The sequence below is a fragment of the Allobosea sp. genome, assembly GCF_036675845.1.
In the GTDB taxonomy this organism is placed as follows: domain Bacteria; phylum Pseudomonadota; class Alphaproteobacteria; order Rhizobiales; family Beijerinckiaceae; genus Allobosea.
The window spans coordinates 1-40,456 of the sequence record NZ_JAKFED010000173.1 but is presented as its reverse complement, the minus strand read 5'-3'; the positions used below and the strand labels follow the sequence as shown (position 1 = coordinate 40,456).

Here is a 40,456-nt window from a genome sequence, read left to right as displayed (position 1 = left end):
CGCGTCAAGGACTGGGGCTCGCTGCATGAGCGCTTCTCGCGCCAGTACCGCCCGGAGAACCCCGACCTGCCGACGCTCGACCCGTGGATGAACACCACCGCGATCCCGGCCCAGCAGTTCAGCTTCGTCCGCAATCCCTATTTCCACCGCGTCGACGCCAAGGGTAGGCAATTGCCCTATGTCGACGAGGTGACGCTGACCATCGGCACCTCCTCGCTGATCCCGGCCAAGACCGCGGCCGGCGAGAGCGACCTGCAGGCGCGCTATCTGCGCTTCGACAACTACACCTTCCTGAAGGAAGCCTCGAAGCGGATGAATTTCGACGTCAGGCTCTGGAAGCGCGCCGAAGGCGCCTATTTCGCGCTGATGCCGAACCTGAATGCGATCGACCCTGTCTGGCGCGATCTCAACCGCGACCTGCGCTGGCGCAAGGCGCTCTCGCTCGCGATCAACCGCAAGGACATCAACCGCGTCATCTTCTTCGGCCTCGCCAAGGAGAGCGGCAACACCGCTTTGCCCGAGAGCCCGCTCTACGACAAGGAACTGGCGCATCTCTGGATGAAGCAGGACCGCGCCGAGGCCAACCGCCTGCTCGACGAGATCGGGCTGGCCAAGCGCGACTCCGAGGGCATCAGGCTGTTCCCGGACGGCAGGCGCCTGGAGTTCAACATCGAGACCGCCGGCGCCTCGACCGAGGAGACCGACATCCTCGACCTGCTGAAGGAGGATTTCCGCGCCATCGGGCTGAAGATGCATCCGCGCTCGTCGCAGCTCGACGTCTTCCGGCGCCGCATCCTCGCCGGCCAGACGGTGATGTCGGTCTGGTCCGGGATGGACAATGCGCTGGTGGCGGCGGACATGGAGCCCGACGCGCTGGCCCCGACCTCGCCCAGCCAGTTCAACTGGCCGCGCTGGGGCCAGTTCCACGAATCCGGCGGGCGCGAAGGCGAGGCCCCGTCCCTGCCCGCGGCCAAGGAACTGGTCGAGCTCTACACGGCCTGGCGCCGGTCGACGACGCATGACGAGCGGCGGGAGATCTGGCAGAAGATGCTCAGGATCAATGCCGAGCAGCTCTTCACGATCGGCGTGATCAACGCCACGCTGCAGCCCGTCGTCGTTTCGAGGAACCTGCGCAACGTGCCGGAGAAGGGTCTCTACAGCTTCGAGCCCGGGGCCTTCTTCGGCCGCTATCTGCCGGATACCTTCTGGTTCGCCGACGCACCGGCTGGCAAGTGAGGGGCGCAGGGCCGTGCTGCTGAACTACATCCTCAAGCGCCTCCTGGTGATGATCCCGACGCTGCTGGTCACCAGCGCGCTGATCTTCACGGTGATCAACCTGCCGGAGGGCGACTATTTCGAGACGCTCGTCGCCGAGATGCAGGCCCAGGGCGAGAAGGCGGACATGAGCCGCGTCGAGTTCCTGAAGAAGGAGTACGGCTTCGACAAGCCGCCGATCGAGCGCTACTTCTGGTGGGTCACCGGCCTGCTGCGCGGCGATATGGGCTACTCCTTCGAGTATCAGATGCCCGTTCGCGACATCGTCGGCGATCGCCTGTTCCTGACGATAGTCGTCTCGTTCTTCACCATCATCTTCACCTGGATCGTCGCCTTCCCGATCGGCATCTATTCGGCGACGCACCAGTATAGCTGGGGCGATTACGGGCTCTCCTTCATCGGCCTGATCGGGCTCGCCGTGCCGCATTTCCTGCTGGCGCTGGTCTTCCTCTATTTCGCCAATGTCTGGTTCGGCACCTCGATCGGCGGCCTCGTCGACCCGCAATATCTCAACCAGCCGATGAGCTGGGCCAAGTTCAGATCGGTGCTCGAGCATCTCTGGATCCCGGTGATCATCATCGGCGCCGGCGGCACGGCCGGGATGATCCGCTCGGTGCGCGCCAACCTGCTCGACGAGCTCCAGAAGCAGTATTACGTCACCGCCCGCGCCAAGGGCCTGCCGCCGGGCAAGGCGCTGCGCAAATATCCCTTGCGCATGTCGCTGAACTTCTTCGTCTCCGACATCGGCGACATCCTGCCCTCGATCGTCTCCGGCGCCGAGATCGTCGCCATCGTCCTCTCGCTGCAGACCACCGGCCCGCTGCTGATCCGCGCGCTACAGAGCCAGGACATGTATCTTGCCGGCTCGTTCCTGATGTTCCTCTCCTTCCTCACCGTGATCGGCGTGCTGATCTCCGACATCGCGCTCGCGATCCTCGACCCGCGCATCCGCCTGCAGGGAACGGCGACCAAGTGAAAACCTCGCAACCTCCCGCCGCCGAGACCGCGCCGCTGCCGCATAGCTGGTCGACCGCGCCGTTCGAGCCCTATGCCGTCGAGAAGATGTCGCCGGAGCAGGAGCGCGTCTATCTCGCCCCGCAGCTGCAGCTGATGTGGTGGAAGTTCCGCAAGCACAGGCTCGCGGTGATCTCGGGCGTCGTCATCCTGCTGATGTACGGCTCGATCCTGATCTGCGAGCTGCTGGCGCCCTATCACTACATGACCCGCGACACCGACTTCATCCGGGCGCCGCCGCAGCGGGTGCACCTGTTCCACGAAGGCACCTTCCTCGGCCCCTTCGTCTACCCCTACACCCAGCGTCTCAACATGGAGAACCTGAAGCGCGAATACGACGTCGACACCGCAAAGCCCCAGCAGATCCGCTTCTTCTGCCGTGGCGACGACTATTATTTCTGGGGCCTTTTCCCGGGCAACCTGCGCCTCTTCTGCCCGCCCGAAGGCGGCACGCTCTTCCTGCTCGGTACCGACCGGCTCGGCCGCGACATGTTCTCGCGCATCCTCTATGGCGGGCGCATCTCGCTGACCATCGGCCTGCTCGGCGTCATGGTCTCCTTCGTGCTCGGCGTCGTCATCGGCGGCATCGCCGGCTATTACGGCGGCAAGGTCGACCTCGTCGTCCAGCGCCTGATCGAGATCGTGCAGTCGCTGCCGCATATTCCGCTCTGGCTGGCGCTGAGCGCGATCATGCCGGCCTCCTGGAGCCCGCTCCTGGTCTATTTCGGCATCACGGTGATCCTCGGCCTGATGGACTGGACCGGGCTGGCGCGCGCCGTGCGTTCCAAGCTGCTCTCGCTGCGCGAGGAGGATTATGTCGTCGCCGCCCAGCTGATGGGGGCAAAGCCCGCCCGCATCATCGGCCTGCACCTCGTTCCGGGCTTCATGAGCCATCTCATCGCCGCCGCCACCATCACCGTGCCCAAGACCATCCTCGGCGAGACGGCGCTCTCCTTCCTCGGCCTCGGCCTGCGCCCGCCGATCACCAGCTGGGGCGTGCTGCTCAACGAGGCCCAGAACATCAACGTGGTGGCGCTCTATCCCTGGCTGCTCTATCCATGCGTCCCCGTCATCGTCATCATCCTCGCCTTCAACTTCCTCGGCGACGGCTTGCGCGACGCGGCCGACCCCTATCGCTGAGCGCGGCCGCGCCAGCCGGATTGCCGTCCATGCCTGCGCTGAAGATCGCCTTCCACACGCCGCTGAACCGGTTTGGCGACGGCGCCATCTCCGGCGACCGGCGCATGGCCCGCCAGCTCGTCGCGCTGCTCGGCCGGCTCGGCCATGCGGTCGAGATCGTGCCGGCCGAGCGCAGCTTCATGCGCGAGCCCGACGAAGGCCTGCTCGCCGCCAACCAGGCGGCGGCGCAGGAAGTGGTCGAACGGCTCGCCGATATCTGGCAGGACCCGGCCGCGCGGCCGCATCTGTTCTTCACCTATCATTGCCATTACCGCGCTCCGGACCTGATCGGCCCCGCCCTCGCCGAGCGCTTCGACCTGCCTTACGTCCTCGCCGAGGACAGCGATGCGCCCAAGCGCTTCGACGGGCCATGGGCGCCCGCGGCGGCGCTGGCGCGCGCCGCGATCCTGCGCGCCGATCTGCATTTCTGCATGACGCCCCGCGACCGCGAGGGGCTGGCGAAGCTAGTCTCCGACGCAGACCGGCTGGTCGACCTGCTGCCCTTCCTGCTCGCCGAAGGCGAGATTCCGGCCCGGACGGGCGCGGCGCCCGCAGCCGGCGAGCCCGTCCGCCTCATCGTCGTCGCCATGATGCGCAAGGGCACCAAGGAGAACAGCTACTTCGCCCTGGCGCGCGTCCTCGCCCGGATCGCGGACCGGCCCTGGACCCTGACGCTGATCGGCGACGGCACCCAGCGCGCCGAGATCGAGGCCGTTTTCGCCGGCTTCGCTCCGGAACGCCTGCGCTGGCTCGGCCGGCGCAGCCATGCCGAGATCCAGGCCGAGCTCGCCGCGCACGACCTCTTCGTCTGGCCCGGCCTCAACGAGGCCTATGGCCTGGTCTATCTGGAAGCCCAGGCCGCCGGCCTTCCCGTCGCGGCGCTCGACAGCGGCGGCGTTCCCGCCATGGTCGAGCCCGGCCGCACCGCGCTGCTCGTACCCGGCCATGACGAGGCGGCCCTCGCCGGGGCGATCGCGACCCTGATCGACGAGCCCGGGCGGCGCCTGCGCATGGGCGCCGCCGCCCGGATTTTCGCCCGCGAGGAGCGCAATGGCGAGGCCGCCTGCGCCATCCTCGGCCAGGCTCTGGAAGCCGCGATGCGATGCCACCGCGCGCAGGGCTGCGAGGCGGGCCGGTGAGCGCGCAGGCGGACTGGCCGGCGCTCATCGCCGAACTCGACCGCTGGGCCCTTGCCGGCAGGCGCATCGCGCTCTGGCTGCGCGACGACGATGCCGTCACCCCCAGCGCCCAGCTCGACCGGCTCGCCGCGCTGGCCGAGCGCTTCGCGGCGCCGGTGCTGCTGGCGACGATCCCGATGCTGGCCGAGGAGGCTCTCGCGCGCAGGCTCGAAAGCGCCCCGCTGCTCTTCCCCTGCCAGCACGGCGCCTGGCATCGCAACCACGCGCCCGCCGCACAGAAGAAGGCGGAGGTCGGCAATCACCGGCCGGCTGACGGGGTTCTCCTGGAAATCGCCCAGGGCTGGCAGCGCCTGCGCGAACTTTTCGGCGCACGCGCCCTGCCGGTCTTCGTGCCGCCCTGGAACCGGATCGACCCGGGCATCGCCGCCGGCCTGCCGGAGCTCGGCCTCGCCGGCCTGTCCTGCTTCCGCAATTTCGCGCTCGGCCCGCAAGGCGGCCCGGTGCTGGTCAACAGCGACCTCGACCTGATCGACTGGCATCATGGCCGCACCGGCCGGAGCGCCGGCGACCTGCTGGCCGAGATGCTCGCCCGGCTCGCCGACCGGCGCCAGAGGCCGGAGCCGAAGGCCAGCTTCGGGCTGCTGCTCCACCATCGCGACCACGACGCGACCACCTGGGCCTTCCTCGACACCCTGCTGGCGCGGATCGCCGATCACCCCGCCGTCACCCTGGCAGCGCCGTCCATGCTGTTTGCGCCGTCGGCGGGCTTGGACTGAGCCTCCGGCGGCGCTATGGTCGCCGCCAGTATCGGTGCGTTCTCCGTCCCCAGGAGGCCGTCTGACCTTCCAGCAGAGGACGCGACGCGGCATGTCCCTCAGCCTCATCGAAGACAGCGGGACGCGTCGCCCGCCCGGCAGCCCGCATGCGCCGCGGGTTCTGATCTACAGCCATGACACCTTCGGCCTCGGCCATATCCGCCGCTGCCGCGCGATCGCCAATTCGCTGGTCGCAAGCTACCCTCATATATCAGTGATCATTGTCTCCGGCTCCTCGGTGATCTCGAGCTTCCAGTTCGGTGCCGGCGTCGACTATGTCCGCATCCCCGGCATCGAGAAGCAGAGCGACGGCCGCTATTGGCCGCATCACCTCAATCTCGACCTCGGCGACACGATCCGCCTGCGCACCGAGATCATCAAGCAGGTCGTGCTCTCCTTCGACCCGGACGTGGTCATCGTCGACAAGGAGCCGATCGGCCTGCGCGGCGAGTTGCTGCCCTCGCTGGAGATCCTGCGCCGGCGCGGGGCGCGCATCGTCCTCGGCCTGCGCGACGTGCTCGACGAGCCCGGCAAGCTGCAGGAGGAATGGCGCCAGAGCGGCGCGCTCGATGCCCTCGCCCAAATCTATGACGACATCTTCGTCTACGGGCTGGAGAGCGTCTACAACCCGCTCATCGGCCTGCCCAACCAGCATCTCTTCGCCGACAAGGTGCTCTATACCGGCTATCTCAAGCGCGCCGTGCCTTCCCCGATGCCGCCGAACCGGCATCCGCGCATCACCAAGGGCCCGTTCATCCTGGTGACGCCCGGCGGCGGCGGCGACGGCGCCGGCGTGATCGACTGGGTGATCTCGGCTTACGAGGCCGATCCGACGATCGAATTGCCGGCGCTGATCGTCTTCGGCCCGTTCATGTCGCGCGAGAAGCGCAAGGAATTCACCGACCGCATCGCCCGGCTGCCCAAGCTGGAGAGCATCGGCTTCGAGCCCAGGCTCGAACTCCTGATGAACCGGGCCCACTGCGTCGTCGCCATGGGCGGCTACAACACCTTTTGCGAGATCCTCTCCTTCGACAAGCCGGCGTTGATCGTGCCGCGGGTCAAGCCGCGGCTGGAGCAGGCGATCCGCGCCGAGCGCGCCGACAGCCTGCGCCTGATCGATGTGCTGCACGACCCCACCGAGAGCGGCGACGGCCAGCGCGACCCGCTGCAGATGGCCAGGGCGCTGCACGCTTTGCCCAAGCGCCTGCCGCCCTCGCAGGCCTTCCAGCCGAGCCTGCTCGACGGGCTTCCGGCGATCAGCCGGGCGCTGGCCGACAACCTTTCGACGCCGATCCGCAGCCGGGCCCTGGCGCAGAACGCGATGGCGGCCGGCTGATCGCAACAGGCGAGAGCCACCCGGCAACTCCCGCATGGCGTGATGGACAAGCAGGCCGGACCTCATAATATATCAGAATCTGACCGCTCGGAGGCCTTCACGCCATGACGCAGATCCTGTTCCGCAACTTCGCCATGCTGGAGCCTGACCACGGCGAGTTGCGCGGCGGCCATGAGATCCTGGTCGAGGGCGATCTGATCCGCGAGGTCTCGGACAAGCCGCTCAAGGCCGCCAGGGCCGATGTCGTCGATTGCGGCGGGCGCACCTTGATGCCCGGCCTGATCGACAGCCATGTCCATGTCTTCCTCTCCGAGGTCTATATCCGCACCCTGGAAAGCATGCCGCTGACGCTGATGACGGCGCGGGCGGTCAGGCTGATGAAGGGCATGCTCGACCGCGGCTTCACCAGCGTGCGCGACACCGGCGGCGCCGACTGGGGCATCAAGGAAGCGGTCGAGAAGGGCGATGTCGCCGGGCCGCGCCTGTTCATCGCCGGCGCCGCGATCGGCCCGACCGGCGGCCATAGCGATCCGCGCCGGCGCACCGATTTCGGCGCGCGCTGCCATTGCTGCAACGCCATGGCCTACACCATGAACATCTCGGACGGCGTCTCCTCGGTGCGCAAATCGGCGCGCGAGCAGATGCGGCTCGGCGCCGACCACATCAAGATCATGATGTCGGGCGGCGTCGCCAGCCCCTATGACCCGCTCGATTCGATGCAGTTCAGCGTCGACGAGGTCCACGCCGCGGTCGAGGAAGCGAAAGCCTTCGGCCGCTATGTCTGCGCCCATGCCTATACGCCCGAGGCGATCACGCGGGCCGCGCAATGCGGCGTGCGCGCCATCGAGCACGGCAACCTGATCGACGAGGCCTCGGCCAAGCTGATGGCGCAGAACGACATGTTCCTGACCGCCAATCTCGTCGCCTATTACGCGATGAAGGAGCGCGCCGCCGAATTCGGCATGACCGGCGACATGCTGGCCAAGAACGACCTCGTCATCGATGGCGGCCTGAAGTCGCTCGAGATCTGCAAGCGCGCCGGCGTCCCGGTCGCCTATGGCTCGGACCTGCTCGGCCAGCTCCAGGTCGACCAGTCGCGCGAATTCCTGCTGCGCCGCGAGGTGCTCTCGCCCATCGAGATCATCCGCTCGGCGACCACGATCGGCGCGCAATTGCTGCGCATGGAAGGCAAGCTCGGCACCCTGCGTGCAGGGGCCTTTGCCGATATCATCCTGATCGACGGCGACCCGCTGAAAGATCTCGGCCTGTTCCAGGACCAGGGCGCGAAGCTGCCGGCGATCATGAAAGGCGGCGTGTTCCACAAGAACACGCTGCAGTGAGGAGCTGGCATTTGGCGGAAGAAACACGCCGTCATTCCGGACAAGCGGCGAAGCCGCGCCGCTCCGGAATCCATCATAGGACGCTTCGGTGCCCTAAGATGGATTCCGGCGCTCCGCTTCGCTCCGGCCGGAATGACGGAGCAGCCGCCTCTTCGTCGCGCGCAAGCGGGGAGCGCGCTTGACTGCCGTTCGCCTGAGCCCCGGCCGCATCGCGCTCAACGGCGCGGCCCTGCTCTCGCTCGGCTTCATCCTGCTGCCGCTGATCTTCGTCACCTGGCTCGCCTTCTTCCGCCAGGAGATCCCCTCCTTTCCGCCGGAGGGGTACTCGCTGAAATGGTTCGCGGCGGCGGCCGGCAACAAGTCCTTCGTCGACGGCTTCCTGCTCAGCCTCCAGACCGGCGTGCTGGCGACGCTGATCGGGCTCGCCCTCGGCGTTCCTGCCAGCCTCGCTCTGGTCCGGCACCGCATCGTGCTCGGGCCGGCGCTCAACACCTTCCTGCTGCTGCCGCTGGTCATGCCCGGCATCGTGCTCGGCACCGCGATCTATGTCTTCCAGATCGAGACCGAGATCGCCACCGGCCTGCCGGTGATGGGCTCGCCCGCCGGCCTCGTCGCGGCGCACACGCTGATCGTCATCCCCTGGGTGGTGAAGCTTGTCACGGCGAGCCTCGCCGGCTTCGACCGGACCATCGAGGAGGCGGCGCAGAACCTCGGCGCGGGCCCGTGGAAGACCTTCTGGCGCGTCACCCTGCCGAGCATCCGGCCGGGTCTCGTCGCCGCGGCGCTGTTCGGCTTCGTCACCTCCTTCGGCAATCTGGAGATGAGCCTGTTCCTGGTCGGGCCGGGGCGGACCACTTTGCCGATCGCGATCCTGCAATATCTCGAATGGAAGATCGATCCGGCAGTCGCCGCCGCCTCGGTCATCCAGATCGTCCTGATCGGAGCGGCGATGATCGTCACAGACCGTTACGTCAAGCTGAGCCGGGTCGTCTGATGGCGCGCCTCTCGATCGAACATCTCCGCAAGACCTATGGCGAGTTCCACGCCGTCGATGATTTCAGCATCGACATCGCCGATGGCGAGTTCCTCGTGCTGCTCGGCCCCTCCGGCTGCGGCAAGACCACGACGCTGCGCATGGTCGCCGGCTTCATCCAGCCGACGGCCGGCGCCATCACCATCGGCGAGCGCGACGTCACCACCCTGCCGCCCTGGAAGCGCAATTGCGGGCTGGTCTTCCAGAGCTATGCGCTGTTCCCGCATATGAGCGTGGCCGACAACGTCGCCTTCGGCCTGGAGATGCGCAAGATGGCCCCGGCGGAGCGCGCCCCGCGCGTCGCCGAGACCCTGCGCCTCGTCCAGCTCACCGGCTTCGACGCGCGCTATCCGCGCCAGCTCTCCGGCGGCCAGCAGCAGCGCGTCGCGCTGGCCCGGGCGCTCGCCATGCAGCCCGACGTGCTGCTGCTCGACGAGCCGCTTTCCAATCTCGACGCCAAATTGCGCCAGGAGGTCCGTGTCGAGATCCGCGACCTGCAGCGCAAGCTCGGCCTGACCACGATCATGGTCACGCACGACCAGGAGGAGGCGCTCACCATGGCCGACCGGCTGGTGGTGATGGAGAAGGGCAAGGTCCGCCAGATCGGCACCCAGCGCGAGCTCTACGAGAAGCCGGCCGACCGCTTCGTCGCCGGCTTCATCGGCCGCAGCGCCTTTCTCGACGGCGAGATCGCAACGCCCGGCCGCTTCCGCACCCGGGGCGGGCTCGAGATCGGCTGCAACGCCCCGGCGAGCGGGCCGGCGACCCTGGCGCTGCGGCCCGAACGCCTCGCCATCGGCGCGGAGGCGGAAGGCTGTACCAACCGTTTCCCGGCCCGCGTCGAGCATGTTTCCTATCTCGGCGCGCTGCTCGACATCGATGTCCGGCTGACCGAGCATGACCGCATGCTGCTGCAATTGCCGAACCGGCAGGGCGCGGCCGAACCGAAACCGGGAGACACGATCACGATAGGCTGGGCCGAAGACGCCGGGCTCGTCTATCCGCGCGAGGGCTGAAGGCATGGCGCCGGGACTGGACATCGTTTCCGGCTCAGCTCATGCCCGAACTCTCTCTCGGCAGGCGTCCAACAGGGGAGAAAAAACATGAAGATGATCGACAGACGCGATATCCTGAAGGGGCTGGCGGCCGGGACCGCGGCCGCGGCGCTGATGCCGGCGCTCGGCGGCAGCGCCCTCGCCCAGGCCGGCGGCAAGGTCGTGGTCGGCACCTGGGGCGGCGACTATGCCCGCCTGCTGACCAAGAACATCGAGGAGCCGCTGCTCAAGCCCAAGGGCATCGAGATCCTGCAGGATCAGGCCTCGGATTCGCCGCGCCGCGCCAAGATGGTCGCCGAGCGGCGCCTGCCGCGCGGCACCACCGATATCCAGGGCCTGTCCTCGGCGAACATGTACGAGATGAACGAGGCCGGCGTCCTCGAGCAGCTCGACTACGCCAAGATCCCGAACGCCAAGAACCTGATGCCGTCGATGAAGTACCCCTATGGCATCGGCCAGATCTATTCCGGCAAGGTGGTGGTCTACAATCCCAAGCTGATCGACCCGGCTCCGACCAGCTTCAAGGATGCGTTCGATCCCAAGCATGGCAACAAGATCGGCATCATCGACATCCAGTATCTCTATGTGATCATGGCCGCCTCGATGGCCGCGACCGGCGGCGCCAGCATGGTCGATTTCGAGGGCGCCAAGAAGGTGCTGCTCGAGGCCAAGAAGGCCGGCGCCCGCATCTACCCGACCAACGAGGCCTTCGCCCAGGCGATGAAGACGGAGGAGATCGGCATCGGCGTGATGTGGAAGGCGCGCGCCGTGCAATGGCAGAACGCCGGCATCCCCGTCGAGTCTGCCGCGCCGAGCGAGGGCATCCCGCTCTATATCTCGGGCTTCTCGATTCCGAAGAACGCCCCGAACAAGGAGAACGCCTATCTCTACATGAACGCCATGCTCGAGAAGAGCGCGCAGGAGGCCTTTGCCGTCGACATGGGCTATAACGGCACCGTCACCGGCCTGACCATCGCGCCCGACCTGCAGAAGCGCATCGGCTTCACGCCCGAGGAGGAAAAGCGCCTCAAGGACCTCGACTACGGCTATCTCGCCAAGAACGACGCGGCGATGAAGGAGTGGTGGGACAAGGTCTTCAAGGGGTGAGGAACTCGCCGTCATTCCGGGGCATCGCGCCAGCGATGAGCCCGGAACCCGTGACCATCGGTGCTGCAAGCAAAGGCTGAGGGCATGGCGCTCGTTCTGGTCCAGACTCGTGTTCATGGGTTCCGGGCTCGCCCCTGCGGTGCGCCCCGGAATGACGAGCCACGCGCATGACCACCGCCCCCGAGCCCGTCGCGGGCGCCCGCACCAGCCTTGCCGGCATGCTCGTCGTGCCGGCGACGATCCTGGTCGCGATCGGCCTCATCGGCCCGGTCGCGATCCTGTTCCGCTATTCGCTGAACCAGTTCATTCCCGGCCAGTTCATGGTCGACGGGCTGACGGTTGAGAACTACGTCAAGTTCTTCACCGACGCCTATTATCTCAACGTGCTGCTGCGCACGGTCCGCGTCGCGGTGATCTGTACCCTCGCCTGCCTGATCATGGGCTTCCCGCTGGCCTATGTACTGGCGCGCACCCAGAGCCGCTTCAAGAACCTCATGGTCATGCTGGTCGTGCTGCCGCTCTTCGTCGGCAACGCCGTGCGCGCCGCCGGCTGGATGACCGCCTTCGGCAACAAGGGCGCCTTCAACGCCTCGCTGATCGGGCTGGGCCTGATCGACGAGCCGATCGAGATCATGTTCACCGAGAACGCCGTGCTGATCGGCATCGTCGCGGTCAACCTGCCCTTCATGGTGCTGACCTTGCAAAGCGTGATCGAGGGCATCGACCGCAATGTCGAGGAGGCCGCCTTCAGCCTCGGCGCCGGCCCGGCGGCGATGTTCCGGCGCGTACTCTGGCCGCTCGCCTTGCCCGGCATCCTCGCCGGCACGATCCTGACCTTCATCCTGGCGATGAACGCCTATGCCACCCCGGTGCTGCTCGGCGGGCCGAAATTCCAGATGATGGGGCCGCTGGTCTACGGTCAGTTCGCCCAGCAGAACAACTGGCCCTTCGGGGGCGCCATCTCCTTCATTCTGATGACGGCGACGCTGCTGCTCACCGTCGCCGCCAACCTGATCGTGCAGCGGCGTTACCGATGAGCTTTGGACTGTGGCGCTTCGCCGCCGCGGCCCGGCTGGTCAAGCCGGTGCCGGCGCTCTAAACCCTGCCGATGAGCTTCTCCTCCTCCCTGGTGCCGATCGCCGTCGGCGCCGTCGCGCTCGTGCTGTTGCTCGGCCTGATCAACATGCTGCGCGGCGGCAGCGCCGGCACTTCGCAGAAGCTGATGCGCCTGCGCGTCGTGCTGCAATTCGTCGCCATCCTGGTGATTCTCGGGGTGGCATGGTGGCGCAGCGGCTGATGCCGGCGCGAGCACACCCCGCCGGTCGTCACAATGCGGCCACCACTCTCTGCGCTTCACTAATGTTCAATCCTGGCCAAGAGAACACCCCGCCCGTCATGTTTCGCGTCGCGTCGCTCGTCGTTGCCCTCTCCGTTCTCGCCGCGCCGGCCCTGGCGCAGGCCGAAGGCAACCTCTCCCGCGCGCTCGGCTACGCGCCGGCCAGCGAGTCGCCTTCCTCGGCCTGGGAGGCGCGTTTCGGTGCCGGTGCGGCCAATCCCGGCGGACGCGAGAGCGGCTTGCTGAACTATGGCGCCGAGCTCGTGACGCCACGCATCGCGACCCTGAGCGACCGCATCGCCAACGCCTTCATGCCGCGCTTCCATCTCGGCTCGAGCCTCAACCTCAACGGCACCAAATACGCCTATGCCGGCGCCACCTGGACCATCGACCTCTCGCAGACGGTGTTCGTCGAGGCCAGCCTCGGGGCGGCCCTGAACAACGGCAAGACCGGCGGCGTCGTGCCCCAGAACCGGCTGAACCTCGGCTGCAACACCGGCGCGCGCAGCGCCGCCTCCCTCGGCTACCGCATCAGCGACCGCTGGAGCCTGATCGCGACGCTCGAGCATTTCAGCACGGCGGGCTGCTCCGACAATCTCGCCGCCGGCGCCGGCAACCCGCGGGGCCCGTCGAATTTCGGCGCACGGCTGGGCTACACCTTCTGAGAAGCTTGCAGCCCTCATCCTGAGGAGCGCCGCAGGCGCCTCTCGAAGGAGGCTCCAGCGAACTGGCCCCCCTGATAGCAACGGCCTTCGCGGTTGACCGGTGCCGTACCCTTTCCGTCATTGCGAGCGCAGCGAAGCAATCCAGGGGGACGTCGAGCGAGCCCTTCTGGATTGCTTCGCTTACGCTCGCAATGACGGCCGGACCCGCGCAAGCATCAAATCCAAAGGCCGCTGGTATAAAGCCTCCGGACCGACCGAAAATGGGCCGCAGGCTGGTTGACAGCGTGCAGCCGAACGCCAGCCTGTCCATTGCAGCCGGAATGGCGGAGACCGATGCGGCCGGAGCAACCGGCCGCGGCAAGGGAGGCGAGGATGAAACTTCACGGCTATTTCCGCAGCTCGGCGGCGTGGCGCGTCCGCATCGCGCTCAATCTCAAGGGGCTTTCCGTCACGCATGTGTCGCATCATCTGCGCCATGGCGGGCAGCGCGCGCCGGACTATCTGGCGCTCAACCCGCAAGGCCTGGTGCCGGCGCTCGAGCTCGACGACGGCAGCATCCTGACCCAGTCGCTCGCCATCATCGAATGGCTCGACGAAACCCATCCGCAGCCGCCGCTCCTGCCGGCGACGCCGCTGGAACGGGCGGGCGTGCGCGCCTTCGCCCAGGCCATCGCCTGCGACACCCATCCGGTGCAGAACCTCAAGGTGCTGAACCGCCTGCGCGAGCTCGGCCATGGCAGCGACGAGGTCCTGGCCTGGGCCGCCAGCGTGAATGTCGACGGGCTTTCGGCCTGCAAGCAACTGGCGGCGAAGACCGCCGGCCCGTTCTGCTTCGGCGAGGCGCCGACGCTCGCCGATCTCTGCCTGGTGCCGCAGCTCGGCAATGCCCGCCGCTTCAAGGTCGATGTCGCGCAGTTCCCGCGCCTGCTCGAGGCGGAGGCGGCGGCGCTTGCCCTGCCCGCCTTTCGGGACGCGGCGCCGGAGCGTCAGCCCGATGCGGAGTGACGCAGCACTCTGATCAGCTGCGACCCCGGCTGGCTCGATCGCCGGTCGCAGCTGGGGCGCCGGCGCCAAGGGCTTCACCAGCGCCGATAAGGACCCCAGCCTGCCCCATAGAAGCCCGGCCCATAGAAGCCGGAGGCTTCGAGCCGGCCGCGGCGCGCCGCCGAACGGTCGAGATCGACCTCCATCAGGCAGTTGGCGAAGGGATCCGAGCCCGGGCGGAAGCCATAGGACCGGCAGCGCCCCTCATCGGCGGCGCGCAGCTCGGCCGGCGTGACGCAGCCACCGAGCGCGGCGGCGATGCCTAAGGGGATGAGCCAGGTCGCACGCATCGTCAGATCCTCCAGGCCATGCGGAATCGATCGAGATCATGCCACGAAAACGGCCTTTTGAGGTTATGCCGAGTGAAGGGCGGCAATCGGCCGCCCTTTTTTTGGGTTTCGCCTCAGAACGAGGTCGCCAGCCGCCCGACCTCGGCCAGCACTGCCTCGCGCTCCGCAAAGGATCCCCGCGACTCCGCGTAATAGGCGGTAACGATCAGTGGCGCCCGGCCCGGCGGCCAGATCACGCCGATATCGTTGGTGGCGTTGTTGCTACCCGTGCCGGTCCTGTCGCCGACGCGCCAGCCCTTCGGCACGCCCGCTCGCAGGCGCTTGTCGCCGGTCTTGTTGGAGACCAGCCAGGCGGTGAGCTGATGGCGCGAGGCCGGTGAGAGTGCCGCTCCCAGCACTGTCTGGCGCAGGATTTGGGCCATCGCGACCGGCGTGGTGGTGTCGCGCGGATCGCCGGGTGTCGCCTCGTTCAGTTCCAGCTCGCGTCGATCCAGCCGCGAGCTGTCATCGCCAAGCGAGCGCATATAAGAGGTCAGGCCTTTTGGCCCGCCGAACGAATCGAGCAGCAGATTGCCGGCGGCGTTGTCGCTGAGCGTGACGGCCGCGTCGCAAAGCTCGGCGACCGTGAGGCCGGTGTCGACATGCTTCTCTGTGACCGGCGAATAGGTGACGAGGTCGGCCTTGCTATAGCTGACCCGCCGATCGAGACTTTCCTCGCCGCGATCGACCCGCGCCAGCACGAAGGCCGCGGCGACGAACTTGAAGGTGCTGCACATCGCGAAGCGCTCCTGCCCGCGATGGGCGATGATGTTGCCATCGGCACTGTCGAGGATGGCGACGCCGAGGCGCCCGCCATGCTTGCGGTCGAGCGCGAACAGCGCCTCGCGCACGCCCTCCTCCCGGCTTCGCGCCAGGGCTGGCAGGCGGCCGAGTACGGGCGCGGCTAGCAGGGAGCCGATCAGGAGGTCACGGCGTCGGATCATCGTCTTTCTCCATGGGCAGGCCGCCGCGGCGGCGCTTCGCAGCCGTCGCGGGCAGTGGGAATGGGCAGTGGGAGTAGGCAGTGAGATGGGCATGGCGGATATGCCGGAGGCCGTTGGCGGACCGGCATGCGCCGCGTCTGCCGCCCGTTCTCGCCGCAGATTGGCCTCATCGCAAACGATGATATCTCCAAGCAGCCATTAGATTTTTTGAGGTCTTTCCATGCTCCGGCCGCATCTGCCGCTGAACGCGCTGCGCGCCTTCGAGGCCGCCGCCCGCCATCTCAGCTTCACCCGCGCGGCGATCGAGCTCTGCGTCACGCCGGCTGCGCTCAGCCATCAGGTGAAGGGGCTGGAGGAGCGCCTCGGCGCCGAATTGTTCCGCCGCCTGCCGCGCGGGCTTTCGCTCACCGATGAGGGGCAGGCCCTGCTGCCGACCCTGCGCGAGAGCTTCGACCGCATCGCCGGGATGCTGGAGCGCTTCGAGGCCGGGCGCGCGGTCGAAGTGCTCAATGTCGGCGCGGTCGGCACTTTCGCGCTCGGCTGGCTGCTGCCGCGCCTGGCTGCTTTCCGCCAGGCGCACCCCGCCATCGATCTGCGCCTCACTACCAACAACAATCGCGTCGATCTCGCCGCCGAGGGGCTCGACTATGCCCTGCGCTTCGGCAGTGGCGCCTGGCACGGCACCGCGGCCGCGCGCCTGTTCGACGCACCGATGACGCCGGTCTGCGCGCCCGCGTTGCTGGCACGCCTGCGCCGACCCGCCGATCTCGGCGAGGAGGTGTTGCTGCGCTCTTATCGCGCCGACGAATGGAAGCTCTGGAGCGAGGCCGCCGGCATCGCGCCCGTGCTGGCCAGGGGACCGGTCTTCGACACCTCGATCGCGCTCGCCGAGGTCGCCGCCGCCGGCGAGGGCGTCGCGCTCGTGCCGGCATTGCTGTTCCAGCGCCATTTCGACACGAACCGGCTGGTCCGGCCCTTCCCGGTCGAGGTCTCGCTCGGCGGCTATTGGCTGACCTGGCTGCAATCGCGCTCGCTGACGCCGGCCATGCTCGCCTTCCGCGACTGGCTCTTCGACGCAAGCCGCCCGCCGGCGATTGCGAGGTGAGTCCCAAAGCAAAACGGCCGCCCGGAAGGGGCGGCCGTCGGTCCTTGCGGAACAAGGAGAAAATGGTGGGCGCGACAGGGATCGAACCTGTGACCCCTACGATGTCAACGTAGTGCTCTCCCGCTGAGCTACGCGCCCGTTTGCCCGAAGGCGTCCGGAAACGACACCGGCCCGGGGGCGACGTCGTTGCGAGTGAGGGGGCTATACCGACTCGCAAGCGACCTTGCAAGGCGCTTCGTCGGCTTGTTTCACCGACCCCCTCGTGCCGCCTGGATCAGGCCGCCAGCAGCTTCTCGACCTCGTTCACCAGCTCGCGCAGATGGAACGGCTTGGAGAGCACCTTGGCGTCCTTCGGCGTCTGCGAATCCGGATTGAGCGCCACGGCCGCGAAGCCGGTGATGAACATCACCTTGATGTCGGGATCGAGCTCGGTGGCGCGCCGCGCCAGCTCGATGCCGTCCATCTCGGGCATCACGATATCGGTCAGGAGCAGCTCGAACGGCTCCTCGCGCAGCCGGTTATAGGCCGAGAGCCCGTTATCGAACGAAGCGACGTCGTAGCCGGCGTTCTGCAGCGCCTTCACCAGGAAACGGCGCATGTCGTTGTCGTCTTCGGCGAGGAGAATCTTCGTCATGGCGCCTGCATCGTCCGTCTCGTTGCGCTGACGCGCGCCCGACGCCGCCTTTCGGCCGCGCCCGATTCGCTCGCCTTGTCGTTCCCCTGGAACCAGGCCGGCCGTCCCCGCCCCGGGCGTCGCCGACCCCGGCCCGCGCCAGCGGCTGTATCACCCGCGCGCGCCGTTCAGGGTCATGCGGTTCTATTTGCACCCATTACGGTAAACAACCCATGAACGCCGACAATCGAGGCTGCCGCAACGGTCTCTTCAACCCCGGCGCGCTTTGTGCTTCAGTCGTGCGAGATGATGTCGCCAGTCGAAAACCCCGCAGCCCATCCCGACAGCGTGATCGCCGAGATCGAGCGCCCCTTCACCCTGTTCCAGCCAGCCCTGCAGGTGGTGCCGGTCGTGGTCGACGTGCCGCATGCCGGCCGGCGCTATCCGGCCGCCTTCGTCGATGGCTCGCGGCTGCCGCTGCGCTCGCTGCGGCGCTCGGAAGATGCCTATGTCGACCTGCTCTTCCACCACGCCGTGGCGCTTGGCGCGCCGCTGCTCGTCGCCGAATTCCCGCGCGCCTTTCTCGACGTCAACCGCGAGCCCTATGAGCTCGACCCGCGGATGTTCGATGGCCGCCTGCCCGGCTTCGCCAACACCCGCTCGCTGCGCGTCGCCGGCGGTCTCGGCACCATCCCGCGCATCGTCGGCGATGCGCATGAGATCTATCCCGGGCGCATTCCGGTCGAGGTCGCGCTGGCGCGGATCGAGGAGCTCTACCGGCCCTATCACGCCGGCCTGCGCCATCTGGTGAACCGCACCCAGGCCGCCTTCGGCACCTGCGTCGTGGTCGACGCGCATTCGATGCCCTCGACCGGGCTCGACCGCGAGGGCCTCGCCAAGGCGGATGTGATCCTCGGCGACCGCTTCGGCACCAGCGCCGCCGGCTTCGTCGTCGACGCCGCCGAGGACGCCTTCCGCCGCGCCGGCCTCAAGGTCACCCGCAACCGCCCATATGCCGGCGGCTTCATCACCGAGCATTACGGAGCGCCGGGCGCCGGCGTCCATGCGCTGCAGATCGAGGTCAACCGCGCCCTCTATATGGACGAGGCGACGCTCGAGCCGAATGCCGGCTTCGCCGCCCTGCAGCAGGTGATCAGCGCCGCCATGGCGGAATGCTTCGCGCGCTGGAGCGGCTGGATCGACGACTGGCGCCAGGCGGCGGAGTGAGTCGCACGCCGCTACGGCAGCGGGCAAGAAAAAGGGCCGCGCACGGATGCGGCGGCCCAAGTCTAGGGAGGAAACGCCCAAGGAGGGCAACGAAGGTTTGAGGTGATCTCCCCTTCGCAGTGCACAATAGACATCGCCCCGCAAAAACACAAGCCCGGACCACGAAACTTGCACGTGGTATGCACTAGGCGCAGATCGCCACGCCGCGCCGCAATCGCCCTTGTCTTCTCGCATCCCGGGCAGCATGAAGACATCAGGCGGCGACCGGCTCCGCCGCACCGGCCGGGAAAGCAGCAAAGGGTCAGGCATGAGCGCGGTCGATTTCGCGGAGTTCGTCGCCCGGCTCGCCACCTCTTCCGGCCAGGCCATCCTGCCCTTCTTCCGCGCCATGCACGCGACCGAGGACAAATCCTGCGGCGGCGTCTACGACCCCGTCACCGAGGCCGATCGTGCCGGCGAGGCGACGATGCGCAACCTGATCAAGCGCAGCTTTCCGGAGCATGGCGTGTTCGGCGAAGAGTTCGGCACCGAGAACGCCGATGCCGAATATGTCTGGGTGCTCGATCCGATCGACGGCACCCGCGCCTTCATTTCCGGCATTCCTGTCTGGGGCACGCTGATCGGGCTGACACGCAAGGGCGTGCCGGTCTACGGCATGATGAACCAGCCCTTCACCGGGGAGCGCTTCTCCGGCGACGGCCGCAAGGCCCGCTATGAAGGCCCCGGCGGCCCGCGCGATCTGCGCACCCGCCAGACCGAAGATCTCGCCGAGGCGACGCTGATGACGACGAGCCCGCAGCTCTTCGCCGGCGCCGAGAAGCAGGCCTATGACCGCGTCGAGAACGCGGTGCGCCTCACCCGCTATGGCTGCGATTGCTATGCCTATTGCATGCTCGCCGCCGGCCATGTCGACCTGGTGATCGAGAGCGGGTTGAAGCCCTATGACATCGTCGCGCTGATCCCGATCGTCGAGGGCGCCGGCGGCATCGTCACCTCATGGAGCGGTGGCAGCGCCGCCGAGGGCGGCACGATCCTCGCCGCCGGCAACAAGGCCCTGCACCGGGCCGCCCTGGCCCTGCTCGCCGGCTGACAGCGCCGCTTCCAGATTCTCGCCCGGCACGAAGGCGTCGAACGCCGCCCAGAACCGGGCTCGGATCGCGTCGCTCTCCATCAGGATCTCATGGCGCGCCGTCGGCAGCACCAGCGCCGAGCCGGTCTTCAGCCTGGACGCGAAACGCTCGATCGCCGGCGTCGAGACCACCGGATCGCACCCGGCAGCGATCACCAGCGTCGGCACACGCACCTCGAGCGCCGCGCGCGGCGCGCTGAGCCGGTCCATCAGCGCGAACGCGGTACGAATCCAGCCGACGCTCGGATCGCCGATGGAGAGCTCGCGCGCCGCGGCCGAGAGCGCCGCATTGCGGGCATAACGCACCGGATCGCCTGTCAGCCGGTTGCCGTCGAACGGCTTGGTGCTGATCGCGGTCTCGCCGCCGCCCGGCACGAAGGCCTTGCCGAAGCCGAGCCAATAAAGCGCGAAGGCCAGCCCCCGCGCCAGGCGCGGGTGCTCGATCATGCTGATCCCGAGCATCGGCGAGAGCGCCACCAGCCTTGCGACCGGCAAGGCCTCGCGCCGGGCCGCGTCGAGGCAGAGCGCCGCGCCCATCGAATGCGCCAGCGCAAAATGGGGGGCCGGCAGCCGCGCCTGCATCTCGGCGACGGCCAGCGCGAGATCATGCTCGTAATGCGCCAGCCGGCCGACATGGCCGCGCCGCGGCCGGCCGGTGAAGCGCTGCGAGCCGCCCTGCCCGCGCCAGTCGAAGGCGAGCACATGGAAACCGCGCCGGCGCAGCTCGGCGATCGTCTCGCTATAGCGCTCGATGAACTCGGCCCGCCCCTGGACGAGCAGCACCGTGCCCTTTTCGGGCCGCACGGTCGGATGCCAGCTGGCGAAACGCAGCCGCGCGCCATCGACGGTCCGGGCAAACCAGACCTTGCCGTGGCCGGGGACCGGATAGCCGGCGTCGTGGAAGAATTCGGCTTCGGCCATCGGTTCGTCCAGCAGGCGGGTGCACCGGTTATGCCCCTTCGGCCGGGGTCTTGAAAAGCCCGAAACCCTCCCCCAGATCATCCCTGCGCAGGCCGGAACCGGCTGCGCGATGCTGAAACCCAGGCCCGCGCTCATGACGAGGCGGGCTGACCGATCTGTCGCTTCCTTAAGGAGGACAACCATGCGTTCCTACGATCTTTCCCCGCTCTATCGCTCGACCGTCGGCTTCGACCGCCTGTTCTCGCTGCTCGACCAGGCCACCAGCGTCGACAACGCGCCGAGCTATCCGCCCTACAACATCGAGCGCACCGCCGAGAACGCCTACCGCATCTCGATCGCCGTCGCCGGCTTCGCCGAGGCTGATCTTGCGATCGAGAGCAAGGAGAACGCCCTCACCGTCCGTGGCGAGAAGAAAGCCGCAGAAGCCGCCGACAAGCGCGAGGTCCTGCATCAGGGCATCGCCGCGCGCGCCTTCGAGCGTCGCTTCCAGCTTGCCGACTACGTCCAGGTGACCGGCGCCAGCCTCGAGAACGGCCTGCTCCATATCGACCTCGTCCGCGAGATCCCCGAAGCCAAGAAGCCGCGCCTGATCCCGATCGCGGCGCAGGGTGCCAAGGTGATCGAGGCCAAGGTCGCGACCAAGCAGGCGGCGTAACCGCCGGCGCAGCGCGAGAAGCGCCGCGATCCTCAGAAAATGAAGAGGGCCTCCCCGGGAAACCGGGGAGGCCCTTTGCTTGTGCGGCGGGCGGCGGCCCCTCAGTTCAGCGGGGTGACCGGCGGCATCGTCCCGTCTTTCGGCGCCTCGGCCTTGGTACCTTCGATCTGCACCGGCGGCACGGTGAGGTCCGGCATCGGGATGCCGCTCGGATTGGCGCGGGCGAGCGGCGGCGCCAGCTCCGGCCCATCGGCATCGCGGACATCCTGCGGGTTCACCAGCTTCGGCTTGCCGATATCCTTGGGCGCCACCGCCGGAACCGCAGCCGGCTTTTCCGGGACCGTGGCGGGAGCAGGCGCCGCCGGCGCAGGCGGAGCCACGGTCGCGGGTGCGCTCGCCTGCGCAGGCGGCTTCAGATCGGCCGGTCGCGCCGGCGGCCGCGGCAGGACGCGCTTCTGCACCGGCCGCTCGTCTTGCGGATCGAGCCGCGCGCTGCGCGCCGGCGCCCCCAGCACGATCCGGTCGAGCAACTCGCCGCTATAGCGGTCGAGGATCAGTCGGACCCTGGCACCGTCGCGGCCGGTGCCGTCGACGACATAGGAGGAACGCGTCGCGATCGTGCGCTCGACCCGGGTGAGCCCGAATTCGCGCACGGCGATGCGGCCGATGGCGCGCTGCGGGATCGGGGCGGCGGGCAGTGGCGCATAATCATGGCGCCGGCCATAGCCGTAATCGCCATCATAGCCGCGGCTGTAATAGGCATAGCCGCCGCCATAATCGTCGAGCTGGGCCAGCGCCGGACCGGCCGACCCCATTGCCGCCGCGGCGACGGCGAAACCCGCGAGGCGGCGGCGCAAGCCTTGCGCGCCCCGGCCGGGCGAAACGAAAAATGCCATGGTCCTGTCCTTGTGCGGCAGAATCTCCGGCCTTCAGTTCTCGGTAAGGATTGCGGCGTGCTTGCGGCACGAATCCGGTCGCATTCCAGTGTTTCCGGGGTTTTTCAGGCCTCGGCGACGATCGCGACCAGCCGCTCGACCTCTTCGGCCTGCGTCGCGAACGAGCAGACGAAACGCCCGACCGTCTCGCCCGGCGCCAGGCCCTGGCCGTCCGGCAGAGCCGCGCCCGACCAGGCGAGATACTGGACGCCGCGCGCCTTGAGACGCTCCCGCCAGGCATCCGACAGGACAAGGAACACCTCGTTGGCCTCGCAGGGCCAGGCGAGCCGGAGCTTGCCCTGCGCCGCGATCCCCCTGGCGAGCCTGTCGGCCATGGCGTTGGCGTGGCGGGCGAGGTCGAGCCAATGGCCGTTCGCCAGTAGGCCCTCGAATTGCGCGCCGAGCACCCGGCCCTTGGACAGGGTGTGGCCGGCGCGCTTGCGCCGCCAGGCCGTCTCGGCGGCAGCGGCGGGGTCGAAGAACACCACCGCCTCGGCCGCGAAGGCGCCGTTCTTGGTGCCGCCGAAGGAGAGCACGTCGACGCCCGCCTTCCAGGTGGTTTCGGCCGGCGTGCAGCGGAGCCGCGCGACGGCATTGGCGAAGCGCGCGCCGTCCATGTGCAGCTTCAGGCCGCGCGGGGCGATGGCCGCCTTCAACGCCGCGACCTCGTCGGGCCGATAGACCAGCCCGCATTCGGTCGCCTGCGTGATCGAGAGCGCCTGCGGCTGGACCTGATGCAGCGAATCCGGCCGCATCCGCGCGAGCTGGCGCGCCACCGCCTCGGGCGCGAGCTTGTTGCCGGCGCCCGGCAGGCCGACGATCTTGGCGCCGTCGGCGAAGAATTCCGGCGCGCCGCATTCGTCGTCGGCGACATGGCTTTCGTGATGGGTGAGCACCGCCCCCCAGGGCCGCACCAGGCTGGCGAGCGCCAGCGCGTTCGCCGCCGTGCCGCTGGCGACCAGGAAGACCGCGACCTCGCGCTCGAAAAGTTCGGCGAACAGGGCCTCGACCCGTTTCGTCCAGGCATCGGTGCCATAGCCGGCGGCGAGCCCGTCATTGGCTGCCACCATCGCCTGCAGGACCGCGGTGCTGGCCCCGGCGAGATTGTCGCTGATGAAATTCATGGCACCGTTTCGCAAATCGGGTTCGGCCGCTGTTGTCGGGGATCGCCGCCTGCCGCGCCATCGCATGGGCGCTGCGCCGCCATGCCGTCATCGCAGTTCGCCATAAACCCGCCGGACAACATCCGGGCTGGCCTAGGCCGGCCAATGATGTGAAAATGTCGAAGCACCCTCGCAACTCGCAACAAAATTTCGATGCGATGCAAAATCGGCGCTTGTGCCCAGATTGGAATTCTGGCAAGTTCGAGACGTTAGGACAGTGATACTGTCCCATTTTCGAGAGGCGGGGCGCCGGCGAGCTTGACCGGGCGACCGCGAACGATGGAGCGGAGCATGACGGAAGGCATGGCCAATATCGCCGAAGCCATCCGTGCGCGCGCCGCCCGTAAAACGTCGGCCTGACCAGGCGCGACCGGGCCCTCGCGGCCCGCGCGCCTGCGGAGGGCGCGGGCGCGGGATCATCAGGCGCAAGCGACCTTCAAGACGAGACGAAACCGGTCCGATTCCGGCTCTGACCGAGCAGGGCGGAGCGGTTGCGGCAAGGCACCGTGTGAAATATTGACCGGCGCTGGCGAAAGCCGGCGTCCTTCGGCAGCGGAGTTGACGATGCGCGAACGCGGCGGAGCGAACCTGGTGGCCCAGCCCCTGGTCGAAGGCGCTTACGAGCGCTTCCCGGATGTGCGCGACCCCGCCATGCCGGCGCGGCAGGGCCTGTACGACCCGTCCTATGAGAAGGATTCCTGCGGCGTCGGCTTCATCGCCGACATGAAGAACCGCAGGAGCCATGCCATCGTCGCGCAGGGCCTGCAGATTCTGCACAATATCGACCATCGCGGCGCGGTCGGCGCCGATCCCAAGCTCGGCGACGGCTGCGGCATCCTCACCCAGATCCCGCACCGCTTCTTCAAGGAGGAGTGCGCCGGGCTCGGCATCGCGCTGCCGGAAGCCGGCCATTACGCCATCGGCCAGTTCTTCATGCCGCAGGATGCGGAAAACCGCGCCGTCTGCGAAGAGATCGTCGCCCAGACGGTCGAGGAGGAGGGGCTGATCTTCCTCGGCTGGCGCGACGTGCCGGTCGACAATGCCGACCTCGGCGAGGCGGTGAAGGCGACCGAGCCGACCCATCGCCAGCTCTTCGTCGGCCGCCCGGCCGAGATCGCTGAGGAGGACGATTTCGAGCGCAAGATCTATGTCCTGCGCAAGTCGGTCTCGAACAAGGTCTACAAGCGCCAGGACCGCGCCACCGCGACCTATTACCCGGTCTCGATGTCGGCCCGCACCATCGTCTACAAGGGCATGGTGCTGGTCACCCAGCTCGGCTCCTATTTCAAGGACCTGACCGACGAGCGCTTCGAGAGCGCGCTCGCCCTCGTCCACCAGCGCTTCGCCACCAACACCTTCCCATCCTGGCGCCTCGCCCATCCCTACCGGATGGTCGCCCATAACGGCGAGATCAACACGCTGCGCGGCAACGTCAACTGGATGGCGGCCCGCCAGGCCTCGGTCGATTCCGAGCTCTTCGGCGCCGACATCTCGAAGCTCTGGCCGATCTCCTATGAGGGCCAGTCCGACACCGCCTGCTTCGACAACGCGCTCGAATTCCTGGTCCAGGGCGGCTACTCGCTCGCCCATGCGATGATGATGCTGGTGCCCGAGGCCTGGAACGGCAACCCGCTGATGGATGAGCAGCGCCGCGCCTTCTACGAATACCATGCCGCGCTGATGGAGCCCTGGGACGGGCCGGCCGCGATCGCCTTCACCGATGGCCGCCAGATCGGCGCGACGCTCGACCGCAACGGCCTGCGCCCCGCGCGCTACCTCGTCACCGATGACGGCCTCGTCGTCCTTGCCTCGGAATTCGGCGTGCTGCCGATCCCGGAGGAGAAGATCGTCGAGAAGTGGCGCCTCCAGCCCGGCAAGATGCTGCTGATCGACCTCGAGCAGGGCCGCATCATCGGCGACGACGAGATCAAGACGACGCTCTGCATGGCCAATCCCTACAAGGACTGGCTGAAGCGCACCCAGATCGTGCTCGAGGAACTGCCGCAGGTCGAGGCGCGCGCCTCGCGCATCGACGTGCCGCTGCTCGATCGCCAGCAGGCCTTCGGCTACACCCAGGAAGACACCAAGATCCTGATGGCGCCGATGGCGGTGACCGGCCAGGAAGCCGTCGGCTCGATGGGCACCGACACGCCGATCTCGGCGCTCTCCTCGAAGTCGAAGCTGCTCTACACCTATTTCAAGCAGAACTTCGCCCAGGTCACCAACCCCGCGATCGACCCGATCCGCGAGGAGCTGGTGATGAGCCTGCTCTCCTTCATCGGCCCGCGTCCGAACATCCTTGACCTCGAGGGCACCTCGCGGCGCAAGCGCCTCGAAGTGCGCCAGCCGATCCTGACCAATGACGATCTCGAGAAGATCCGCTGCATCGGTCATTACGAGGACCGCTTCGACACCAAGACGATCGACATCACCTATCCGGCGCGCGAGGGCGCATCCGGCATGGAAGGCGCGATCGCGCGGCTCTGCGAGCGCGCCGAGGCCGCCGTCCATGGCGGCTACAACATCATCATCCTCTCCGACCGGCAGATCGGCTCGGACCGCATCCCGATCCCGGCGCTGCTGGCGACCGCGGCCGTCCACCATCACCTGATCCGCAAGGGCCTGCGCACCTCGGTCGGCCTCGTGCTCGAATCGGGCGAGCCGCGCGAGATCCACCATTTCGCCTTGCTCGCCGGCTTCGGCGCCGAGGCGATCAACCCCTATCTCGCCTTCGAGACCCTGGAAGCGCTCTACGAGGCCGGCGAGTTCCCGCCCGAGGTCGATCGGCACGAGGTGGTCAAGCGCTTCATCAAGTCGGTCGGCAAGGGGCTGCTCAAGGTCATGTCCAAGATGGGCATCTCGACCTACCAGTCCTATTGCGGCGCCCAGATCTTCGACGCCGTCGGCCTGCGCAGCGACCTGATCGAGAAGTATTTCACCGGCACGATCTCCTCGATCGAGGGCGTCGGCCTGCCCGAGATCGCCGAGGAGAGCGTGCGCCGCCACCGCGACGCCTTCGGCGACTCGCCGGTCTATCGCGATGCGCTCGATATCGGCGGCGAATACGCCTACCGCATCCGCGGCGAGGACCATGCCTGGACGCCGGAGAACATCGCGCTGCTGCAGCACGCCGTGCGCGGCAACGCCAAGGACAAGTTCAAGGCCTATTCCGAGCTGGTCAACGACCAGAGCCAGCGCTTCTCGACCATTCGCGGCCTGTTCCATCTGAAGCTGGCCGGCGAGCTCGGCCGCCAGCCGATCCCGCTGGATCAGGTCGAGAGCGCCGTTTCCATCGTCAAGCGCTTCTCGACCGGCGCCATGTCCTTCGGCTCGATCAGCCATGAGGCGCATTCGACGCTGGCACTGGCGATGAACTCGATCGGCGGCAAGTCGAACACCGGCGAGGGCGGCGAGGAGCCCGAGCGCTTCAAGCCGCTGCCGGACGGGCGCTCGATGCGCTCGGCGATCAAGCAGGTCGCCTCGGGCCGCTTCGGCGTCACCACCGAATACCTGGTCAACTCGGCGATGATGCAGATCAAGGTCTCGCAGGGCGCCAAGCCCGGCGAGGGTGGGCAGCTCCCCGGCCACAAGGTCGATGCCCGCATCGCCAAGGTCCGCCATTCGACCCCGGGCGTCGGCCTGATCTCGCCGCCGCCGCATCACGACATCTATTCGATCGAGGATCTGGCGCAGCTGATCTTCGACCTGAAGAACGTCAACCCCGCCGCCGACGTCTCGGTCAAGCTCGTCTCCGAGCTCGGTGTCGGCACGGTTGCCGCCGGCGTCGCCAAGGCGCGCGCCGACCACATCACCATCGCCGGCTATGAGGGCGGCACCGGCGCCTCGCCGCTGACCTCGATCAAGCATGCCGGCTCGCCCTGGGAGATCGGCCTGGCCGAGACCCACCAGATCCTGGTGATGAACAAGCTGCGCGGCCGCATCGCGCTGCAGGTCGATGGCGGGCTGCGCACCGGGCGCGACGTCGTCATCGGCGCGCTGCTCGGGGCCGACGAGTTCGGCTTTGCCACCGCCCCGCTGATCGCGGCCGGCTGCATCATGATGCGCAAATGCCATCTCAACACCTGCCCGGTCGGCGTCGCGACGCAGGACCCGGTGCTGCGCAAGCGCTTCAAGGGCACGCCGGAGCACGTCGTCAACTTCTTCTTCTTCCTCGCCGAGGACGTGCGCGAGATCATGGCGGAGATGGGTGTCGCCTCCTTCGACGAGCTGGTCGGCCGTTCCGACTGGCTCGACAAGAAGCCGGCGATAGAACACTGGAAGGCCAAGGGGCTCGATTTCGCCCGCATCTTCCACAAGCCGGAAGCCGGCGAAGGCGTCGCCATCCGCAATGTCGAGCGCCAGGTCCACCCGATCGAGACGGTGCTCGACCGCACTTTGATCGCCAAGGCCGGCGCCTCGCTCGATTCGGGCGCGCCGGTGGTGATCCAGAGCCCGATCCGCAATGTCGACCGCTCGACCGGCGCGATGATCTCGGGCGAGATCGCCAAGCGCCATGGCGGCGCCGGCCTGCCCGACGATACGATCACGGTGAAGCTGACCGGCACCGCCGGACAGAGCTTCGGCGCCTGGGTAGCGGCCGGGCTGACGCTCGACCTCACCGGCCAGGCCAACGACTATGTCGGCAAGGGCCTCTCCGGCGGCAAGCTGATCATCCGGCCCGATCCGAAGGCGCGCGCCAAGGCCGAGGAGGCGATCATCGTCGGCAACACCGTGCTCTACGGCGCGATCTCCGGCGAATGCTATTTCCGCGGCGTCGCCGGCGAGCGCTTCGCGGTGCGCAATTCCGGCGCGATCGCGGTGGTCGAGGGCACCGGCGACCATGGCTGCGAATACATGACCGGCGGCGTCGTCGTCGTGCTCGGCCAGACCGGCCGCAACTTCGCGGCCGGCATGTCGGGCGGCGTCGCCTATGTGCTCGACGAGGACAGGAGCTTCGCCAAGCGCTGCAACCTCTCCATGGTCGACCTCGAGCCGGTCGCCGAGGAGGAGGAGCTGATGCAGCGCATCCACCACCATGGCGGCGACCTCGAATTCAAGGGCCGCATCGACGTGATGGCCAATATGTCGGGCTATGACGCCGAGCGCCTGCACCAGCTCGTCGCCGACCACCACCGCTATACCGGGTCGGCCCGGGCGCAGGCGATCCTCGAGAACTGGGCCGAGTACCTGCCCAAATTCGTCAAGGTCATGCCGGTCGAGTACCGGCGGGCGCTACTGGAAATCGAGCGGGCCCAGGCCGGCGTCTCGGTCGCGGCGGAGTAAGTCGATGGGCAAGGTAACCGGTTTTCTCGAGATCGACCGCCGCGACCGGAAGTATCTTCCGGCCTCGGACCGGATCAGGAACTACAAGGAGTTCGTGATTCCGCTCGGCGCGGAGGCGACGCGCGACCAGGCGGCGCGCTGCATGAATTGCGGCATCCCGTATTGTCACAATGGCTGCCCGGTCAACAACCAGATCCCGGACTGGAACGACCTCGTCTATAACGACAAATGGCGCGAGGCGCTCGGCAACCTGCACTCGACCAACAACTTCCCGGAATTCACCGGCCGCGTCTGCCCGGCGCCCTGCGAGGCGTCCTGCACGCTGAACCTCGAGGACACGCCGGTCACCATCAAGTCGATCGAATGCGCCATCGTCGACAAGGGCTGGCAGGAGGGCTGGATCGTGCCCGAGCCGCCGCAGGCGAAGACGGGCAGGAAGATCGCCATCATCGGCTCGGGGCCGGCCGGCCTCGCCGCCGCCCAGCAGCTCGCCCGCGTCGGCCACGAGGTCCATGTCTATGAGCGCCAGGCCCGCGCCGGCGGCCTGCTGCGCTATGGCATTCCCGACTTCAAGATGGAGAAGTCGCATGTCGAGCGCCGCGTGAAGCAGATGGAAGGCGAAGGCGTCGTCTTCCATTACGGCGTCAATGTCGGCGGCGATCTCGACCCCAAGGAGCTGCTGGCGCAGTACGACGCCGTCGGCCTGACCGGCGGCGCCGAGAAGCCGCGCGACCTTCCCATCGAGGGTCGCGAGCTCGACGGCATCCAGTTCGCCATGGACTTCCTGCCGCAGCAGAACCGGCGCAATGCCGGCGAGCCGGCGACCAGCGGCAATGCGAGGCCGATCCTCGCCGGCGGCAAGCATGTCGTCGTCATCGGCGGCGGCGACACCGGCTCCGACTGCATCGGCACCTCGGTGCGCCAGGGCGCGCTCTCGGTCACCCAGATCGAGATCATGCCGCAGCCGCCCGAGAAGGAGAACAAGCAGCTGACCTGGCCGAACTGGCCGCTCAAGCTGCGGACCTCGTCGAGCCATGAGGAGGGCGCCGAGCGCGACTTCGCCATCGGAACCCTGAAGTTCACCGGCGAGAACGGCCAGGTGAAGAAGCTGCGCTGCGCCAGGGTCGACGGCCAGTTCAAGCCGATCGAGGGCAGCGAGTTCGACCTCAAGGCCGATCTCGTGCTGCTCGCCATGGGCTTCGTCTCGCCGGTGCATGAGGGCCTGCTCGCCGGCCTCGGCGTCAAGCTCGACGGGCGCGGCAATGTCGAGGCCAACCAGATCGCCTACAAGACCTCGGTCGAGAAGGTCTTCGTCGCCGGCGACATGCGCCGCGGGCAATCTCTCGTGGTCTGGGCCATCCGGGAAGGCCGCCAGATGGCCCATTCGATCGACCGCCACCTGATGGGCGAGACCATCCTGCCGCGCTGAGCGGCGGCCATCACAACGCGTCATGCTCGGGCGAAGACCCGAGCATCTCCGGCCGGAAGAAGCACGGACAGCGCCTTCTTGCCGGGAGATTCTCGGGCCGTCGCTGCGCGCCGCCCGAGAATGACGACCTACGCTCACGCCCCGAGCAGGTCGATCAGATGCGGGATCAGCGGCTCGTCGGCCGGCGGCATGGCAAGCTCGCGCAGCTTGCCGGCCCGGACCCATTTCAGCGCCTGGCCTTCCTGCGAGGCGACGCTCCCCTCCCAGCGCCGGCAGATATAGAGCGGCATCAGCAGGTGGAATTCTGGATAGGCATGGCTGGCGAAGGTCAGGGGTGCCAGGCACGCCTCCTGGACCGTGATGCCGAGCTCTTCGGCAAGCTCGCGGATCAGCGCCGGCTCCGGCCGCTCGCCGGCTTCCAGCTTGCCGCCCGGGAACTCCCAGAGCCCGGCCAGGGACTTGCCTTCCGGGCGTTGGGTGACAAGGACGCGGTTATCGGAATCGACCAGCGCGCAGGCGACGACCAGCAGCAGTTTCACGAAGCCTCATTTTCCCGAAAGGATGACATGCACCGGCTCGGTCTCCCTGCCGGTCAGCGTCACCTCGTCATAGACCGAACCGCCCTCGCGGAAGAGGGCGTCATCCTCGCCCCATATCACCTGGGTGGTGACGAAATAGCGGCCGGGCGCCACCTTGTCGAAGGCAAAGCGGCCATTGGCCTGCGCCTTGGTCGTGCGGGTGTATTCGGCATAGCCCGGGTCGGGCTCCTCGCGCGGATAATTGGCATGGGCGATGAACTTGCCCCGGCCGTAGAGGCTGGCGAAGCGCTCGCGGGCATAGGCGGTCGCCGGCACCAGCCTGACCACCTCGCCGGCCGCGTTGACGACCTGCCCGCGCGAGCGGGTGCGGAAGGCGTGGCCGGTGACGATACCGGCTCCCTGCTTGCGGATATAGGCCGCCTCGTCGGGCGAGAAGGACGAGGCGGTCACCGCCGCCGACCGGCGTTCGACACAGGCTCCCAGCAGGGCCATGAGGCCCAGCGCGCATGCCACTGCTTTCATCCGGCCCGTCCCCCCGCCGGCGCCGTCGTTACCAGGAAGACGCCGACGAGGATGATGCAACCTCCGATAATCTGCCGCAACTCCAGGGTCTCGCCGAGCACGAGCACCCCCATCACGGTGGCGACCGCCGGCACGAGATAGCCGGTCATCGCCGCCCGCGTCGGCCCGGCGGCGCGGATCAGCCGCATGAAGATCGTCATCGGGATCGCGGTCGAGAGCACGCCGAGCGCCAGCATCGCCTGCCAGTGCGGCTTCAGCGCCGAGAGGGCCGCCCAGCCGGAAAACGCCAGGGTCAGCAGCAGCGCGCCCGAGCCCGAGACGATCTGCTGGCCGAGCGCCAGCCGGATCGGATCGCCCGCCTTCGCCGGCACGGCGCGCGTGTAGAGATTGCCGACGGCATAGGAGAGCATCACCCCGACCATGGCGAGCACGCTGAGCGCCGTGCCGCCGCCCTCGACCAGGCGCGGGCCGATCAGGATGGCGACGCCGGCCATGCCGACCAGGATGCCGCCGAGGCGGCGCCGGCCGAGATGCTCCTCGGCGAACAGGAAATGCGCGAACAGCGCCGTGACCAGCGGCCCCGCCGCCTGGATCATCGCCGCCGGGCCGCTGGCGAGCTGGATCAGCGCATAGGCGACCAGAACATTCGGCAGCCAGCCATTGGTGGTGCCGAGCACCAGCCAGTGGCCGATCTCGTGGCGGCGCGGCAGCGGGCTTCCCCCGCGCGCGGCGACGAAGAGCGCCAGCGTCGAGGCGCCGAGCAGGCCGCGCCCGGCGGCGATCGCCCAGGGCGAGACATCCCCGGCCATCAGCTTGATGAACAGGAAGCTGCAGCCCCAGAAGAAGGAGCAGGCAAGCAGATTGCCGACGACGAAGGCCCGGCTCGGGCCGGCCGGGGCAGCCCGGTCAGGAGCGATAGTCACCGTTGATCTCGACATAGGCCTTGGTGAGGTCGCAGGTCCAGACGGTGGACTTGCCTCGGCCCAGCCCGAGATCGGCGGTGATGACGATGTGCTCGCCCTGCATATAGGTGGAGACGGCGGCCTCGTCATAGGACGGCGCGCGTGCGCCCTGCTGCGCCACCATGATCCCACCGAAGGAGATGTCGAGCTTGTCGCGGTCGGCCGGCTCGCCGGCCTTGCCGACCGCCATGACGACGCGGCCCCAATTGGCGTCCTCGCCGGCGATCGCGGTCTTGACCAGCGGCGAGTTGGCGATCGAGAGCGCGACCTTCTTGGCCGAGCGCGACGAGGCGGCGCCCTGCACCCGGACCTCGACGAATTTGCGCGCGCCCTCGCCATCCTTGCAGACGAGGTGGGAGAGCTCGAGCAGAAGCGCGTTCAGCGCGCGCTTGAAGCCCGAGAGCCGGGCGTCGTTCGGATCGGTGATCGCCGGCACGCCGCGGGCCGCCGCCTTGCCCGTCGAGAACAGCATCAGCGTGTCGGAGGTCGAGGTGTCGCTGTCGACCGTGATCGCGTTGAAGGAGCCCTTCACGCCCTTGCCGAGCAGGCCCTGGAGGACGGGCGCCGCGATCGGCGCGTCGGTGAAGACGAAGGAGAGCATCGTCGCCATGTCGGGCGCGATCATCCCGGCGCCCTTGGCAATGCCGGCGATGACGACCTCGTGCCCATCGATCTTCGCCTTGCGCGAGACCGCCTTGGGGAAGGTGTCGGTGGTCATGATCGCCTTCGCGGCGTCGGGCCACGGCCCGTCGGCGGCCCGCACCGCGCAGTCCTTCAGCACGCCCTCGAACTTGGTCGCGTCGAGCGGCTCGCCGATCACGCCGGTCGAGGCGATGAAGACCTGCTCGGGCTGGCAGCCCGCGGCCTTGGCGGCGATCTTCGCCGTCAGCGCGACGGAATCGCGGCCCTTGAGCCCGGTGAAGGCGTTGGCATTGCCGGAATTGACCACGACCGCCCGGGCCTGGCCCTGGGCAAGATTGGCGCGGCACCAGTCGACCGGGGCGGAGGGGCATTTCGAGCGGGTGAAGACGCCGGCCGCCTGCGAGCCCTCCTCGAGCAGCACGAGCAGCACATCGGTGCGGCCCTCATAGCGGATGCCCGCTGCGGCGGTGGCGAAGCGCACGCCCGGAACGGCCGGCACCTTGGGCTGGCGCTTCGGCGCAAGCGGGGAAACGGGAACATCCTTGCCGGCCATCGGGGGCGTCTCCTCAAGAGGTGCCCCGATGTGCCGCAGCGGCGTGCGGAAAACAAGCCGGGAGTACCGGCGTGCGCGTCATGCTCGGGCTCGCCCCGAGCATCTCAGGCAGGATAAGGCTTCGCCCCGGCCGTTTGCTCCGGCACGAGATTCCCGGGTCTGCGCGGAGTTTATCCTTGGGCCGACCGAAAGTCGGACCCGAGGGCTTCGTCCGAGAATGACGGCCGCGGCCTCAGGGCTTCTTCGGCTCGGCCGGTGTTGCCGGAGCAGCCGGCGCCGGAGCGGCAGCCGGCTTGTCGAGCCGCTCGATCTTGGCCTTGTCGCGCAAGCCCACGATGATGTCCTGCTGCGCCTTGCGCACCAGATACTGGTCGATCTGCGGCTTGACCTCGTCGAAGGTCGGCAGCGGCTTGGTGCGCTTGTCCTCGAGCTTGATCACATGCCAGCCGAACTGGCTCTTCACCGGCTCCGAGACCTGCCCCTTTTCGAGCTTGAAGGCGGCCTCGGCGAATTCCGGCACCATCCGCTCCTTGGAGAACCAGCCGAGATCGCCGCCCTCCTTGCCGGAGCCCGGATCCTTGGAGAGCTCGCCGGCGACCTTGGCGAAGTCCTCGCCCTTCTTCAACCGCTCCAGCGCCGCCTTGGCCTGCGCCTCGTCCGGCACCAGGATGTGGCGGGCGTGGACCTCTTCCTCCGGCTTCAGCGTCTTGACCGTGTCGTCGAACAGCTTGCGGGCCGCTTCCGGCGTCGCCGCCTTCTTCGCCTCGGTGGTCAGATAATCGTCGAGCAGGAGCTTGTCGCGGTTATAGGCGAGGCGCTTGGCGAATTCCGGCCCCTCGCCGATCTTGGCGGCGGCGGCGGCGCGGGCGCCGAGCTTGAGGTCGATGAGATAGCTGATCAGTTCCTCGCGCTTGCGGTCTTCCGGCATCTGGGCGGTGCGCTCGCCCAGATCGTCGGCCGCGAGCGCAAGCTCGCTTTCGGTGATCTCGATGCCGTCGACCTTGGCGACGACCTTGTCCTGCTGCGCGAAGGCCGGCGCAGCCACGGCCAGCACGAGGCTGAACGACAGCGTGGCGAGGCGGGAAACAACCATCGGGTCAGGCCTTTCGATGAACGGCGCGAAAACGGATCGGCTGGCTGAGTGCCAGTTGATGACGGCCTTGGCAAGGCGGAGCGACTGCACATCAACGCGATCCAGTGACGAAGGTTCTTGCAGCTTCACCGGCGTCTCGCCTCCCGCTTCCTCTTGGCAGGCCCGCGCCGGAACCCCACATGCGCAGCGTCGCAAGTGGTGGAACGGGGGCCATCGCACGGCAAGCGCGCGCTGGACCGCGCGCCCGCACGCGTCTAAACACGCGCGTGAATTTAGGATTATCCGCTTTCGGCCGCGCCCGCCTCGCCGGGCCCCGCAGCCGGGAGCGCCCATGGAAAGACCGAACATGCTTGGCGCGCTCGCAAAGAAACTCTTCGGCTCGTCGAATGACCGGCGCGTCAAGGGCTACCAGCCCCGCGTCGCCGCCATCAACGCGCTCGAAGCCGAGATCGCGCAGCTCTCCGACGAGGCGCTGAAGGCCCGTACCGAGACCTTCCGCACGCAGATCGCCGAGGGCGCAAAGCTCGACGATCTGCTCGTTCCCGCCTTCGCCACGGTGCGCGAGGCCGCCAAGCGCACCCTCGGCCAGCGCCATTTCGACGTCCAGCTCGTCGGCGGCATGGTGCTGCATGAGGGCTCGATCGCCGAGATGAAGACCGGCGAAGGCAAGACCCTGGTCGCGACGCTGCCGGTCTATCTCAACGCGCTCGCCGGCAAGGGCGTGCATGTCGTCACCGTCAACGACTACCTTGCCCGCCGCGACGCCGAGTGGATGAACCGGATCTACAGTTTCCTCGGCCTCACCGTCGGCATCATCGTGCACGGCCTCGACGACGAGGAACGCCAGCACGCCTATGCCTGCGACATCACCTACGGCACCAACAACGAGTTCGGCTTCGACTATCTGCGCGACAACATGAAATATGAGGTCGCGCAGATGAGCCAGCGCGGCCATCATTACGCGATCGTCGACGAGGTCGACTCGATCCTGATCGACGAGGCGCGCACCCCGCTGATCATCTCGGGTCCGCTCGACGACAAGTCGGACCTTTACGTCTCGATCGACAAGGTCCTGCCCGGCCTGGTTCCGAGCGACTACGAGGTCGATGAGAAGCAGCGCACGGTGGCGCTGACCGAAGCCGGCAACGAGCATATCGAAGAGCTGCTGCGGGCGGCCGACCTGCTCAAGGAGGGCGATCTCTACGACGCCGCCAACGTCACCCTGGTGCACCATGTCAACCAGGCGCTGCGGGCCCACACGCTGTTCACCCGCGACAAGGACTATATCGTGCGCGGCGACGAGGTCGTCATCATCGACGAGTTCAGCGGCCGCATGATGCCGGGACGGCGCTATTCGGAAGGGCTGCACCAGGCGCTGGAGGCTAAGGAGAACGTCACGGTCCAGCCCGAGAACGCGACGCTGGCCTCGATCACCTTCCAGAATTATTTCCGCCTTTACGGCAAGCTCGCCGGCATGACCGGCACGGCCGCCACCGAGGCCGACGAGTTCGAGCAGATCTACAAGCTCGAAGTGGTCGAGATCCCGACCAATGTCCCGGTCGCCCGCATCGACGACGACGACGAGGTCTACCGCAGCTTCGCGGAGAAGGTGCAGTCGATCATCAAGGAGCTGGAGCGCGCCAGCGAGCGCCTGCAGCCTGTCGTGGTCGGCACCGCCTCGATCGAGAAATCCGAGATGGTCGCCGAGATGCTGACCGCCGCCGGCTTCAAGCAGATCGACTTCGCCCAGCCCGATGCGCTGGACAAGCTCTACGCCGCCGCCCGCTCCGGCAAGAGCGCCAAGCAGTTCGCCGTGCTGAACGCCCGCTTCCACGAGCAGGAGGCCTTCATCGTCGCCGAGGCCGGCGTGCCCGGCGCGATCACCATCGCCACCAACATGGCCGGCCGCGGCACCGACATCAAACTCGGCGGCAATGCCGAGATGCGCGTCGCGCACGAGACCGCCGGCATGGAGGACGGGCCGGAGAAGCAGGCCAGGATCAAGGAGATCGAGGCCGAGGTCGCGCGTTTCCGCGAGATCGTGCTGAACGCCTCCGAGACCATCGAGCTCGAGCCGGCCAAGGGCTCGCGCCCGGCCAAGACCATGACCCGGCCCGGCGGCCTCTACATCATCGGCACCGAGCGCCATGAGAGCCGGCGCATCGACAACCAGCTGCGCGGCCGTGGCGGCCGCCAAGGCGATCCCGGCCGTTCGAAGTTCTTCCTGTCGCTGCAGGACGACCTGATGCGGATCTTCGGCTCCGACCGGATGGACGGCATGCTGCAGAAGCTCGGCCTGCAGGAGGGCGAGGCCATCGTCCATCCCTGGATCAACAAGGCGGTCGAGAAGGCGCAGGGCAAGGTCGAGGCGCGCAATTTCGACATCCGCAAGAACATCCTGAAATACGACGACGTCATGAACGACCAGCGCAAGGTCGTGTTCGAGCAGCGCCGCGAGTTCATGCGCGAGGCGAGCGTGCGCGAGACCATCGACGACATGCGCCACGGCGTGGTCGAGGACACCGTCTCCCGCCGCATTCCCGAGGAGGCCTATCCCGAGCAATGGGACGCGGCCGGCCTGCGCGAGGACGTCGCCAGCTATCTCAACCTCGAATTGCCGATCGAGGACTGGGCCAAGGAGGAGGGCATCGCCGATGTCGAGCTGCGCGAGCGCATCCGCAAGCGCGCCGACGAGGACTATGCCGCCCGCATCGAGCGCAACACCGAAGAGGTGATGACCTATGTCGAGAAGCAGGTCCTGCTGCAGACGCTGGACCATCTCTGGCGCGAGCATCTCGTCACGCTCGACCATCTGCGCCAGGTCATCGGCTGGCGCGGCTATGCCCAGCGCGACCCGCTGAACGAGTACAAGCAGGAAGCCTTCGAGCTGTTCGACGGGCTGATCGGCCGCCTGCGCGAGCAGGTCACCGGCAATCTGATGCGCATCGAGGTGCGCTTCGACGCACCCGAGGAAGCCGCCGGCGGCGGCTTCGACCAGGCCGGCGGCGGCCTGCCGCCCCCGCCCGGCTTCTTCGGCGGCCAGCCGCAATTCGCCGCCGTCGAGAGCGATCTCGCCGTCGCCGAGCGCAACCCCACCGATCCGTCGAGCTGGGGCAAGGTCGGCCGCAACGAGCCCTGCCCCTGCGGCTCGGGCAAGAAGTACAAGCACTGCCACGGCCAGTTCGTCTGAGCGGCCGCATCTTCCGATCGCGGCACGGCAGGCCTCAGCCTGCCGTGAAATGGACCTCGACGGCGCCGAGCGCCTCGATCTCGACCCTGACCGTGGCGCCGGCCGGAACCCATTGCGTCTTGACCAGGCTGCCGAGCAGAACGGTTTCGCCGGCCCGCAAGGGCTGGCCACGATCGGCGGCGTGGACGGCGAGCCAGGCCAGCGCCGCATAGGGATGGCCGAGCACATCGGCTCCGACACCGGAGCCGGCCTCGACACCGTCGATCAGCGTGCGGCCACGCAACCCTGCAAGATCGGGCAGCGCGCCCGGCGCCTGCTCGCCACCGAGCACCGAGCCGGCCGCGAAGAAATCATCGGCGACCAGCATCGGCGTGCCGATGCTCTGCCAGTCGACATAGCGGTCGTCGACGATCTCGATCGCCGCCATCACCGCGCCGACCGCACCGCGCACGCTCTCCGTTGTCGCCTCCTCATCGGTCAGATCCCGCGCCAGCCTGACCGCGATCTCGCATTCGACGCCGACGCGGACGAAATCGCCATGGCGCAGCACCGCGCCGCCCGCATGGGTGCTGCCGGCGAACAGCCCGGCGGCGCAAGGGTGTTCGATGCCGAGATAGGCCTGCATCACCGGCGTCGTGCAGCCGATCTTCCAGCCGGTCCGAGCCCCAAAGGGCGAAGCGACCAGCCGCCGATGCACCGCGCCCTGCACGGCATAGGCTTCGGCCACGTCTCGCGGGGCATTCCGAGCCTGCGGCGGCAGCGGGTGGCGTGCCAGCCTGGCTGCGGCGATCGTTTCGGCAAGACGGGCGCTGGCGGCGGTTTCGGTAAAGGCGGCAGTTTCAGGCAAGGCAGGCTCCCGGCGGCGTGAAGCGTCAACCTGCCACGCACCCACGCCCCATGGCCAGCATCGGAGCCCGGCTGCCCAAACGAAGAAAGCCCGCTGGCGCGGGCTTTCCTGGTCGCGGCGCTTCGAAGGCGGACGCTATTTCGGCGCGAAGATGCCGACGCTGCTGGCGGTGATGTCGAAGGAGAGCGTGCCGACCACGGTCGGATTGCACCATTTCGAGCGGCCCGAGCCCGAGACGATGCCGCGCGGATCGGCCGTCAGCGCGAAGCACTCGGTCTTCGACAGGCTGGTGTCGTGATAGCGCAGATCGGCCGTCAGGTTCTTCCAGCTATAGGAGAGGCCGGCGTTCCAGTAGGTGTAGTCGGGCAGGTCGGCCGGCGCCGGGAAGTAGATGCTGGTGCTCGGCGTGCCGAGCCAATAGCGGCCGAGCTCGCCCGAGACCGAGAGCCCCTCCAGGAATGGCAGGTTGTACCTGGCCGTGATCGCGCCATAGGTGCCGGTCGCGCCGGTCCCGAGCCAGTCCCAGGCATGGAAGAGGTTGGCACCGAGGATCAGCTTGTCCTCGAAGTTATAGGAAAGCTTGCCGTAGACCTCGGTGAACTCGGTGTTCTTCGGCGTCCAGTAGGCGCCGGCCAGGTCGATATACTGCTTCTCGCCCGGGTAATAATACTGCCAGACGCCGATATCGATGGTGACCGGGCCGAATTTCGGCCGGATACCGCCATAGAAGTCGATTTCCGCTGGCGGGCTGGTGGCGAGGTCGACATTCGAGGCATAGACGCCGGCATAGAACAGGTTGTCGTAGAATTGCAGCTCCGCGCCGCCCTGGATCGCCGGCTTGCGGTCCGTCTGCGAGATGCCGCGGAAATTATAGTCCGTCATGCCCTTGATGCTGACAGCGATGTCGAACCAGGTAACGCTCGGCGGCAGCGGCGCCGGCGGCGCGCCCTTTCGGCTCGGCAGGTCGGAGGCCTGCGCCATGCCGGCTGCCGCCAGTGACATCGACAGCGCCGCAGCAGCCGTCACGAGCCTGCATGTATTGAAGACCATCGAAAAGCTCCGTCGAAAGCTATGCGCGAGTCAGCTCGCGCATTCGCCTCGATTAGGCTTTCGACGGCTCGAAATCGGCAAGACGAGGTTTTTTGCAGGACGCTCAACGACTAGAGCATGCTTCGTTTACACGGAAGCGTAGCCTGCGTTTGTGAGGTAGTTGGCGCATTCTGTCGGTGAGACGAGGTTGAGGAGGTCTCCGAGCTTTCGCCATGTTGCCTCGACGGTTCTGGCTTCTGCGTTTCGCATCCAGTGCTTGAGCTTGGCGAAGAGCTGCTCGATGGGATTGAGATCGGGGCTGTAGGGCGGCAGGAAGAGCAGGTGGGCGCCTGCCTGGCGGATGGCGCGACGGGCGGCCTTGCCCTTGTGGCTGCCGAGATTGTCGAGGACGACGATGTCGCCCTTGGCCAGGGTCGGGGCCAGTACCTTCTCGGCATAGAGAGCGAAGAGCTCGCCGTTGATCGGGCCGTCGATGACGAGAGGCGCATCGACGCGGTCGATCCTGAGCGCGCCGATGAAGGTGAGCGTCTTCCAGTGACCATGCGGCGTGCGCGCCTGCAGACGCTCGCCCCTGGGCCCCCAGCCCCGCAGCGGCGCCATGTTGGTCTTGATCCAGGTCTCGTCGATGAAGACGAGGCGGCGCGGGTCGATACGCGCCTGATGCGCCTTCCAGCGCGCGCGCTTGCGGGCGATGTCAGGCCGGCTCTGTTCGGCCGGCAGCACGGTTTTTTTTGAAGCTCAGCCCCTGCGCGCGCAGGAAGAGCCAGACGCTGCGCCGGTCGCTCTTGATGCCGCGCGCCAGCAGTTCCGCCGTCAGGCCGCGCGTCGTGAACGGGCCGGAGCGACAGCGCTCGCGCAGCCAGTCCGCCGTCTCGCCCGAAAGCCGCGGCGTCTTGTGGCCGCCAATCTTGCCGTGATCGAGCGAGCCCGTCTGCGCCTTGAGCTTGCGCCATTTCGAGACGCAGGACGGACTGATCTTCAACGCCG

Annotated in this window: 35 protein-coding genes and 1 tRNA gene; 21 read left to right on the top strand and 15 right to left on the bottom strand. The window is 67.8% G+C overall.

Going from position 1 to position 40,456, the window contains the following annotated elements; translation table 11 throughout:
* The 14 genes from V6M56_RS18985 to maiA form a co-directional block, all read left to right on the top strand.
* Positions 1-1,236 (top strand): ABC transporter substrate-binding protein (locus tag V6M56_RS18985; RefSeq protein WP_332685899.1); only part of this gene is annotated, 1,236 nt, incomplete at its 5' end.
* Positions 1,237-1,252: 16 nt separating this feature from the next.
* Positions 1,253-2,251, top strand: coding sequence for an ABC transporter permease (locus tag V6M56_RS18980; RefSeq protein ID WP_332685907.1), 999 nt, complete (start codon positions 1,253-1,255; stop codon positions 2,249-2,251).
* Positions 2,252-2,337: 86 nt separating this feature from the next.
* Positions 2,338-3,429 (top strand): ABC transporter permease, encoded by a 1,092-nt coding sequence (locus V6M56_RS18975; RefSeq protein WP_332685905.1) that lies wholly within the window; start codon positions 2,338-2,340, stop codon positions 3,427-3,429.
* 29 nt (positions 3,430-3,458) lie between these two features.
* Positions 3,459-4,607: a glycosyltransferase family 4 protein gene (locus tag V6M56_RS18970; RefSeq protein ID WP_332685897.1), complete on the top strand. Its 1,149-nt coding sequence runs from the start codon at positions 3,459-3,461 to the stop codon at positions 4,605-4,607.
* Complete coding sequence (locus V6M56_RS18965; RefSeq protein ID WP_332685895.1) at positions 4,604-5,383, top strand: polysaccharide deacetylase family protein; 780 nt, start codon at positions 4,604-4,606, stop codon at positions 5,381-5,383. Before V6M56_RS18970 ends, V6M56_RS18965 begins: the two co-directional genes overlap by 4 nt.
* A 91-nt stretch (positions 5,384-5,474) precedes the next feature.
* Positions 5,475-6,758, top strand: coding sequence for a glycosyltransferase family protein (locus tag V6M56_RS18960; protein ID WP_332685893.1), 1,284 nt, complete (start codon positions 5,475-5,477; stop codon positions 6,756-6,758).
* A 104-nt stretch (positions 6,759-6,862) separates the two neighbouring features.
* Positions 6,863-8,098 (top strand): metal-dependent hydrolase family protein, encoded by a 1,236-nt coding sequence (locus V6M56_RS18955; RefSeq protein WP_332685891.1) that lies wholly within the window; start codon positions 6,863-6,865, stop codon positions 8,096-8,098.
* A 178-nt stretch (positions 8,099-8,276) separates the two neighbouring features.
* Entirely contained in the window at positions 8,277-9,092 is an 816-nt protein-coding gene (locus tag V6M56_RS18950; RefSeq protein WP_332685889.1) for an ABC transporter permease, read from the top strand.
* Positions 9,092-10,147, top strand: a complete 1,056-nt coding sequence (locus V6M56_RS18945) for an ABC transporter ATP-binding protein (protein WP_332685887.1) — start codon at positions 9,092-9,094, stop codon at positions 10,145-10,147. Before V6M56_RS18950 ends, V6M56_RS18945 begins: the two co-directional genes overlap by 1 nt.
* A gap of 87 nt (positions 10,148-10,234) precedes the next feature.
* The gene (locus V6M56_RS18940) at positions 10,235-11,293 is read left to right on the top strand and encodes an extracellular solute-binding protein (RefSeq protein ID WP_332685885.1); all 1,059 of its coding nucleotides are present in this window, start codon (positions 10,235-10,237) and stop codon (positions 11,291-11,293) included.
* 167 nt (positions 11,294-11,460) lie between these two features.
* On the top strand, positions 11,461-12,330 hold the full coding sequence (locus V6M56_RS18935) for an ABC transporter permease (protein WP_332685883.1): 870 nt from the start codon (positions 11,461-11,463) through the stop codon (positions 12,328-12,330).
* 71 nt (positions 12,331-12,401) lie between these two features.
* Positions 12,402-12,590 (top strand): twin transmembrane helix small protein, encoded by a 189-nt coding sequence (locus V6M56_RS18930; protein WP_332685880.1) that lies wholly within the window; start codon positions 12,402-12,404, stop codon positions 12,588-12,590.
* Positions 12,591-12,688: 98 nt separating this feature from the next.
* The gene (locus V6M56_RS18925; RefSeq protein ID WP_332685878.1) at positions 12,689-13,294 is read left to right on the top strand and encodes an acyloxyacyl hydrolase; all 606 of its coding nucleotides are present in this window, start codon (positions 12,689-12,691) and stop codon (positions 13,292-13,294) included.
* 372 nt (positions 13,295-13,666) lie between these two features.
* Positions 13,667-14,299, top strand: a complete 633-nt coding sequence (gene maiA / locus V6M56_RS18920; protein ID WP_332685876.1) for a maleylacetoacetate isomerase — start codon at positions 13,667-13,669, stop codon at positions 14,297-14,299.
* A 74-nt stretch (positions 14,300-14,373) separates the two neighbouring features.
* Here maiA and V6M56_RS18915 read toward each other — a convergent pair whose 3' ends face one another.
* Positions 14,374-14,634, bottom strand: coding sequence for a hypothetical protein (locus tag V6M56_RS18915; protein WP_442881189.1), 261 nt, complete (start codon positions 14,632-14,634; stop codon positions 14,374-14,376).
* Between the two features lie 107 nt (positions 14,635-14,741).
* Positions 14,742-15,611, bottom strand: a complete 870-nt coding sequence (gene bla, locus V6M56_RS18910) for a class A beta-lactamase (protein WP_332685872.1) — start codon at positions 15,609-15,611, stop codon at positions 14,742-14,744.
* Positions 15,612-15,831: 220 nt separating this feature from the next.
* Between bla and V6M56_RS18905 the strand changes: the two genes are divergently transcribed.
* Entirely contained in the window at positions 15,832-16,716 is an 885-nt protein-coding gene (locus tag V6M56_RS18905) for a LysR family transcriptional regulator (protein WP_332685870.1), read from the top strand.
* Positions 16,717-16,779: 63 nt separating this feature from the next.
* Here the strand turns inward: V6M56_RS18905 and V6M56_RS18900 are convergent.
* Both V6M56_RS18900 and cpdR read right to left on the bottom strand, forming a co-directional pair.
* Positions 16,780-16,854 (bottom strand) — tRNA-Val (locus V6M56_RS18900).
* 136 nt (positions 16,855-16,990) lie between these two features.
* Complete coding sequence (gene cpdR, locus V6M56_RS18895; RefSeq protein ID WP_038363805.1) at positions 16,991-17,350, bottom strand: cell cycle two-component system response regulator CpdR; 360 nt, start codon at positions 17,348-17,350, stop codon at positions 16,991-16,993.
* Between the two features lie 288 nt (positions 17,351-17,638).
* On the opposite strand from cpdR, the gene V6M56_RS18890 reads away from it, so the two are divergent.
* Positions 17,639-18,556 (top strand): N-formylglutamate amidohydrolase, encoded by a 918-nt coding sequence (locus V6M56_RS18890; RefSeq protein WP_442881187.1) that lies wholly within the window; start codon positions 17,639-17,641, stop codon positions 18,554-18,556.
* A gap of 307 nt (positions 18,557-18,863) precedes the next feature.
* Positions 18,864-19,646, top strand: a complete 783-nt coding sequence (gene hisN, locus V6M56_RS18885; RefSeq protein WP_332685818.1) for a histidinol-phosphatase — start codon at positions 18,864-18,866, stop codon at positions 19,644-19,646.
* Here hisN and V6M56_RS18880 read toward each other — a convergent pair.
* Positions 19,551-20,606 (bottom strand): alpha/beta hydrolase, encoded by a 1,056-nt coding sequence (locus tag V6M56_RS18880; protein WP_332685815.1) that lies wholly within the window; start codon positions 20,604-20,606, stop codon positions 19,551-19,553. The two genes, hisN and V6M56_RS18880, sit on opposite strands and share 96 nt — an antisense overlap.
* A gap of 181 nt (positions 20,607-20,787) precedes the next feature.
* On the opposite strand from V6M56_RS18880, the gene V6M56_RS18875 reads away from it, so the two are divergent.
* Entirely contained in the window at positions 20,788-21,261 is a 474-nt protein-coding gene (locus V6M56_RS18875; RefSeq protein ID WP_332685813.1) for an Hsp20 family protein, read from the top strand.
* 101 nt (positions 21,262-21,362) lie between these two features.
* Here V6M56_RS18875 and V6M56_RS18870 read toward each other — a convergent pair whose 3' ends face one another.
* Both V6M56_RS18870 and V6M56_RS18865 read right to left on the bottom strand, forming a co-directional pair.
* Complete coding sequence (locus tag V6M56_RS18870; RefSeq protein ID WP_332685811.1) at positions 21,363-22,157, bottom strand: hypothetical protein; 795 nt, start codon at positions 22,155-22,157, stop codon at positions 21,363-21,365.
* A 104-nt stretch (positions 22,158-22,261) separates the two neighbouring features.
* Complete coding sequence (locus V6M56_RS18865) at positions 22,262-23,320, bottom strand: threonine aldolase family protein (protein ID WP_332685809.1); 1,059 nt, start codon at positions 23,318-23,320, stop codon at positions 22,262-22,264.
* A gap of 690 nt (positions 23,321-24,010) precedes the next feature.
* Here V6M56_RS18865 and gltB point away from each other — a divergent pair.
* Together gltB and V6M56_RS18855 are read left to right on the top strand one after the other, a co-directional pair.
* Positions 24,011-28,642 (top strand): glutamate synthase large subunit, encoded by a 4,632-nt coding sequence (gltB, locus tag V6M56_RS18860; protein ID WP_332685903.1) that lies wholly within the window; start codon positions 24,011-24,013, stop codon positions 28,640-28,642.
* A gap of 4 nt (positions 28,643-28,646) precedes the next feature.
* Positions 28,647-30,071, top strand: coding sequence for a glutamate synthase subunit beta (locus tag V6M56_RS18855; RefSeq protein ID WP_332685808.1), 1,425 nt, complete (start codon positions 28,647-28,649; stop codon positions 30,069-30,071).
* A gap of 134 nt (positions 30,072-30,205) precedes the next feature.
* Here the strand turns inward: V6M56_RS18855 and mutT are convergent, their stop codons facing one another.
* The 5 genes from mutT to V6M56_RS18830 all read right to left on the bottom strand — a co-directional run bounded on the left by mutT (position 30,206) and on the right by V6M56_RS18830 (position 34,382).
* Positions 30,206-30,610: an 8-oxo-dGTP diphosphatase MutT gene (gene mutT, locus V6M56_RS18850; RefSeq protein WP_332685806.1), complete on the bottom strand. Its 405-nt coding sequence runs from the start codon at positions 30,608-30,610 to the stop codon at positions 30,206-30,208.
* Between the two features lie 6 nt (positions 30,611-30,616).
* Positions 30,617-31,132 carry a carboxypeptidase regulatory-like domain-containing protein gene (locus V6M56_RS18845; protein ID WP_332685804.1) on the bottom strand — a complete coding sequence of 172 codons (516 nt, stop codon included), beginning with the start codon at positions 31,130-31,132 and terminating at the stop codon, positions 30,617-30,619.
* Complete coding sequence (locus V6M56_RS18840; protein WP_332685802.1) at positions 31,129-32,055, bottom strand: DMT family transporter; 927 nt, start codon at positions 32,053-32,055, stop codon at positions 31,129-31,131. The genes V6M56_RS18845 and V6M56_RS18840 overlap by 4 nt, the downstream gene beginning before the upstream one ends.
* On the bottom strand, positions 32,039-33,289 hold the full coding sequence (argJ, locus tag V6M56_RS18835; protein WP_332685800.1) for a bifunctional glutamate N-acetyltransferase/amino-acid acetyltransferase ArgJ: 1,251 nt from the start codon (positions 33,287-33,289) through the stop codon (positions 32,039-32,041). Before argJ ends, V6M56_RS18840 begins: the two co-directional genes overlap by 17 nt.
* Positions 33,290-33,521: 232 nt before the next feature.
* On the bottom strand, positions 33,522-34,382 hold the full coding sequence (locus V6M56_RS18830) for a peptidylprolyl isomerase (RefSeq protein ID WP_332685798.1): 861 nt from the start codon (positions 34,380-34,382) through the stop codon (positions 33,522-33,524).
* A gap of 346 nt (positions 34,383-34,728) precedes the next feature.
* Here V6M56_RS18830 and secA point away from each other — a divergent pair, with 346 nt between their 5' ends.
* Complete coding sequence (secA, locus tag V6M56_RS18825) at positions 34,729-37,572, top strand: preprotein translocase subunit SecA (RefSeq protein ID WP_332685901.1); 2,844 nt, start codon at positions 34,729-34,731, stop codon at positions 37,570-37,572.
* Positions 37,573-37,606: 34 nt separating this feature from the next.
* Here secA and V6M56_RS18820 read toward each other — a convergent pair whose 3' ends face one another.
* The 3 genes from V6M56_RS18820 to V6M56_RS18810 form a co-directional block, all read right to left on the bottom strand.
* Positions 37,607-38,419, bottom strand: a complete 813-nt coding sequence (locus tag V6M56_RS18820; protein ID WP_332685796.1) for a 2-keto-4-pentenoate hydratase — start codon at positions 38,417-38,419, stop codon at positions 37,607-37,609.
* Between the two features lie 135 nt (positions 38,420-38,554).
* The gene (locus tag V6M56_RS18815; protein WP_332685794.1) at positions 38,555-39,469 is read right to left on the bottom strand and encodes a TorF family putative porin; all 915 of its coding nucleotides are present in this window, start codon (positions 39,467-39,469) and stop codon (positions 38,555-38,557) included.
* Positions 39,470-39,595: 126 nt separating this feature from the next.
* Positions 39,596-40,456, bottom strand: a protein-coding gene (locus V6M56_RS18810) for an IS630 family transposase (RefSeq protein WP_332685792.1) whose coding sequence is annotated in 2 segments (ribosomal slippage) — positions 39,596-40,201 and positions 40,203-40,456 — 860 coding nt annotated over the 2 segments. Because the reading frame shifts where the segments join, the coding sequence is not laid out codon by codon here. This gene is flagged as partial in the annotation.

What these genes read in the sequence shown, in the direction of transcription:
- maiA (WP_332685876.1), top strand. Translation starts at nt 13,667, where the DNA reads ATGAAACTTCACGGCTATTTCCGCAGCTCGGCGGCGTGGCGCGTCCGC.
- V6M56_RS18870 (WP_332685811.1), bottom strand. Translation starts at nt 22,157, where the DNA reads ATGGCATTTTTCGTTTCGCCCGGCCGGGGCGCGCAAGGCTTGCGCCGC.
- V6M56_RS18880 (WP_332685815.1), bottom strand. Translation starts at nt 20,606, where the DNA reads ATGGCCGAAGCCGAATTCTTCCACGACGCCGGCTATCCGGTCCCCGGC.
- V6M56_RS18935 (WP_332685883.1), top strand. Translation starts at nt 11,461, where the DNA reads ATGACCACCGCCCCCGAGCCCGTCGCGGGCGCCCGCACCAGCCTTGCC.
- V6M56_RS18955 (WP_332685891.1), top strand. Translation starts at nt 6,863, where the DNA reads ATGACGCAGATCCTGTTCCGCAACTTCGCCATGCTGGAGCCTGACCAC.
- secA (WP_332685901.1), top strand. Translation starts at nt 34,729, where the DNA reads ATGCTTGGCGCGCTCGCAAAGAAACTCTTCGGCTCGTCGAATGACCGG.
- V6M56_RS18930 (WP_332685880.1), top strand. Translation starts at nt 12,402, where the DNA reads ATGAGCTTCTCCTCCTCCCTGGTGCCGATCGCCGTCGGCGCCGTCGCG.
- V6M56_RS18865 (WP_332685809.1), bottom strand. Translation starts at nt 23,320, where the DNA reads ATGAATTTCATCAGCGACAATCTCGCCGGGGCCAGCACCGCGGTCCTG.
- V6M56_RS18890 (WP_442881187.1), top strand. Translation starts at nt 17,639, where the DNA reads ATGTCGCCAGTCGAAAACCCCGCAGCCCATCCCGACAGCGTGATCGCC.
- bla (WP_332685872.1), bottom strand. Translation starts at nt 15,611, where the DNA reads ATGATCCGACGCCGTGACCTCCTGATCGGCTCCCTGCTAGCCGCGCCC.
- V6M56_RS18970 (WP_332685897.1), top strand. Translation starts at nt 3,459, where the DNA reads ATGCCTGCGCTGAAGATCGCCTTCCACACGCCGCTGAACCGGTTTGGC.
- V6M56_RS18905 (WP_332685870.1), top strand. Translation starts at nt 15,832, where the DNA reads ATGCTCCGGCCGCATCTGCCGCTGAACGCGCTGCGCGCCTTCGAGGCC.
- V6M56_RS18855 (WP_332685808.1), top strand. Translation starts at nt 28,647, where the DNA reads ATGGGCAAGGTAACCGGTTTTCTCGAGATCGACCGCCGCGACCGGAAG.
- V6M56_RS18945 (WP_332685887.1), top strand. Translation starts at nt 9,092, where the DNA reads ATGGCGCGCCTCTCGATCGAACATCTCCGCAAGACCTATGGCGAGTTC.
- hisN (WP_332685818.1), top strand. Translation starts at nt 18,864, where the DNA reads ATGAGCGCGGTCGATTTCGCGGAGTTCGTCGCCCGGCTCGCCACCTCT.
- V6M56_RS18875 (WP_332685813.1), top strand. Translation starts at nt 20,788, where the DNA reads ATGCGTTCCTACGATCTTTCCCCGCTCTATCGCTCGACCGTCGGCTTC.
- V6M56_RS18815 (WP_332685794.1), bottom strand. Translation starts at nt 39,469, where the DNA reads ATGGTCTTCAATACATGCAGGCTCGTGACGGCTGCTGCGGCGCTGTCG.
- cpdR (WP_038363805.1), bottom strand. Translation starts at nt 17,350, where the DNA reads ATGACGAAGATTCTCCTCGCCGAAGACGACAACGACATGCGCCGTTTC.
- V6M56_RS18830 (WP_332685798.1), bottom strand. Translation starts at nt 34,382, where the DNA reads ATGGTTGTTTCCCGCCTCGCCACGCTGTCGTTCAGCCTCGTGCTGGCC.
- V6M56_RS18845 (WP_332685804.1), bottom strand. Translation starts at nt 31,132, where the DNA reads ATGAAAGCAGTGGCATGCGCGCTGGGCCTCATGGCCCTGCTGGGAGCC.
- gltB (WP_332685903.1), top strand. Translation starts at nt 24,011, where the DNA reads ATGCCGGCGCGGCAGGGCCTGTACGACCCGTCCTATGAGAAGGATTCC.
- V6M56_RS18975 (WP_332685905.1), top strand. Translation starts at nt 2,338, where the DNA reads ATGTCGCCGGAGCAGGAGCGCGTCTATCTCGCCCCGCAGCTGCAGCTG.
- argJ (WP_332685800.1), bottom strand. Translation starts at nt 33,289, where the DNA reads ATGGCCGGCAAGGATGTTCCCGTTTCCCCGCTTGCGCCGAAGCGCCAG.
- V6M56_RS18960 (WP_332685893.1), top strand. Translation starts at nt 5,475, where the DNA reads ATGTCCCTCAGCCTCATCGAAGACAGCGGGACGCGTCGCCCGCCCGGC.
- V6M56_RS18925 (WP_332685878.1), top strand. Translation starts at nt 12,689, where the DNA reads ATGTTTCGCGTCGCGTCGCTCGTCGTTGCCCTCTCCGTTCTCGCCGCG.
- V6M56_RS18940 (WP_332685885.1), top strand. Translation starts at nt 10,235, where the DNA reads ATGAAGATGATCGACAGACGCGATATCCTGAAGGGGCTGGCGGCCGGG.